This window comes from Arenicella sp. 4NH20-0111 (assembly GCF_040366405.1).
Lineage (GTDB): Bacteria > Pseudomonadota > Gammaproteobacteria > Arenicellales > Arenicellaceae > Arenicella.
The window spans coordinates 461,373-519,043 of the sequence record NZ_BAABWF010000001.1 but is presented as its reverse complement, the minus strand read 5'-3'; the positions used below and the strand labels follow the sequence as shown (position 1 = coordinate 519,043).

At 46.0% G+C, this 57,671-nt stretch carries 43 protein-coding genes (2 of these 43 cut by a window edge); 42 read left to right on the top strand and 1 reads right to left on the bottom strand.

What is annotated here, in order from left to right; genetic code table 11:
- The 30 genes from ABWW54_RS02205 to ABWW54_RS02060 all read left to right on the top strand — a co-directional run.
- A protein-coding gene (locus ABWW54_RS02205; protein ID WP_353409650.1) for a chemotaxis protein CheW crosses the window boundary here: on the top strand, window positions 1-264 show its 3' portion. The gene continues 279 nt to the left of window position 1, outside the view; only the last 264 of its 543 coding nucleotides appear in the window; its start codon lies off the left edge, out of view; the stop codon is at window positions 262-264.
- A 155-nt stretch (window positions 265-419) separates the two neighbouring features.
- Window positions 420-2,582 (top strand): methyl-accepting chemotaxis protein, encoded by a 2,163-nt coding sequence (locus ABWW54_RS02200; RefSeq protein WP_353409648.1) that lies wholly within the window; start codon window positions 420-422, stop codon window positions 2,580-2,582.
- Window positions 2,583-2,664: 82 nt separating this feature from the next.
- Window positions 2,665-10,110 (top strand): hybrid sensor histidine kinase/response regulator, encoded by a 7,446-nt coding sequence (locus ABWW54_RS02195; protein WP_353409646.1) that lies wholly within the window; start codon window positions 2,665-2,667, stop codon window positions 10,108-10,110.
- 47 nt (window positions 10,111-10,157) lie between these two features.
- Window positions 10,158-10,634, top strand: coding sequence for a chemotaxis protein CheW (locus tag ABWW54_RS02190; protein ID WP_353409644.1), 477 nt, complete (start codon window positions 10,158-10,160; stop codon window positions 10,632-10,634).
- Window positions 10,635-10,955: 321 nt separating this feature from the next.
- Window positions 10,956-12,956 (top strand): transketolase, encoded by a 2,001-nt coding sequence (tkt, locus tag ABWW54_RS02185; RefSeq protein ID WP_353409642.1) that lies wholly within the window; start codon window positions 10,956-10,958, stop codon window positions 12,954-12,956.
- Window positions 12,957-12,964: 8 nt separating this feature from the next.
- Window positions 12,965-14,149 (top strand): phosphoglycerate kinase, encoded by a 1,185-nt coding sequence (locus ABWW54_RS02180; protein ID WP_353409640.1) that lies wholly within the window; start codon window positions 12,965-12,967, stop codon window positions 14,147-14,149.
- 208 nt (window positions 14,150-14,357) lie between these two features.
- Complete coding sequence (locus ABWW54_RS02175) at window positions 14,358-16,211, top strand: type IV pilus assembly protein FimV (RefSeq protein ID WP_353409638.1); 1,854 nt, start codon at window positions 14,358-14,360, stop codon at window positions 16,209-16,211.
- A 6-nt stretch (window positions 16,212-16,217) separates the two neighbouring features.
- Complete coding sequence (locus ABWW54_RS02170; protein ID WP_353409636.1) at window positions 16,218-16,718, top strand: DNA-deoxyinosine glycosylase; 501 nt, start codon at window positions 16,218-16,220, stop codon at window positions 16,716-16,718.
- Window positions 16,715-17,179 carry a YcgN family cysteine cluster protein gene (locus tag ABWW54_RS02165; RefSeq protein ID WP_353409634.1) on the top strand — a complete coding sequence of 155 codons (465 nt, stop codon included), beginning with the start codon at window positions 16,715-16,717 and terminating at the stop codon, window positions 17,177-17,179. Before ABWW54_RS02170 ends, ABWW54_RS02165 begins: the two co-directional genes overlap by 4 nt.
- Window positions 17,180-17,319: 140 nt before the next feature.
- Window positions 17,320-17,835 carry a disulfide bond formation protein B gene (locus ABWW54_RS02160; RefSeq protein ID WP_353409632.1) on the top strand — a complete coding sequence of 172 codons (516 nt, stop codon included), beginning with the start codon at window positions 17,320-17,322 and terminating at the stop codon, window positions 17,833-17,835.
- Between the two features lie 285 nt (window positions 17,836-18,120).
- Entirely contained in the window at window positions 18,121-20,214 is a 2,094-nt protein-coding gene (locus tag ABWW54_RS02155) for a S8 family serine peptidase (protein ID WP_353409630.1), read from the top strand.
- An 83-nt stretch (window positions 20,215-20,297) separates the two neighbouring features.
- Window positions 20,298-21,677, top strand: coding sequence for a cysteine--tRNA ligase (gene cysS, locus ABWW54_RS02150; protein WP_353410376.1), 1,380 nt, complete (start codon window positions 20,298-20,300; stop codon window positions 21,675-21,677).
- Window positions 21,678-21,700: 23 nt separating this feature from the next.
- Window positions 21,701-22,120, top strand: coding sequence for a SufE family protein (locus ABWW54_RS02145; RefSeq protein ID WP_353409628.1), 420 nt, complete (start codon window positions 21,701-21,703; stop codon window positions 22,118-22,120).
- 136 nt (window positions 22,121-22,256) lie between these two features.
- Entirely contained in the window at window positions 22,257-24,845 is a 2,589-nt protein-coding gene (gene leuS, locus ABWW54_RS02140; RefSeq protein WP_353409626.1) for a leucine--tRNA ligase, read from the top strand.
- A 63-nt stretch (window positions 24,846-24,908) separates the two neighbouring features.
- Window positions 24,909-25,475 (top strand): LPS-assembly lipoprotein LptE, encoded by a 567-nt coding sequence (locus tag ABWW54_RS02135; RefSeq protein WP_353409624.1) that lies wholly within the window; start codon window positions 24,909-24,911, stop codon window positions 25,473-25,475.
- 9 nt (window positions 25,476-25,484) lie between these two features.
- Complete coding sequence (gene holA / locus ABWW54_RS02130) at window positions 25,485-26,531, top strand: DNA polymerase III subunit delta (RefSeq protein ID WP_353409622.1); 1,047 nt, start codon at window positions 25,485-25,487, stop codon at window positions 26,529-26,531.
- 63 nt (window positions 26,532-26,594) lie between these two features.
- Entirely contained in the window at window positions 26,595-27,830 is a 1,236-nt protein-coding gene (locus ABWW54_RS02125) for a glutamate-5-semialdehyde dehydrogenase (protein WP_353410374.1), read from the top strand.
- A gap of 43 nt (window positions 27,831-27,873) precedes the next feature.
- Window positions 27,874-28,983 (top strand): nicotinate (nicotinamide) nucleotide adenylyltransferase, encoded by a 1,110-nt coding sequence (gene nadD, locus ABWW54_RS02120; RefSeq protein ID WP_353409620.1) that lies wholly within the window; start codon window positions 27,874-27,876, stop codon window positions 28,981-28,983.
- 18 nt (window positions 28,984-29,001) lie between these two features.
- Window positions 29,002-29,475, top strand: coding sequence for a 23S rRNA (pseudouridine(1915)-N(3))-methyltransferase RlmH (rlmH, locus tag ABWW54_RS02115; protein WP_353409618.1), 474 nt, complete (start codon window positions 29,002-29,004; stop codon window positions 29,473-29,475).
- Window positions 29,476-30,066 (top strand): Maf family protein, encoded by a 591-nt coding sequence (locus ABWW54_RS02110; RefSeq protein WP_353409616.1) that lies wholly within the window; start codon window positions 29,476-29,478, stop codon window positions 30,064-30,066.
- A 56-nt stretch (window positions 30,067-30,122) separates the two neighbouring features.
- On the top strand, window positions 30,123-31,601 hold the full coding sequence (gene rng / locus ABWW54_RS02105; RefSeq protein ID WP_353409614.1) for a ribonuclease G: 1,479 nt from the start codon (window positions 30,123-30,125) through the stop codon (window positions 31,599-31,601).
- A 13-nt stretch (window positions 31,602-31,614) separates the two neighbouring features.
- Window positions 31,615-35,346, top strand: a complete 3,732-nt coding sequence (locus tag ABWW54_RS02100; protein WP_353409612.1) for a YhdP family phospholipid transporter — start codon at window positions 31,615-31,617, stop codon at window positions 35,344-35,346.
- Window positions 35,343-36,194, top strand: coding sequence for a carbon-nitrogen hydrolase family protein (locus ABWW54_RS02095; RefSeq protein WP_353409610.1), 852 nt, complete (start codon window positions 35,343-35,345; stop codon window positions 36,192-36,194). The genes ABWW54_RS02100 and ABWW54_RS02095 overlap by 4 nt, the downstream gene beginning before the upstream one ends.
- Before the next feature lie 85 nt (window positions 36,195-36,279).
- Complete coding sequence (gene tldD, locus ABWW54_RS02090) at window positions 36,280-37,728, top strand: metalloprotease TldD (protein WP_353409608.1); 1,449 nt, start codon at window positions 36,280-36,282, stop codon at window positions 37,726-37,728.
- The gene (gene pmbA / locus ABWW54_RS02085; protein WP_353409606.1) at window positions 37,725-39,047 is read left to right on the top strand and encodes a metalloprotease PmbA; all 1,323 of its coding nucleotides are present in this window, start codon (window positions 37,725-37,727) and stop codon (window positions 39,045-39,047) included. The genes tldD and pmbA overlap by 4 nt, the downstream gene beginning before the upstream one ends.
- A 162-nt stretch (window positions 39,048-39,209) precedes the next feature.
- On the top strand, window positions 39,210-39,470 hold the full coding sequence (locus tag ABWW54_RS02080; protein ID WP_353409604.1) for an FmdB family zinc ribbon protein: 261 nt from the start codon (window positions 39,210-39,212) through the stop codon (window positions 39,468-39,470).
- Between the two features lie 24 nt (window positions 39,471-39,494).
- Window positions 39,495-40,169, top strand: a complete 675-nt coding sequence (locus ABWW54_RS02075) for a DUF502 domain-containing protein (RefSeq protein ID WP_353409602.1) — start codon at window positions 39,495-39,497, stop codon at window positions 40,167-40,169.
- A gap of 5 nt (window positions 40,170-40,174) precedes the next feature.
- Entirely contained in the window at window positions 40,175-41,977 is a 1,803-nt protein-coding gene (gene aspS / locus ABWW54_RS02070) for an aspartate--tRNA ligase (RefSeq protein ID WP_353410372.1), read from the top strand.
- A gap of 62 nt (window positions 41,978-42,039) precedes the next feature.
- A complete protein-coding gene (murB, locus tag ABWW54_RS02065) occupies window positions 42,040-43,062 on the top strand; it encodes a UDP-N-acetylmuramate dehydrogenase (RefSeq protein WP_353409600.1) in 1,023 nt (340 codons plus the stop codon).
- Between the two features lie 330 nt (window positions 43,063-43,392).
- The gene (locus ABWW54_RS02060; RefSeq protein ID WP_353409598.1) at window positions 43,393-45,165 is read left to right on the top strand and encodes a tetratricopeptide repeat protein; all 1,773 of its coding nucleotides are present in this window, start codon (window positions 43,393-43,395) and stop codon (window positions 45,163-45,165) included.
- 28 nt (window positions 45,166-45,193) lie between these two features.
- Here the strand turns inward: ABWW54_RS02060 and ABWW54_RS02055 are convergent, their stop codons facing one another.
- Complete coding sequence (locus tag ABWW54_RS02055; protein WP_353409596.1) at window positions 45,194-45,472, bottom strand: hypothetical protein; 279 nt, start codon at window positions 45,470-45,472, stop codon at window positions 45,194-45,196.
- Between ABWW54_RS02055 and ABWW54_RS02050 the strand changes: the two genes are divergently transcribed.
- The 12 genes from ABWW54_RS02050 to ABWW54_RS01995 form a co-directional block, all read left to right on the top strand.
- The gene (locus ABWW54_RS02050) at window positions 45,465-46,310 is read left to right on the top strand and encodes a hypothetical protein (protein WP_353409594.1); all 846 of its coding nucleotides are present in this window, start codon (window positions 45,465-45,467) and stop codon (window positions 46,308-46,310) included. The two genes, ABWW54_RS02055 and ABWW54_RS02050, sit on opposite strands and share 8 nt — an antisense overlap.
- A 68-nt stretch (window positions 46,311-46,378) precedes the next feature.
- Window positions 46,379-47,686 (top strand): hypothetical protein, encoded by a 1,308-nt coding sequence (locus ABWW54_RS02045; protein WP_353409592.1) that lies wholly within the window; start codon window positions 46,379-46,381, stop codon window positions 47,684-47,686.
- The gene (locus ABWW54_RS02040; protein WP_353409590.1) at window positions 47,686-49,308 is read left to right on the top strand and encodes a hypothetical protein; all 1,623 of its coding nucleotides are present in this window, start codon (window positions 47,686-47,688) and stop codon (window positions 49,306-49,308) included. Before ABWW54_RS02045 ends, ABWW54_RS02040 begins: the two co-directional genes overlap by 1 nt.
- Window positions 49,309-49,312: 4 nt before the next feature.
- Entirely contained in the window at window positions 49,313-51,478 is a 2,166-nt protein-coding gene (locus ABWW54_RS02035) for a PEGA domain-containing protein (RefSeq protein ID WP_353409588.1), read from the top strand.
- A 3-nt stretch (window positions 51,479-51,481) separates the two neighbouring features.
- Window positions 51,482-51,742, top strand: coding sequence for a hypothetical protein (locus ABWW54_RS02030; RefSeq protein WP_353409586.1), 261 nt, complete (start codon window positions 51,482-51,484; stop codon window positions 51,740-51,742).
- A gap of 34 nt (window positions 51,743-51,776) precedes the next feature.
- Window positions 51,777-52,580 carry a MotA/TolQ/ExbB proton channel family protein gene (locus ABWW54_RS02025; RefSeq protein ID WP_353409584.1) on the top strand — a complete coding sequence of 268 codons (804 nt, stop codon included), beginning with the start codon at window positions 51,777-51,779 and terminating at the stop codon, window positions 52,578-52,580.
- 49 nt (window positions 52,581-52,629) lie between these two features.
- Complete coding sequence (locus ABWW54_RS02020; protein ID WP_353409582.1) at window positions 52,630-53,943, top strand: hypothetical protein; 1,314 nt, start codon at window positions 52,630-52,632, stop codon at window positions 53,941-53,943.
- Between the two features lie 18 nt (window positions 53,944-53,961).
- Window positions 53,962-55,041 carry a VWA domain-containing protein gene (locus ABWW54_RS02015; RefSeq protein ID WP_353409580.1) on the top strand — a complete coding sequence of 360 codons (1,080 nt, stop codon included), beginning with the start codon at window positions 53,962-53,964 and terminating at the stop codon, window positions 55,039-55,041.
- Window positions 55,038-56,039, top strand: a complete 1,002-nt coding sequence (locus ABWW54_RS02010) for a VWA domain-containing protein (protein ID WP_353409578.1) — start codon at window positions 55,038-55,040, stop codon at window positions 56,037-56,039. Before ABWW54_RS02015 ends, ABWW54_RS02010 begins: the two co-directional genes overlap by 4 nt.
- Before the next feature lie 12 nt (window positions 56,040-56,051).
- Window positions 56,052-56,822: a hypothetical protein gene (locus ABWW54_RS02005; protein WP_353409576.1), complete on the top strand. Its 771-nt coding sequence runs from the start codon at window positions 56,052-56,054 to the stop codon at window positions 56,820-56,822.
- Window positions 56,809-57,510, top strand: coding sequence for a hypothetical protein (locus ABWW54_RS02000; RefSeq protein ID WP_353409574.1), 702 nt, complete (start codon window positions 56,809-56,811; stop codon window positions 57,508-57,510). The genes ABWW54_RS02005 and ABWW54_RS02000 overlap by 14 nt, the downstream gene beginning before the upstream one ends.
- Before the next feature lie 42 nt (window positions 57,511-57,552).
- On the top strand, window positions 57,553-57,671 hold the start of the coding sequence (locus tag ABWW54_RS01995) for a M48 family metalloprotease (protein WP_353409572.1). Its footprint extends 1,447 nt past the window's final position; the window shows 119 of its 1,566 coding nt (coding positions 1-119); it begins with the start codon at window positions 57,553-57,555; its stop codon lies off the right edge, out of view.

The following is a 57,671-nucleotide window of genomic DNA, read 5'->3' as shown; positions in this document are numbered from 1 at the left end:
TTTGGCAGAGCCATCCAGGCAAACAAAGGGCACCTGTTGTTGCTCAGTGATTCGGGCGCTCAAAGTTCTTTGTTAGTAAACAGAGTGATTGGTTTTCGATATTTTGAGGACGCCAATAAGATTGAAGACCTTGAGTCTTCTCTAGAGGCGGTCGATGGCTTGGCTCCCTTTGTTGAGGAAGGTTATAGCGTTGAAGGACAAAATTGGTATCGACTTGACGTTGAAAAGTTGCTCGCAGCTGAGCAATTTCGTGAGGTTCAGTAAAGTTTGGTGTAGCGATTTCAGAACCAAATTGTGGAGTATGAGATCGAATATTAATGATGATGTGCATTGCGGTGTTAACCATGATGCGTATGGTATAGACGTAAAACAGACTGCCAGCGTAAACAGAGCAGTCAACAGATAGAAAAGGTGGAAGCATGGGTGATCCAAAGCAAGCAGGCAATGATTTGCTAGATATAGAAGACGTATCTATATCTGATGAGTCAATGGAAGAATTAGAAGCGTTGTACGAAGCCGCTGACCTCGAAGCGATTGAGGAAGCCGAAGAAATTGAACCTGAAGAAGGGCCCGCAGTCGCGGCAACCCCGTCAACGGGGCGCGCTTGGCTTGTGTTTACTGTTCTGTTTTTTGCAACAGCACTTGCTTCAACTTTTGTGCTAACGCCGGCTGTAACGACGCAGAAGGAGCGGACGGACAAAGCGATCAACACTGCAAACAAGGCTAACTTAGCAACTTCCGTTGCCGCTCAAGCGTTGACTCAAAATGGTTCCTTTGATGCTATCGAAAAGAACATGGAGGACGTAGAGGTGGCTGTTAACGGCCTGGTTCAGGACTCTTCGTTTGCACAAACTATGGCGTCTAAGATTTTCGGAAACACCACCGCGAATAATGATGTTTTGGAAAGATTCGCTGCTTATAAAGCCGCTAAAGAGCAATTCTTACTTTCCAAAGATGATGTGGGTGCCGCCAAGCGCGATATTAATGCAACGTCTGAACAGTTAACTCGAACCCTAGGTGATTCTATTGGTTTCGTGAATTCTGTTGCGATAGAGGGGCGTAAAAAGACATCGCGTGAAGCCAAGGATAAATATCTTTATTTGACGTCTGAAGCGTCTAACCTAAACGGTATTTTAGGAACAATGATTGGCGAAATGCCCAAGTTCTATCGAACCAGCGAAGACATGCAAAAAACACTCGATAGAGTGAATGGTTTTATGGGCAGGTTACAAGAATCTCTTGGGCGAATAGTGAGTAACTCTGCAGATGTGGTGGGCACCGCCGCAGAACCACTACGTGAACAGTATTCCGATATTGAGTCTCGTTTAGCTACACTGGGTGATCGAGTCGGGCCTATGGCTGATTCTCGAGCGAGCCTCGCCACGTTGGTTGACAGCAATCGAAATCTAATTGCCTCGGTGGGCGCGGCTGGTAATCAAGGGCCAACATTGAATTTCGTTAGTAATTTGGCGCAAATTTTACCGCTAGTATTAGCGGCACTGGGAATTTTCAGCTTGTGGCGTTACGCCCAAACTCGTGCCAGCCAATTGTCCGTTCGTGATGCTGGTCTAGAGGAAACTCTTGCTGATCAACAAGAATCGATTTTGAAGTTGCTTGATGAGATGAGCGCGCTGGCAGATGGAGATTTGACTGTTGAGGCCGAGGTAACCGATCAGATTACAGGGGCGATTGCTGACTCCGTTAACTTTGCGGTGATTGAGATGCGTGAACTCGTATCTCAAATTAACCGAGCCTCAATCGAGGTGGCGAATGAGTCTGAGTTGGCCGTGACCAACGCGCAAGACGTTTCTCAGTCCAACGCAAGTCAGGCACAAGAAATTTCAAGCGCAGCACATTTAATGCAGGAAGTATCTGAAAGTATGCGTGAAATGTCCCAACAGGCGAATTCATCGTCATTCATGGCGGCGGAATCGATGCAGGTGGCTGAACGAGGTGCGCAAGCGGTACGAGACACCATCTCGGGCATGGAAGACATGCGCGAACAAATTCAAGAAACGTCAAAACGAATCAAGCGACTGGGTGAATCCTCACAACGTATTGGTGACATCGTAGCGCTGATTGATGACATTGCTGAACAAACGAATATTTTGTCATTGAACGCGGCGATTCAGGCGTCCATGGCGGGTGAGGCCGGTCGTGGTTTTGCGGTCGTATCGGATGAGGTGCAAAGTCTAGCTGAACGATCAACTGAAGCAACAAAGAAAATCGCCGAGTTAGTATCAACGATTCAAAATGATACGAACGATGCTGTACTTTCGATGGAAAAAGCGACGCAACAAGTGGTAAGTGGAACGCGAGTTGCTGACTCCGCGGGTACCGCACTGGCTGAAATTGAAACGGCATCTAAGAAACTATCAGAACTGGTAGAAGGCATTTCGAAGGGATCAAATGAGCATGCTGAGACAGTAACGAAGGTATCTCAGCAGGTAACTCTAGTGAGTGATTCGTCGACGGAAACATCGAGGAAAGCACAAAACTCAGCAAACTCGATCGCCAAGCTACTTGAGCTTGCGAAAGAGCTCGAAACATCTGTATCTCGATTTAAGCTACCAGCGAACTAATCAAGTTACGATCGATGTGTTTACTTGCAGGCTGTTTATTTAGCAAGCAGCTTAGAAATTTGAACGAATACCGAGACCCGATATGGCCGTCTATTCGAATATAGATTTAGAGACCTTTAAATGGGTCAGCCGTGAAGTCGAATCGACTCTCGACACTGCGGAAATAGAACTACAACGTTATGTAAGTAACGATGATAAATCAATCCTATATGGCTTGGGCACACAGCTGCACCAAGTCGTAGGGTCATTGCAAATGCTGGAGATGAAATCAGTCTCGGCATTGATGATGGAAAGCGAACTGCTTGTTGAGGATGTCTCAGCGGCAGATAGCACTATTGGTAAATCAAGTTTTGTGGTTCTCCTTGATAGTGCCTTCAAAGCGTTGAAGAATACGTTTGCTCGCATCGAGCAAGGCTTGCCTGAAAACCCGATCCACGTTGTGGAACTGATTAATCAGGTACGTTCTCTTCGAGGATTGGATGATATTGAAATATCATCTTTGTTCTCGCCAATGATTGAGGTCTTCCCTGAAGTAGACTCTAGTACTGCTTTAAAAGATCAAGATTATAAGCGCAGAGCAACGGCTTTGAGAGCCCATTATCAATCATTTTTATTGAACTGGCTTCGTAGCACGGATGGTGGTGCAATCGATAAAATTGGCATGGTTTTCAATAAGTTATTTGAGATGAGTGCCTTTGGTTCTGTTGCTAGATTGTGGTGGGTTGCTACGGCATATACAGATTACGTTAAACATAACGATCTGAATAATAAATCTGTCCACAGTCGGATTTTTAGGCAACTTGATGACCGGTTTCGTGAGTTGGAGCAACAAGGTGAATCGGCGTTAGTTAGAGATCCGGGTGATGAGCTTGTTAAGATCATGCTCTTTTATACGGGGGTAGGAGAGAAAAGAACCGAACGTATGGATGAGATTGTTGATGCGTTTAAGCTTCAAGAATATTTTCCTGCGTTGGATTTGCAAACAGAGGCGGTTGATTTTGATGCCCTGGAAGCGAAACTTATTGAAATTAAATCAAGTCACGAGTTGCCATTAGCCTTAATTCGTCAGCTGATCAGCAGCTATTTTGAGGCTGAAGAAACAGATCTTAATGGTTTGCAGGAAGTGATTGATCAAGTCGACTTGGTCTATGTACACATAGAAGATCAAGAAACTGGGATCATTGAAGAGGTCGTTTCGGAAGTAAAAGAAGTACTGAGAGGACTGCGTACGGGCGTAATTCAGCGTGACGAAGACTCTGCTTTTCACATGGCATCAGCTCTGATGTTCATTGAAAGTACGTTCTTGAATCCGGCAGACTGTGATCAAGATTGGCTACAAAATGGTCAGTTAAAACATCGAGCTTTACGCGCTTTAAGCAACCATGAAGCGCTTACTGATGAGATGGACGGTTCTCACCTAACTGGCAGCGAGCGCCAAGTCTTATTAGATGTTGTAGGAAATGAAGTTGAAGAAAACCTAAAGGAAATTGAAGAAAACTTGGAGAAGTTTTCTGCTGATAGATCTAATCGAGAATTGCTTTCTGGAATTGACGGCAAGGTGCGTCAAATCCGTGGTGCGTTACAGGTACTAGGCGAACAAAAGGTCGGCTTATTATTAAAGATGGCCGAGGAGCAGTTTGCTTCGATTGAAGCGGGTGATACAGATGCCTCGCCCAATATGGTTGAAGCACTCGCTATCTCCATTGGCACAATGGAAGAATACGTTCGCGGTTTGCAGAATAATCGTGGCGGAATGGACTCCTTGCTGGATCGCAGCATTACAGATCTGGAAGTTGCTATCGGCAAAAAAGTTTCCAGAGATGACGTTGAAGACCTACTCGATAATGCATCAGGTTCCTTGTTTTCATGGTTGGGTAACCAATCGGACTTTGAACTGTTCACGCATTTAAAGTCTACGTTAAGAGACCTCAATATCTTGGCGAAAAAGACAGGCTTAAGTGATGTGGAACATCTTGTAAAAGAGCAAGATCGTTTGATAGACGTAATTTCTCAAGAGCCTGCCTTTTTAACAGATAACATCACCACTAATTTGCAGACCAATATGGTCAGCATTACTGAACAAATTATTACTCTTTATGGCACAGAGGAGTCTGAAGAGGAGCGAGAACATGATGCAAAAGCAGCATTAGAGCGCTCAGCCATTGAGTCTACGGATGAAGATGATCAACGTTTTTACGATGATATGGACCTTGATGAGCTCGATGAAGAGATTGTCGAGTCTGATGACGCCATAAGTTCCACAGAAAAAGCGAAACAACACGCCGCTTCAGAGCCAGAAATGCCTGAAGTAGATGAAGCGATTCTGGAAGTTTTCCTTGAAGAAAGTGAAGAAGTGCTCGAGGAAGCGAATATCCAATTTAAAATTTGTTCGCGCGATCCAAATGAACGTGAAGCGATTCGTGAGCTCCGCAGAGGTTTTCATACTCTAAAAGGCAGTTCTCGGATGGTCGGCCTAAATAACGCCGGTGAAGTGGCGTGGTTTGCTGAATCATTGTTTAACTACGTCCTAGACACTGAAAAGCCTTTAACAAATGGTATTTTGGGATTTGCGCGAGATGCGATTGATGAGTTTGAGCTTCAAGTAAGTAAAGGGTATCGGGAACAACACCTAATCGATACCGCTGCGTGGGGAGCTAAGACCGAAGCCGTCAACCTTGATGAAGATGTGCCCGAAGATCAATTGCAGCAAGGGGTTGGGTCTAGTAGCGGTGAAGCTACAACTGAAGACTCTGCAAGCGAGACGGCCGAGACAGGTGTGCAGGAAGTGGCAGATGCCACGACATTAGAGGCAGCGATTCCAATCGAGGAACCCGGTCTAGATAGCGAGGAGTTGATAGAAGTAGAGGCTCAATCGGATGATGAAATTTTGTCAGATGAGACAATACAACTCCTTGACGATGATTATAAAGAGGAGCCCTCTTTACAAATTGATGTAGACACCGAAGCTGATGAGGTAAAAGCACCTACAGAGCAAGCAAACACTGAACCTGACTTAGTTATTGAGCCTGAGATCGAGGTAGTCGAGCTTGAGGGTGAGTCTACGTCATTCTCGTTAGCTGATGTTGAGTTAGAGGCAATTGAAGTTTCGCCTGAAGAAAATATAAGCGAAGACGCTGAACCGTCTCTGTCTGATGAAGAACTTTCAGACATGATCGAAATGAACTCTGAAAACAGTGTCATTGAATTCGCAAGCGAAATCGTGATGGAAGAAGATTCTGTGTTGGAATTCAACAGTGAAATGCTGGATGACGCAGCGGATGAAATAGGAGAGTCGATTAGCAAACGTGATCAGCAGGACGATGAGCCTGATGATGAAGAATCAGTAGATAATGAGTCCTTTTCCATTATTAATAACGCGGAAATGCGCGAGGTGTTTGCAGAAGAAGCAATCAGTAACCTCGATAAGCTTGAAGCTGAACTTAAGAAGACCAGTGTAAAAGTTGAGCCAGATGACGTGATTTCAATCTCGATTCATACCTTGCTAGGCAATGCTAGAACGTTGGGTGTGACGGAAATTGCAAAAGCGTATGATGCTGCTGAAAATTTGTGCTTTTTAAAGCATGAAAGCGGCTCGAGCCTTACTGAACAGGATCGACTTCAAATCTCTACACTGGTGGAAATTAGTCGACGCGCCGTATTTGAAGCAAGTAACGAGCCACCGTATTATCAGCTCGATGCGCTTGAATGGGAAGCAGCGAGAGTAGCGATACAAGAGTGTTGTGATCTTGAGTCCAAGCGTATGCGTGAGCCTCATATTGAAGCCGATGTCGAGGTTGAAATTCAGGAGGTTGACGACTCCGTTGTAGAATTAGATGAGCGTGAACTCCTTACAGACCTATCCGACATTGAGCTCGAATTGAGTGGCGAAGATGTTGTGTTAGATGATGCTTCTGATCTTATTATTATTGACTCGGATGGCGAAGATATTGACGAAGATGTTATCGAGTTTGAGCTTGATGATTTGGATGTTTCGGCGCTTGATTCTGGGCAGGATAAGGCTGCTGATCGAGTAGCCGCGGTATTTGAAGAGATTGAACCCATTGATGATTTAGTTCTTAGTGACGATAACCAAGAAAATGTCATTAATGATGAAGATGACGAATTGGTTGATCTAGAGCTCTCTTTAAAGTCATTTAATGAAGAGCGTTCATCTGGACATTCTGCCGACGATGAATCGCTGGATCTTGACGATTTGGTGATTCAAGAGGGTGAAGACGATTCAGAAGATATTAGTGCTGAAGCGATCACGCAAGACGTCGTCTCCACTGACGAGGTCGACGTTGTCTTCGATGAAGGCAGTGCATCAGGCCTTGTTATCGAAGAAGAAAACACCTTAGAACAAGTTGATATTGAAGAAGAGGTGGATTCAGATTCTGACGTATTGATTGACGAATTGTTGCTTAATGCTGAATCAGATGATGAAGAAGATGGTGTTCGAGAAAGTTTAATTCCCGATGATCTCACCAATTTAATGGCTGATGATGTGCTGGAGTTAGATTCTGAATTAGTTTTCAGCGAGCCAGAACCTGAGCAAGAGCAAGAGCAAGAGCCTGAGCCTGAGCCTGAGCCTGAGCAAGAACCTGAGCCAGAACCTGAGCCAGAACCTGAGCCAGAACCTGAGCCAGAACCTGAGCCAGAACCTGAGCCAGAACCTGAGCCAGAACCTGAGCCAGAACCTGAGCTTGAGGAGGAAGAGGACGAACTGGCTGTCGAATTACGCGGAATTTTTGTTGAGGAGATGCGCGGTTTGCAGCATGAACTTGACGAAGAAGTGGCTGGACTTAGCAGTCTAAGTGAAATGGCGCCTGCCATGGCTAATGTCATGCGCCATTTGCATACCATTAAGGGTAGCGCGTTGATGGCTGAGGCAAACTCACTGGGCAATTTAACGCATCAGACAGAAACATTTTTGGAAACCAACTTCATTCGCAATGAAGATGACCTACGAAATGTAAGAACAACTCTTGAGCAGTTTATTGATGCGTTAGATGCGGCGACCGGTAATTTCCAAGATAGAAAAGCATTTACTGCACCGATTTCACTGCTGAATGCATTAGGTGTTGACGTTGTTGATCAAGAAGAAGAGACAGCTCTACAGGTAAATACTCCCGAAGTCGTTGCACCGGCAGTAGACGTGTCAGACGAGCCCGAGGCGCTCAGCACATTCGACGTGGAGGAATCGGTTAGATCGATTGGTGAGAATCTAGAGTCAAATCTCAATGACTGGAAGTCGGCAAAGGGTTGGGATAAATCTAAACGTTCTATGCAAGAATCTCTTGTTGCCTATGCTGACTTAGTTAAGGAAGCTGATCTTGATAACGATGTTCTTTCTAAAACATTGAGTATGACTCAAGCCTATGTTGCCGGCTTGTCGATTACCAACGCGGCTGAATTCAAAGCATCTAAGCCTATTCTTGAAGAGGCGTTTGACGTCATAGCAACGGGTATTGTTGCGGCATCGAATAATCAAGAGATCGAGCCTCCTACAGAACTCTTAATTCAATTGGCCGAATCTCAAGAGGCTGATGATCAGTCGCAAACAGATTTGGCGGCTGAACAAACCACGCAAGTTCTTGATTCTGCAACGACGGTTGATGCCGCAGTCTTTGTTCCAGGTAGTACGGAACTAAGCGAAACAGAACAAAAAGATCTTGATAGGCAACAAAAAGCGGCACGCGATCGAGCGGCTGCGTTGAGGATTGACACGGATACGCTAGACAGTTTGACCAACTTCGTTGGTGACGCGAGCATGAACCGCTCACAAATGCGAGAAGATGTGGTCTCAATTAAATCGGTAATTGATGAACTCTATAATAACGTTCAGCGGTTTGGCAGTCAGCTGCGAGAACTTGAAATTGAAGCCGACAGTAAGATTACGTCCAGAACTAATGAGACATTTAAGTCCGATAGCGGTGAATTTGATCCTTTGGAAATGGACAGATATACCAAGCTGCAACAACTGTCTCGTGGCTTGGCGGAGAACTTAGATGAGCTTGGTGGTATTCAAAATACATTAAGCGGATTCGTTTACAAAGCAGAGACTAACTTACAAAAGCAAGAGCGACTGAACCGAGAACTGCAAGATGAGATTATGCAGGTCAGGTTGGTATCATTCGGCGGTGTCGGACCTCAGCTTCGTCAAGTGGTGAGGCGCACATCCAGAGAGCTCAGTAAAGACGTAGAATTGGAAATTATTGGCTCTGATGTGCGTTTGGATAAATCGATCCTCGATGGAGTTGTTCCCGCGCTTGAGCACATGCTCAGAAATGCTGTCGACCACGGTGTGGAAACGCCTGAAGATAGAAAGAAAGCTGGCAAATCAAAAGTTGGTAAGGTTTCAGTTGAGTGTCGGCAAGTTGCAAGAGAAATCATAATTTCTGTCAGAGATGACGGCAAAGGCCTAGACGTTGAAAAAATTCGCAAAAAGGCGATTGCGGACAATCTATTGACCGAGGGTCAACCGCTCAACCCAGAGGATATGATGATGTATATCTCTCAGAGTGGGTTTAGTACAGCATCTAAGTTAACTCAGATTTCAGGTCGAGGAGTAGGGATGGATGTAGTGCAGGCGACCTTACGTCGAATGTCAGGCAGCATCGCTTACGATCTGGAAAATGAAAAGACGGGATCTCATTTCATAATAAGGTTGCCGATCTCCATGGCTGTTTCGAGTGCCATGTTTGTGCAGTCTGGCGAAGAAACCTTTGCTATTTCTGCTCGGACTATCGAGCGCGTTGTGAACGTTGATGTTGAGGAATTGATTGGCTATCTTAAAGCTGAGAAGCCGCGTATAGAAATTTCTGGTCTGCCATACTCGCTAATTGATCTGGCTGATTATCTTGGCTATAACTCAAAACTCCCCACACTAAATGGCAAAGTGTCGGTAGTGTTGGTGAACGCGGGTGTCCAGAACATTGCGGTTATCGTGGAAGAGCTCCTTGATACGCAGGAGATTGTGGTTAAGAACTTGGGTGAGCATTTGGGTAGGATCCCGATTTATGCCGGTGCAACCATTCGCGCTGATGGTTCAGTGGTGCTTTTGCTAGATCTGGTGGGTATTTCGTACTACGAATCATTTGTCAGTATTCCTGATCAAAATGTTAACGTTACGCACGCTATTCCAACCGTAATGGTAGTGGACGATTCATTGACGGTTAGGAAGTCAGCCGAACGAGATATTACCGGGCTTGGAATTAATTCTGTGTTGGCAAAAGACGGTTTGGATGCACAAGTGCAACTACGCCAAGAAGCACCAGATATGATTTTGCTCGATATTGAAATGCCCAGAATGGATGGATTTGAGTTGCTTGAATGGGTTAAATCTCAAGAAGAGCTTAAACATATACCTGTCATCATGATTTCATCCAGGGCAACTGAAAAATACGTTGATAAGGCAACGGCATTAGGCTGTACTGCATTCCTTGGAAAACCATATCTTATCGATAACTTGGTAGAGCTACTTAACCAGCATCTGACTCTGGATGCTCCAATTGAACTTGGTAAGTAGGTTGAGCAAGCAACTAATGTTTAATAAGAAAGAACAATGAGTTCACTATGAGTTCACAAAAGCTAGATTGTTATATTCTACCTTCGTCTCCCAATCCTCTGTTGCTGCCGATAGAGTGTGTGGCAGAGGTGGTCGCGAAGCCGGTTATTGAAAATTTAACCAAGGCACCGGCTCAATGGATGCAAGGTCACGTTAATTGGCGCAACCAGCGTTTGCCGGTCATGGATTATGAGGGTTTGCATACATTTGCATCGCCGGATGAAGAGAAAACGGTCACGGAAAAGTCGGCTGGTGATGAATTGCTCGTGGTTTTGAACCCCATTCCTGGTGCGGCACGGAAAGCCTATTCCGCGCTATTGTGTCGGGGCAATGTGCAGCAGATATCCGTGGAGCCGAATTTAGAGTTTGCTGACATGCCAGAAGGTTTGGATAAGCGTTACGTTGATGGCGTGATCGATATCGAAAGCCAACAATTTATCGTCCCTAAATTGACCGCGATTGCGGTTGCGTTCACCTATTTCTAGATACCACTTACGCCACAGTTTAAGCTAAGGGCTCGTTAATGAGCTCTTAACTTCTATCTCCTCTTTTCGGCGAATACGATCGTAACGGCCCTAGCATTTATTGTTCTGAGTGCAAAGTGGCCCTTGGCGGTGATATTTATCATTAGAATCACCTCAAGGTCTGGTGAAATTAAAGGCAAATTTGCTATATTACGGCAAATTCCGGTTGTGGCCTGTGAGGTTAGCTTGGTGTGAGTACAATACTCACAAAACCGAGTGTCTACCGACTGTAGCTTGCAGGTCATGACATCATAAATTAGCCATTAAATCGGAGCCTTTTCGATGTCATCGACAAATCGCCAATCACTCGCTAACGCCATTCGTGTACTCAGTGCAGACGCTGTTCAACAAGCTAACTCTGGGCATCCTGGAGCGCCAATGGGTATGGCAGACATAGCTGAAGTACTTTGGAATGATTTTCTAAGTCATAACCCTGCTAATCCTCTTTGGCCAAACCGAGATCGATTTGTGCTTTCAAACGGGCATGGTTCTATGCTCATTTATAGTCTATTGCATCTTTCGGGTTACGATGTAAGTGCTGATGACATCAAGAATTTCCGCCAGTTACACTCAAAAACGCCGGGTCATCCTGAATACGGTTACACACCTGGGGTCGAAACGACGACAGGACCATTGGGCCAAGGTATCGCTAATGCCGTAGGTATGGCCATTGCTGAAAAAACGCTTGCAGCACAATTTAATACGCCTGATCACACCATTGTTGATCATAGTACCTATGCGTTTATGGGCGATGGGTGCTTAATGGAAGGCATATCACACGAAGCTTGCTCGCTAGCTGGCACTCTGGGGCTTGGTAAGTTGACGGCTTTTTGGGATGACAATGGCATATCCATAGATGGTGAAGTAGAAGGCTGGTTTACAGACGATACTGCCAAGCGCTTTGAAGCTTACGGCTGGCACGTTGTCAGTTGCGTTGACGGTCATGACTCTGCCGCACTGATATCAGCGATCGAACAAGCAAAATCGGTGTCAGATAAGCCGAGTCTTATTTGCTGCAAAACGGTCATTGGTAAAGGGTCGCCAAACAAAGAAGGTACTGAGAATTGTCATGGGGCCCCTCTAGGTGTAGATGAAATTGCGCTAGTCAGAGAGGGATTAGGCTGGGACTCAGAGCCATTTGTTGTCCCAGAGCAAATTAAGAGTGCTTGGGATGCAACGAGGAAGGGCGCAGAAGCTGAACAAATTTGGCAGTCGACTTTTGACTCTTACTCTGAAGCTAATCCAGAGAAGGCTGCGGAGTTTTTGCGGCGCCTTAAAGGTGATCTGCCTTCTAACTGGGAAGAAGAGACAAATAAATTAATTGAACAGGCAGATGCAGCTGCCGCCACGGTCGCGACTCGAAAAGCCAGCTTAAATTCGCTTAATCAGTTAGGGCCGTTGTTGCCTGAACTTATTGGAGGTTCAGCCGATTTGGCGGGGTCAAACTACACTATATGGAGTGGATCAAAAGGTATCAGTGCTGAAGATGCTTCAGGAAACTACTTATACTTTGGTGTGCGTGAATTTGCTATGGCGGCAATTAGTAACGGAATGTCGCTCTACGGTGGCTTCAAGACTTACGGCGGAACATTCTTGGTTTTTGCAGACTACATGCGCAATGGTATGCGTATGTCCGCCTTAATGAAACAACCGGTTGTCTATGTGTTGACGCATGATTCAATTGGCCTAGGCGAAGACGGGCCTACGCATCAACCAATTGAACACGTCTCTAGTTTACGCTTGATTCCCAACATGTCTCTTTGGCGCCCCTGTGATGCTGTTGAATCATTAGTGGCTTGGAAAGTTGCTATTGAGTCAAGCGATCAACCTTCCAGTTTGGTTTTTTCACGTCAAAATTTAGCTCATCAACCGCGTGACAAAGCACAGCTTGCCAACATTGAGAAAGGCGGCTATGTATTAAAAGACACTAATGGAACGGCGGACGTTATTTTGATCGCAACGGGGTCAGAAGTTTCGTTGGCAATGGAAGCGAGCGAGGAACTGGAGAAAACGGGTGTTTCTGTTCGAGTAGTGTCCATGCCTTCTACAGATCGTTTTGATAGTCAGACAGCAGAGTACAAAGAGTCGGTACTGCCCAGCGGCGTGACAAAGCGAGTTGCGATGGAGGCTGGTATTTGCGATTACTGGTATAAATACGTTGGATTGAAGGGTGCGGTGATTGGGATGAGCTCTTTCGGGGAATCGGCGCCAGCAGATCAGTTGTTTGAACACTATGGATTTACCGTAGAAAACGTTATTGCTACCGTCAATAAATTGGCATAGGTGTGAATATGACTGTGCTTCGTATGCAGGACCAAAATCTGACTGGTAAACGAGTACTCATTCGTTTGGATCTTAATGTCCCACTTAAAGATGGGGGCATTAGCAATGACGCACGCATTCGCGCGTCGTTGCCAAGCGTTAAGATGGCCGTTGAAAAAGGCGCCAAGGTGATGCTTATGTCTCACCTAGGTCGGCCAACTGAAGGCGTTTTTTCTCAAGAGTCATCGTTAGCGCCAGTGGCTAACCATTTAGCTGATCTTTTGGGTCAGGATGTGCGCCTTGAGAAAGATTGGTTGGACGGAGTGACGTTAAGTGACGGAGACGTTGTACTTTGCGAAAATGTTCGCTTCAATGTTGGTGAAAAGCAGAATGATGACGCGTTGTCTAAGAAGATGGCGTCGTTGTGTGACGTGTTTGTCATGGATGCGTTTGGTACTGCGCATCGAGCTCAGGCTTCTACTTATGGTGTGGCAAAGTACGCTCCAATTGCCTGCGCGGGTCCTTTGCTTGCCAAAGAACTTGATGCTTTGGCAAGTGCTCTTGAGCAGCCCGCTAAGCCGGTGGTTGCGATAGTTGGTGGCTCGAAAGTTTCGACAAAACTTACCGTCCTTGAGGCGCTGTCTGCAAAAGTAGATCAACTTATCGTTGGTGGTGGTATTGCAAATACTTTTATTGCGGCAGCAGGTCATAACGTTGGAAAATCATTATATGAGCCTGATTTGCTCGATGAAGCCAAAAGGTTGACACACGTTGTACAAGAGGCTGGTGGAGATATTCCCGTTCCGCTCGATGTGGTTTGTGGAAAGGAGTTCTCTGATTCTGCAGTGGCGTCATCTAAGCGGGTAGATGCCGTGGTGGATGACGATATGATCTTTGATATTGGTTCTGAAACAGCAAACAGGTTTGCTGAAATCCTAAAGAGTGCCGGGACAATTTTGTGGAATGGGCCGGTTGGTGTTTTTGAGATTGATCAATTCGGAAGTGGAACCGAGGCTTTAGCTCATGCTGTTGCAGAGTCGAGCGCATTTTCAGTCGCTGGTGGCGGCGATACCGTCGCGGCAATTGATAAATACGGTGTGGCAGAAAAAATATCTTATATTTCAACTGGCGGCGGTGCTTTTTTAGAATTTTTAGAAGGCAAGAAATTACCCGCGGTTGAAATCCTGGAAACAAGGGCATCTAACACGTTGTAGAAAACCATTTGTGCTGGGCGTTAATTTGACCTCTCTGTGTAACTGAATCATTCAAAAGGGTCTGTATATAATTGTAAAACCTAGCTTTTATATATTTAACGAACTTGTCATGCGGCAGGTTTTAGATTAACGTCCACTTAAATATAATAAGAAAGGGTGTCGCTGGTCACGACGCCTTTATTGCGCAAATGGTCGCTTTGTGGATTACATGAGAAGAACACGAGCAGGGTTAAAGCATCTAATTTTTAGTGCCACAAGAATGGTTTCCTTGGTTGGCATTTTGATTATGTTTGGGTCTTTCGACGCTAGAGTGCATGCTTTAGGCTTGGGAGGAGTTCAGACACAATCCTACATTGGTCAGCGTTTAAAGGTCAGCATTCCCCTGTACAACGTTGAATCGCCAAATGAGTTGAAAATAGAACTTGAGCGAATAGATGGCCAATCCATGGAGGGTCTAACAGCGGAGCTCAGCCGTCAAGGCTCTCAGCTTTCCATATTGATAGAATCTACGGCGGCCGTAGAGGAGCCATATTTCAATTTTTCATTAACGTTAGTGGATGAAGGTAATGAGTTTCAAAAGCAATTTACGGTTCTGCTAGATCTGGTGCCTTCCGGTACAACTTTATTTCAGGCCAAGGTCACCGAGACAGCCGACGACCGGTCATTTTTGAACCGGTCGCAAAACCAGTTAATGGATATCCAGAGTAAAGAACAGCCTATAAGTAAGGTGATGGGCCCTTACGATTGGGCTGAGAAAGGGAAGATAGCCAAAAAGTTTGGCGCCGTCTTAAATGGGCAGTCACTTTGGAGAGTTGCGAGGCGCATTAGCCCGGCAATGAACGTGACTAACAATCAAATGATGTGGGCTCTATATCAAGCAAATCCCAATGCGTTTGCTAGGAACTCGATAGAGAGCCTACAGGCAGGAAGCTTTTTGACAATACCTGACGTTGATGTAGTCGCTAGCGTGTCTGACAAGCAAGCTAAAGAGTATCTAACTAGGTTGACCGAAGCGAAGAGGATACAAGACGAGTTACCCGTTGTGGCCTCGTCTAAGCAGAATGAAATCACTTCTGACGTTGATGGTACTGTGGTTATTCAAGAGCTAGACGATGTTGAAACAGAGTTGCAGTTCGATAATGACCCAGAGCGAAAAAGCAGTGGATTTCTACTAACCGGCGTTGACTCAAGAGTTGGGTCTGATGGGGAGCTCGAATCAGTGACCGCGATGCAATCGCAAGAGATAATAGCGTCTTTATCGGAAACGATTACCGAGCTAGGCGAGCAGCTTGGTAGAAAGGACCGTCAAATCGAAGTATTGGAAGAGCAAATAGCTGAGTTGCAAACGTATTTATCCGGCGTGAGCATCCAAGCGCCTGATGCAGAGGGCGAGCGAGCGAGTTCCATCTCACCGTCGGTTACTAATGGCACAGTAGAAGCAAACACTGAAGATAGTATTGATTTCGACTCTCGCTATATCTGGTCCATTGTTTTGGTGATCCTGGCCTTGTTAGTGGGCTTTCTGCTCAGGGCTCGTCTGTACCAAATATGGGAATCACTAAATTTTACTGGAAGTCGGGATAGAGTGGTATTTAAACCAAGCACATCTGTTGGTGGAGAAGACACGCTAATGCCGATGAGTGCGGAATATGAGGTGCCAGATGAGATGGATTTTTCAGAGCGATCAGAAGATTCATTTTTAGAGTCATCATTATTCGATGATAGCGAGTCACCATCTCAAATCGTTTTTGAAGAAAGCGCTTCTGACGAGGTTGGTAATGGAGATGCAGTGCCTGAAGAAGAACTTGATTTTGGGTCTCGTTTCACGCAATTGCTGGCGGATGGCCAATTTGAGTTCGCCAGGCAACTGTTGGATATCTCAAATGGGCAAGGCGTAGACCAAGCAGAGTACCACTATTATCGATTGAAACTGTTGGCCGTCGTCAATGACGAAGAATCGTTTTACGACTATTACTATGCTATCGAAGATGAGATTCATGAGTTTTCGTCTGTGGTGCAAACCAAGATCTCTAAGCTGGTGGTCCAACTTGCAAAAAAATGAGTTAGAGTGACTGCGTTCGCACCCCTGTTAGGCAGAACACCCAAGACTCTAATTTTGGGGAGCATGCCTGGTCAGCGTTCCTTGGATAGGCAGCAGTATTATGCCCACCCGCAAAATGCATTTTGGTCAATCATGCAGGAGTTGTATATGGTTAACTCAGAATTGTGTTATTCAGACAGAGTGAAGGCGTTAGTCGACCAATCTGTGTGCGTTTGGGATGTGCTGTACGACTGTGAAAGGCCCGGCAGTTTGGACAGTAAGATTGTGTCTGCCACGGCTCAGGCTAATGATTTCTCGAAATTTTTTGCCGATAATCCAAGTATAAGTATTGTAGGATTCAACGGCAGGGCTGCGCGAACACTATTTAGCCGATTTTGTGCGCCGGTCTATGAAGAATTTCCAGCCATAAATTGGGTTGATTTGCCGTCTACTAGCCCAGCCTACGCAGCAATGAAGCCAGAAACAAAGAAACAAGTATGGAAGTGTAGATTACACATCGAGCGATGAAAGACAGTATTCCGCCAAAAGTACCTACTAAATTTTGGGAACAAAAGACATTGTTTGAAATGACTCGTGATGAATGGGAGTCGATATGCGATGGCTGTGCTAAATGTTGCCTAACCCAATTACAAGATGAAGCCACAGAACAATTAGTTTTTACCAATGTTGCCTGCGATTTGCTTAATGACAATACGTGCATGTGCACCGACTACGACAACCGAAGTGATCGAGTTCCTAGTTGTGTAACCATGGATGCAGGCAATGTTGAACAGGCCGCAGAATTTGCCCCACCCTCATGTGCTTATCGACTTTTGTTGTTGGGCGAGAGTTTGCCTGATTGGCATCACTTGGTTTCAGGTGAAAAGAGCCGCATTCATGATCAAGGAAAGTCCGTACAAGCTAAAGTTATTTTTCAACGCGATATTGAAGATGAAGAGATTGAAGACTATGTGGTTGAGTGGCCATAGCAATTAGACGCTAAAAGTGTCAATTCAATGGCGATGTGAGCAGAAAAAACACACATGGATTAGCATCGTGTATACTCATAAAATTCGGGGGCCTAAAGGTAATTCGCAATCTACGAACATGAAAGTAACTGGAGAACAAATTGATTGCTAAAGGCTGGTATTGGTTTGGTTTTATCGGCAGCGTTTCGCTCATTGCTGTCGCCTATTTCTATTTTCAGAAGCAACTTGGTCTTGATCCATGCCCGCTTTGCATGTTTCAACGCGGTGCGTTAGCTGGGGTAGCGGCATTCTGCTTTCTTGGAATTCTATTTAATCCGGGCAAGGTCTTTTCTAAAGTGATAGCTTTTGGTGCGACCTTGTTTTCGGCTTTAGGCTTAGCCATCGCTGGTAGACAGGTGTGGCTACAACACTTACCTGAGGATAAAGTGCCTGAATGTGGGCCCGATTTGGCGTTTATGTTGGACGTGTTTCCGCTTACGCAGGTCATTTCTACCGTTTTCCAAGGAAGCGGAGAATGCGCTGAGGTTCAGTGGCGACTAATGACGTTCAGTATGCCAGAGTGGATGGCATTCATATTCTTGGTCATGACGATTATTTGCTTAAGATTGTTGTTTAAGCGAGAGAGAAATTATTTTTCAGGCGCCTTAGGAAGGTAGATAGCCTCGTTTCTAATGACAGGGATAGTTGGTCAACTTAGAGGCTTTTATCTGGCACCGTGTCATTAATTGTCGTGCCAGAATCCAGACATGGTGCCTCAGCCCTTGTTCGATAGCGTATTTAGCTATAATCTTGGTGCTTATAAACAGTTTTACACCCTTCCAGTAGAAGCCTAATTAGAGACTAGCCGAACACAAAATCCTATGACTTATCAAACATTTGACCCTAAAACAAAAAATATCGTCAAGCGAATAACTTCGGTTATAGGGTGCTCTGCCACGTTGATGGCAGGAGCAGTTGGACAATCTTTTGCTCAACAGGTCGCTATTTTGGATAGCGGTGTGGATCCTAGTCGAGGATTTAACGTTGTTGGAGGGTTTAATTACGTGACTAATTCATCGGATACTTCCGATGTGTCTGACCGCGAAGGTGAGGGTCATGGAACCGTATCCGCTAGAGTAATTACTGAGTCATTTTCTGGAGGAATCGTACCCTTTGTTGTCACTGATGGCAGCTTAGATCGGAGCAATGAAGACGCCGTTAGAAGCGCTCGAGACGCAGCACTGAATGATGTTTTGGGGCGCAGTGACGTGAGAGTCGTGGGAATCACGTGGGGAACCCCTGGCGTGGTCGATACGGCAGCTCCGTTAATTCCCGATCTTGTTAACGGGAATAAAGTAGTCGCAATCATGGCGGGCAACGATGGAGCCAGCCAACCGAATACACTAGCCAGCTCCCACTTTAGTTTGGATGGCGTGATCGTGGTTGGTGCTACTGATGGAAATGGTACGCTTTTGGCCTCATCAAACCGTGCTGGTGCTGCACAGAATAGCTATGTGGCAGCCATTGGACTGCCTTCATCTGATTCTAACGAGGGCGGTTCGTCTTGGGCTACAGCCAGAATCTCTGGTATCGCTGGTGCCGTTTTATTGCAGAACCCAAACTTAACAGCGGCTGAAGTGGTTGATGTGATTCTTCAGTCCGCTGAAGATAGAGGCGCCGTTGGCACCGATGCTGAGTATGGGCGAGGCGTTATACTCAATGCACAACAGGTTCTCAATAATGTGATTGGTCCAGTTACGGTTCCAACTCCGACGACGCCGACAACTCCGACCGCTCCCTCTTCTGGCGGAGGCGGTGGTGGCGGTGGCGCTGGAGCCTTGTTGATCGGTGGGGCATTAGCCGGAGCTTTATTGTTGCTTCGAAAGCCATCGGATAAGTTAGAGAAAACGTTGGTGCTCGATTCGTACGGTCGTTCATTTGAGTTGGACCTAAATGACCATGTCGAGGTGAATGATCAGGTATTACACTTGAATGAATTTTTTCACTCACTTAGTCAGAAAGCGGTGTATGAAGGTGTAAGGTTACCTGCTTTAAATACCCAGGTGGCTTTCTCAGCGGTTACTGAATCTGACCCTCGAGAAGATATGATCAAATACTTCTCATCGCCAGGAGATAAAGCGTTTTTAGATGAGCAGGCTAATGTATCCATGGCATTGCAGAGTCAGCTGACGTCTACGATCAGTTTTAATGCTGGCTATCGAGTAAGCCCAGGGCTCGAATTCTCTGGAGTGAGCCAGCTTAAGTCAGACAGCTACTTCGGTCGTACTTCATTTATTAGTGGTCAATCTTTCGGTTCCGTGGTTTCTGGTTTCAACTCTCAGGCCGAAACACTGAGCGTCAGTTATGCTCCAACTAAGCTCAAAAATTCAACACTCAAATTGGGTTTAGTCTCGGGCGCTGGGGGAACTCGGTATGAGCAGGAATCCATGTCTTCGATATTCGAAGGCTCCTATCAGTTTGAGGACAACGCCAACCTCCGGTTGCAAATCGGCCAGTTAGAGGAAAAAGGGGGAGTATTGGGCAGTGCCGCAGGAGGAATTTTTGGTGTTGAGACCGCGACAACCTACGCGATGAACCTGACGGGAACACTAAAGCTTAGCCGATCATTTAATTTGATTGCAAATTACGGAATGGGGCGTACCCGTGTTGATGCGAATGAAGACAGTTTACTCAGTGACTTCTCAACACTTCGCTCAGATTGGTATAGCGTAGGCGCAGTTGGCAGTAATGTATTTCGTTCTCGCGATCAAATTGGGTTTGCGGTTTCGCAGCCACTGAAAGTTCGTGAAGGTGCATTAGACTATTCCATTCCTGTGGGGAGATTTTCAAATGGAGACGTACGTTTTGATACTGAAAGGGTAAATTTGGCTGATACCAATGCGACCGAACGTAGTATCGAAGGTTACTATCGAACGATGCTCTCCGAGAATGTCGAGTTAGGGGGCTTTTTACGATATCGAATGAACCCAAATCACGTAAGTGACCACGGCGATGATGCCATGATGATGTTAACCTTGCGTTGGTGGCAATTTTAGCGAAATAATTCGCCACCAAGCAGGCGTAAACCCTTAAAAAGCTTGTTACAATCGCGCGTTTAATGTGATCAAACGCGTGGTTAATCCCTGTGAAGCTGTATAACACTGAAACTAAGACCAAATCTGAATTTGTCCCTATAGACCCAGAACACGTAACCATGTACGTGTGTGGTCCCACGGTGTACAACTATTGCCATATTGGTAACTTCAGGCCTCCGGTTGTATTTGATGTGTTGGCACGAGTATTGCGCGCGAAATACCCCAAAGTAACTTACGCCCGTAACATTACGGATATTGACGATAAGATCAATGCGGCAGCAGAACAACAGGGCGTTGACATTTCAGTCATTAGTGAAAAGTTTACTAAAGCGTATCACGATGATTTGGCGGTTCTGGGGGTTCTACCAACGGATGTGGAACCTAAAGTTACCGATCATGTTGCTGAGATTCATCAAGAAATTCAATCATTGATTGATAGAGGGCATGCTTACGAAGCCCAAGGGCATGTGCTTTTCAGTGTTTCTTCTTACCCTGAATACGGACAACTCTCTAAGCGAGACCCTGATGAGCTTTTGGCTGGTGCCAGAGTTGATGTGGCTGCGTATAAAAAGAGCCCTGGTGATTTTGTATTGTGGAAACCCTCTGAGGATGATCAACCAGGCTGGGACAGTCCTTGGGGGCGTGGCAGGCCGGGTTGGCATATCGAATGTACCGCCATGGCGGCAAAGCACTTGGGCGATACTATAGACATTCATGGTGGTGGCAATGATCTAGTGTTCCCCCACCACGAAAATGAGCGTGCGCAGTCTACCTGCTCTCACGGCGCTAAGTTTGTGAACTATTGGTTGCATAATGGCTTGATCAATATGAATCAAGAAAAAATGTCTAAGTCCATTGGAAATGTATTGTTGTTAAAAGACTTGGCGAATGAGATCCCAGGTGAAGTTATGCGATTTATTTTGTTGTCTGCTCATTACCGTGCGCCACTGGACTGGAACGACGACGTGGTTCAACAAGCAAAGAGCAGTTTAGATCGACTCTACGGCGCCCTGAGGAAGTTAGCAGGGATCAGTCTCCCCGAAGACATTGGGATACAGATCCCGCAGGCGTTCGATGATGCGATGTCAGATGATTTGAACACTCCCATGGCTTTTGCTGAGCTATTTGCGCTTGCTAAGAAAGCCAACACAGCTACTTCTGATGAGCAACGAGTTAAATGCAAAGCTGGTCTATTGCAGGCAGGTCAATGGTTGGGCCTTTTACAGCAAGACCCAGAAGAATGGTTTGCGGGCGGTAGTACTGACGATCAGGCTACGGTTATTGAATCGTTGATCGTCCAAAGAAGCGACGCAAAAGCGGATAAAAATTGGGCTAGAGCTGATGAAATTCGGGCAGAGCTGACTGGCATGAATGTTGTGTTGGAAGACGGTCCCGATGGCACAACATGGCGTATTGAGAAATAAAAAGAGAAAGTAGGTTAATACTGATGACCAGCATTGTAGAGTTACAGTCGGATTTAGTTGACGAGTTCGAGATGTTTGACGATTGGATGTCTCGTTACGAGCATGTGATTGACATGGGGCGGCAATTGCCCGAATTTCCGTCGGAATGGAAAACAGCGGAGAATAAAATTCAAGGCTGTCAGTCACAAGTTTGGTTAAACATGCGCTTGGTAGACGGAAAAATGGTGATTGATGGAACGAGTGATGCAGCGATCGTGTCTGGGTTGGTGGCCATTGTCTTAAGGGTGTATTCAAATCAGGCGCCAGAGGACATTCTTAATGCTAAACCAGATTTTATTAAAGATATTGGGTTCACCGATCATTTGAGTCCAACGCGAAGCAATGGTTTGCATTCGATGCTCAGGAGCATTTATCAACGGGCCGGTGTCTTAAAATCAACCTAAAGCCATATGAACAAAACACAGTCATTGTGTGCTCAGCACAAATGAGCGTCGTTGGACTTCCTACGACGAACTAATTAAATTAATTGCCTAACGAGTTAGGCATGAACAAAGCCAGAATGCTCTCGGTTTAATGAAAATGCAAAAAGAATACGACCCTCAGAATATTGAAACTCAAATCCAAGCAGGTTGGGAAGAAAATCAAGTCTTCGCGGTGAGTGAAGACAGCGATAAGGAAAAGTTCTATTGCTTGGAAATGTTTCCTTATCCTTCTGGAAAACTGCACATGGGGCACGTCAGAAATTACACAATCGGTGATGTAATCAGTCGATATCAGCGGCAGTTAGGTAAGAATGTTCTGCACCCAATGGGCTGGGATGCTTTTGGTCTGCCCGCTGAAAACGCCGCTATTAAGAATAAAACGGCTCCTGCACCTTGGACCGATTCTAATATAGCGAGCATGCGTGATCAGCTTAAGAGGCTTGGTTTTAGTTACGATTGGAGTCGAGAGCTAGCAACGTGTAAACCTGATTATTACAAATGGGAGCAATGGTTTTTTACCAAACTGTTTGAGCGTGGTTTGGTTTACAAAAAGGAAGCTGAAGTAAACTGGGATCCGGTTGATCAGACTGTACTCGCTAACGAGCAAGTGGTTGATGGTCGCGGCTGGCGATCAGGTGCTTTGGTCGAAAAGAAGAAGATTCCCCAATGGTTTATCAAAATCACCGACTATGCTGAAGAGTTATTGGTCAGTTTAGACGATTTAGATGGTTGGCCTGACGCCGTGAAAACAATGCAGCGTAATTGGATCGGGAAATCGGTGGGTGCTGAAGTAGAATTTTTGGTTGAAGGAGAAGCCCCGTTAAACGTATTTACTACCAGGCCAGATACAATTTTTGGTGTCACGTATTTGGCGGTTGCAGCCGAGCATCCTTTAGCTATTAAGGCAGCCAGTGATAATCAGGTAGTCGCAGACTTTCGTAAGCAATGCGCTCAGACCTCTACGGCGGAAGCTGACTTGGAAACCATGGAGAAGCTTGGGGTAGATCTAGGAATAACAGCATCCCACCCGATCTCTGGTAAGCAAGTGCCTGTTTGGTGCGCTAACTTTGTATTGATGAGTTATGGCACTGGTGCAGTGATGGCCGTTCCAGCACACGATGAGAGAGATTTCGAGTTTGCTACAAAGTATGGAATAGAGATAAAGCCGGTCGTGTATCCGCAAGACGGTGACCTGGATATCAGTGCGGGGGCCTATACAGGCGATGGAGAATTGCAAAACTCTGGCGAGTTTGATGGACAGTCTTCAACCCAGGCAAAAGAATCAATAACGCAGTGGTTATCTGATAATGCTAAAGGGACGCAAAAGGTTAATTACAGGCTAAGAGACTGGGGTGTTTCTCGCCAACGGTATTGGGGGTGTCCAATACCCTTCACGTATGATGCAGATGGAGAACCCTCGCCGGCGACTGAATTTCCGGTTACCTTGCCTACGGATGTGGTAATGGATGGCGTTGGGTCGCCAATCAAAAAAATGTCGTCGTTTATTGATACCGTGAACACTCAAACAGGCGCTCCCGCTAAGAGAGAAACGGATACGTTCGATACGTTTTTTGAAAGTTCATGGTATTACGCTCGCTATTGTTGTCCCGATCTAGATACAGCGATGCTTGATGAACGTGCCGACTATTGGCTGCCAGCGGATCAGTATATTGGTGGCATTGAACACGCCGTTATGCATTTGCTATATGCGCGTTTCTTCCACAAATTGATGCGTGATGTGGGGCTGATCGACTCCGACGAACCATTTGTTCGACTGCTCACACAGGGCATGGTCGTTGCTAATACCTACTACCGAAAGGAGGGAGAGGGTAAAGAAGAGTATTTTACGCCTGAAGAAGTGTCGGTCGAATACGATGACCGAGGTTCTGTTGTGAGTGCCAAATTAGTTGCAGATGATCAACCTGTATTGATTAAGGTTGAGAAGATGTCCAAATCAAAAAATAACGGCGTCGACCCTCAAAGCATGATTGACAAATACGGTGCTGATACAGTTCGTCTTTTCACCATGTTTGCTGCCCCGCCCGAGCAATCTCTAGAATGGAATGATGACGCCATTGCCGGAGGTTCGCGGTTTTTAAGACGGGTATGGAACTTATTCGATAAGCACTCAGCGGCACTAGGGGCGAATCGATTGCATTCAATGGTTGGCGTGGATGGGGCGAACTCCGTGGCTAAAGCGCACCGTCTTACCGTGCATACTATCTTACAACGAGCAATGTTCGATTATGAGCGGCAACAATTTAATACGGTTGTCGCCGCCGCCATGGAATTGACTAACGCTATCGAGAAAGCTGACTTTGCGGCCATGGGTGAGCACAGTGACGCGGTGTTGTCGGAAGCGTGCTATGTATTATTGAAAATTCTCGCTCCTGTTACGCCGCATTTATGCGAACACCTCTGGAATGAGTATGGGACTGATATGGACTTGGTTGACAGTGGTTGGTTAGCGGTAGATCAGGCGGCCTTGGTAAAGGACGAAATAACCTACGTGATTCAAGTGAACGGAAAGCTCAGAGCTAAGTTAGACGTTCCCGCTTCAACCGCAAAAGAGGAAATTGAGGTGATGGCGCAGTCTGATGAAAATGTTCAACGCTTTTTGGAAGGCCTTACAATCAGAAAAATCATCGTTGTGCCAAATAAACTGGTCAATATTGTGGCGAATTAACACCAAGTCAGGTAGGTTTACGCTAGAATTCGGAAAATAATTTATAAAAATACAGGTATGAACATGTCACTAAAACCTTCTTATCAGCTAAAGGTGCTTCGGCTCATCTCTTTAGTCGCAGTGGCTTTAAGCTTGAGTGCATGTGGATTTCATTTGCGCGGCAATATTCCTCTATCTGATGGAATAAAGAATATGTACTTAAGTGCACCTGAAGGCGCATTTAAAGACCTTCTGCAAGAGCGTTTGGAGTATTTAGGGGCAACGTTTACCCAAGCGCCTGAAGCGGCTGACGTCGTGTTAAATGTGGATAAGGCATCTACTAGCCGTACCGTTGGAACGTTGGATGAGTTTGGTAAGGTTAATAGCTATAACATTCGATTTACCGTTAACTATACTTTGTTGGATAGCGCTGAAAAGCCAATCAGGCCATCAAAAAGATTGCTCGAATCCAGAAGGTATAACTTTAATGCTGAGAACGTGATTCAATCTGAATCTGAAGAAGCCATTCTGGTTGAAGATATGGAACAAGAGATGGTATTAAAGATTATTCGACAACTCGCGTCGATAACTGATTTTGATCCAAATACGGTTAATAAGCAGCCGCTGGAACAGAAAGCGTCTGATCAATAGTAGTGATTTATGAAGGTAGCGATTGAAGATCTGAGCAGGCGTTTAAAGTCCTGTGATCCTGATACTCTACCTAAAATAATATTGATAAATGGCAGTGAGCCTCTGTTGGTCGAGGAGGCTCTTGATGAAGTTAGAAAGATAACCAAAGGATTTGGTTTTTCTGAGCGTATCAAATATCAAGTCGAAACTGGGTTTGACTGGTCAGCATTAACCGGTGTTGGACAGGCGATGTCGCTGTTTGCTGAAAAGCGAATTTTAGAGCTTCGAGTACCCAAGAGCTTGGGAGCGCCTGGCACTAAGGCGATTGTTGAATATTGCAATAATCTACCTCAAGACGATATTTTAATCATTTTGATGCCGTTGTTAGATAAGCGTCAGCGATCCGCCAAGTGGTTCAAAACGCTCGATTCAATTGCCTGGGTTGCTGATGGCTATGAGATTAGCAAGCCTCAATTTCCACGATGGGTGAAACAGCGTTTCCAATCCAGAGCTTTGAGGTTAGAAAGTGGTGTGGCCGAATCGTTGGCCGAGCTTACTGAAGGTAATGTCTTAGCCGCAGCACAGGAAATAGACAAGCTGCAGGTCTTAGCAAGTGATGGGGCCGTGACCATGGAGCTACTTGAACGGAGCTTGGCTGATCAGGCGAGATTTGATGTCTACGCTCTGACGGATGCGGTCCTCTTGGGGGATTATAATAGAGTTTTACGAATTAAAAGCAGGCTAAAGAGCGAAGGCATAGAGCCAGTGATATTAGTTTGGGCTTTGGTAAAAGAAATTCGCACATTGGCCGCAATCTCTGCTTCTGAGCAAATGGGGCATCATCGGTCTCAGTTATTTAAAGAGCATCGAATTTGGAGTAAACGAGAATCTTTGGTCAATGCCGCCTTAAATCGATTGAATGCTCAGGAGTGCGTGGCGGCATTGATGAAGGCAGCGCATCTTGATCAAACAGTCAAAGGACAACGATACAGTGATGTCGGAGATATTTGGTATCAACTCGAGCAAGTTTGCGCAGTCTTGTGCAAAGTCGATGTTTGTAGCGCTCAAGTCTCCTAACAATACTTAAATGCAAAACGTTAAGAAGGTAAAAAATTGAAGTCGCAAGAAGTGAACGATTACATGGAGTCTGTTGGTCAGAGAGCGCGAAACGCATCTCGTCTGATAGCGGTCGCCACGCGTGGTGAGAAAGATGCCGCTCTACTCGCTATAGCCAAGCAGTTAGAGGCCAGCGTGCCTGCGTTGTGTGATGCAAATGCGAAAGACCTAGTGGCTGGTAAGGAGAGAGGCTTGGATGATGCGCTGTTGGAACGTTTGGCGCTAACTGAAGCCGGGGTACTTGCAATGGCTGAAGGCTGTCGGCAAGTGGCGTCATTGGCTGACCCGATAGGGGAGGTGTCTGATTTATCCTATTTACCAAGCGGTATTCAGGTCGGAAAAATGCGTGTCCCGTTAGGCGTGATCGGAATAGTTTATGAGTCAAGACCGAACGTAACAGTCGATGCGGCAATATTGTGTTTGAAATCGGGAAACTCCACCATTCTAAGAGGAGGCTCTGAGGCGATTCATTCCAACCAAGCGGTTGCTAAATGTATTGCAGCGGGGTTGGCCGACGCAGGTTTGCCGGTCGATGTGGTCCAAGTCGTTGAGACCACTGATAGAGCGGCGGTAGGCTCATTAATAAGTATGCCGGAGTACGTAGACGTTATCGTCCCACGAGGCGGAAAAGGCTTGATCGAGCGAATAAGCCGTGATGCGACGGTGCCCGTGATAAAGCATTTAGATGGAATATGCCATGTGTATATTGATAAAGATGCGGATCTGGCTAAGGCAGAAGCGATTGCAATAAACGCAAAGACCCATCGGTATGGTGTTTGTAATGCTATGGAAACGCTCTTGGTTCACCAATCGAGAGCCAGTGAGGTATTGCCCTCGTTGTGCGAAAAATATCTAGAGTTAGGGGTTGAGCTACGTGGTTGTACTCAAAGTCAATCTATCGCAGGCATAGGGGCTGCGACTGAAGATGATTGGAGCACCGAGTACTTAGCGCCCATTTTATCCATACGAGTCGTTGACAGTTTTGACATGGCCGTAGCGCATATCGAAAAATACAGCTCAGGGCACACCGAGAGCATCGTGAGTGAAAACTACACGACGAGTCGGAAGTTTCTGCAGCGGGTGGATTCGAGTTCTGTAATGGTGAATGCGTCCACGAGATTTGCCGATGGTTTTGAGTATGGATTGGGGGCTGAAATAGGAATAAGCACTGATAAGCTCCATGCGCGCGGTCCGGTGGGGCTAGAGGGGCTTACATCGCAGAAATACATAGTTTATGGAGACGGTCATATCCGTGTATGACAGCGAATGCGTAGACCCAATACTAAGTTGAGGTAGCAGGTCAATGCTAATTGGTTTGTTTGGTGGTACGTTTGACCCGATTCATTTTGGGCATACTAAATCCATTGATTTATTACATAGTCTTGTACCATTTGATCAAATTTATTGGGTATTAAGTGCTCGTCCGCCCCATAAAGATGCAGTAAGTGCCAGTATTAAAGACCGCTTTGAAATGTTAAAGCTGGCTTTAGGGAATCGTCTCGATTATTTTGCCGATGACACTGAAATAACACGCACTTCGAAGTCATACACCATTGATACGGTTGAAACCTTTAAGAAACGTTACCCTAGCGCACACTTTTGTGTCGTTATCGGTGGCGATAGCTTGCAGACACTTCATAAATGGCATCGATATGAAGAGCTAATCACCTCGGTTAACTGGTTGGTAATGCATCGGCCCGGATATCCTCTTGAAGTGCCTAGAGAATTAAGGCAACGTCTGGTAGAGTCGCCAACCCAATTGCAGCACCACAATAGTGGCAAGATCTGGGTTTGCAGCGAAAGTCAATTTAATGTGTCGTCAACTCGGTTGCGTGCCGCTTTAGCGAAACCGAACGGTTGGCAAGACTCAATAGTGCGAGATTTTTTGGCACCAGAAGTCGTCAGCTACATTCGCTCCAATAACCTTTACCAAACAAGCCCCAGTCTGAAAGAAAAGCACTTAGAGCCGAATAAATCGAACTCCAACCCGTATAAATCAGACTCGGAGCAGTATAAATTGAGCAAAAGCTCACACTTTGACAACATTATGAATTCAGAACAACTTAAAGACCAAGTGGTTGATGCCCTCGAAGATGTAAAGGGGCAAGACATTAAAGTAATCGACATTGCCGACATCTCGGATTTCGCTGATTTTATGGTGGTTGCAAGCGGCACCTCCGACACTCACGTTAAGGCCCTTGCTAGATCGGCATCCGATAAGCTGAGAGTTCAGGGTGTAAAGCCGTTGAATGAAGACGGTGCCGATGTCGGTGAGTGGGTTCTAGTCGATTTTGGTGACGTGGTTTTACACGTCATGCGGCCTGAAGTTCGCGCCTACTACGACCTTGAAAAGTTGTGGGATGAAGATGTGCGAAAACTGGTTGAGAAGCATCGCGAAGAACAGAGCGAGTAGAGGGTTTAATTACACTCAATGCGTATTAAGTTATTGGCGGTTGGCACAAAGATGCCAAAGTGGGTAGAAACTGGGTATCAAGAGTACGCTCAGCGGATGCCCAATCTTTGTGCGCTTGATTTGATCGAAATTCAAGCGAAAAAAAGAGGCAAAAACGCAGACACGTCTCGCATTCTGCGCGATGAAGCGATTGCACTGCAAGACGCCGTACCTAAAGGAGCGTTTACCATCGCTTTAGATCGCAAAGGAAAGCACATCAGCACTGAAGATCTCGCTGTTCACTTGCAAACCTGGATCGATGAAAGCCAGGATGTCGCCATTATGATTGGTGGGCCAGAGGGCATAGCGCCCGAGTTTTTGACCACAGTCTCGACAAAATGGTCTCTTTCCGCGATGACATTTGCTCATCCTGTGGTTAGGGTTATGTTGGCTGAGCAGCTCTATCGTGCTTGGAGTATTAACGCAAACCTCCCATACCACCGGGGTGACTGAATGGAATTATCTAGTACAAGCCTCATACTCGCATCAGCGTCACCACGTCGGCGAGAACTATTGGCGGCAATGGGTGTGGCATTCTCGGTTCACAGCGCTGACATTGATGAAACGCGCAATGACAGTGAAGCGCCAGAAGATTACGTTGTTCGTCTAGCGCGGCAGAAAGCTCAACAAGCTGCTACCGATCTGAATGTGAGTGATCATCAGGCCGTATTGGCCGCTGACACCATTGTCGTGCAGGGCGGTAGTGTTTTTGGAAAGCCCGCTGACCTTGATCACGCAAAGAGGATTTGGTCGGCCTTAAGCGCCAATAAGCATCAAGTCATGACGGCCGTGTGTTTATTACGAGATGCTAAGCCTCAGCTAAAGCTGAGTATGACTGACGTAGAGTTTGGCAGAGTGACGGAAACCCAGATGATTCGTTACTGGGACACCGGAGAGCCGGCTGATAAGGCTGGAGCGTACGCAATTCAGGGGTTTGCTTCAGCTTGGGTTAAGCAAATTAGTGGTAGTTATAGTAATGTGGTGGGCCTTCCTTTGAGAGAAGTGAATCAGCTCCTTACCGAAATTAACCTAAATTGGTTGTAATATCGAATTTGGGTTTGCACGGGTCTTTTGTATGACGGGTAAAGAATAGGTTTTGCATGGCTAGTAAAGAAGAAATTCTAATCAACGTTACACCTCGAGAAACTCGTGTGGCTGTAATTGAGAACGGCCTAGTGCAAGAACTGCACCTAGAGCGAACCTTATCTAGAGGGATTGTAGGGAATATTTATAAAGGCAAAGTCGTGCGCGTGCTACCCGGAATGCAGGCAGCCTTTGTTGATATTGGCTTGGAAAAAAACGGGTTTCTGCACGCTGCAGATATCGCCCGAAACGACCCAGCATTTAACGGAGAACCGATTAAAGACATTCCACCAATACAAGATCTGGTTCGCGAGGGTGTCTCGGTATTTGTACAAGCATTGAAAGACCCGATTGGGTCGAAGGGAGCGCGACTAACAACAGAATTAAGTATGCCGTCTCGGCATTTAGTGTATTTGCCTCGTGGAGAAGACATTGGAATTTCGCAGAAAATAGAAAGCGCTGAGGAAAGAGATAGGCTACGAGGGATCGTTCAGGAGATAATCGATCAACAGAACTTAAAAGGCGGTTTCATAATTCGTACGCTCGCCGAGTCTGCAAGCGCCGAAGATATTTCCCATGACATTCTTTTTCAACAACGCCTATGGGAATACGTATCGACCGAAATGAAGACCGCAAAGCCGGCATCAATGGTGCATGAGGACGTTCCATTGGCGCTAAGGACTATGCGGGATCTGGTTGATGAAAACCTTGAAATGATTCGCGTCGATTCTAGGGAAACTTTCGATAAAGCGGTCGGGTTTGCGAAAGAATTTGTGCCCGAAGCTGCAGACTTACTGCAATACTACCCTGGTGAGCAACCACTTTTTGGGCTCTACTCGGTCGAGCAGGAAATTGAAAACGCGATGAAGCGTAAAGTCATGCTTAAGTCAGGTGGAGACATGATCATTGATCAAACTGAAGCCATGACCACCATCGATGTTAATACAGGTAGCTACGTTGGGAGGCGTAATTTAGAGGAGACGTTATTTAAGACTAACTTAGAGGCGGCCACCGAAATTGCACACCAAATGAGGCTGAGAAATTTAGGCGGCATTATTATTGTCGACTTTATTGATATGCAGAGCCGTAAGCATAAAAAACAAGTACTAGCCGCTTTGGAAACAGCGATTGCACGAGATCGAGTTAAAATAAATATAACCGATATATCGCCACTGGGATTGGTGGAAATTACGCGTAAGCGAACTCGAGAGAGTTTGGAGCATACCATGTGCGAGACGTGTCCAACTTGCTCTGGTCGTGGCATGGTTAAAACGGTGCAAACTGTTTGTTATGAAATTCTCAGAGAAGTGATTAGAGAAGATCGTCAGTTTAAAGCACAATCTTATACGATCGTTGCATCACCGGATGTGGTTGATTTATTGCTCGACGAAGAAGCCAGTAGCTTGGCTGATCTGCAAGAATTTATTGACAGGCCGATCAGTCTGCAAGTCGACACACATTTTTTACAACAAGATTACGAGATAGTGCTAGTTTAGGGTTGTCGTAGAATTGAAAATCCTAGCAAAAATCCTCGGCTTCATAACCCTATTTTACATACTATGCTGGGTTGCGCTTGCCGTCTATTTTGGGTTTGCAGAACGTCATAAAGGTCTCATTGAAGAGAATCTGACGGGTTTGTTTGGGCGACCAGTTACCATCGAAAAGTTGGAAACAAAATGGCTGGACTGGGAGCCAAGCCTGCGTATTCAAAACCTTCACGTCGCGGGTGATGACCCCACCGAAGCGGCCTTATCCTTTGAAAGCGCATCCGTTGTCGTCAGTCCGGTGTCACTGTTCACATTTTGGCCTCGATTTACCGAGTTTGCGGTCGAAAGGCCCAGTTTGGAAGTTGTGACGCTGCCCAATAATAAATTGCAAATCGCGGGCATTACCCTAGGCAAATCTAGCCGTCGTGGGGTTGATCGAATTCGCCTGTTGTCTTGGTTGCTCAATCAAGAAAGCGCCGCTTGGCATAATGGTGATATTCGATGGCGAAAGTCGGATGGAACAGTGCAGAGATACACTGATATTTCGTTTGTCTACGAGCGCAGTCAGCAATCACGAAACGCAAAAGCTACGATCAAAGCTCCAAAAGGAACGGTGACCGTTAACGCGTTAGCTCAAGGAGACTTATTGTCGTCTAAAGATTGGGATGCCCAAATTGATCTTTTGAGCGGGGTGACGGGTCGGATGCTCGAGCCAGGAGACTTGTCTTTTCAAGTTAAGAACGGACATGGTCAGTTTCGCTTAGCCAGGTTAAACGTAGAGCGAATCAGAGAGTTTTTAGCGTTAAGCGGTTTGGCTGACAAAGCGCGTTGGATACTTGACGCGGATGTGTCTGGTTTGTTGCATGATGTTGAGTTTACTTTTGATGGCGCTTTAACAAACATACAAGACTGGTCTTTAAGAGCCTCAGCGACTGATGTGGACTTTAAGTCATTAGATTCGTTGCCAGCCTTGACCAATCTGAACGGTGAGCTTTCAGTAAACAAGACGAGTGGCAGTTTCAAATTTACAGCCGTCAATTCAGAGTTTGAGTGGACGAAACTCTATGAGAGTAGCTTTCCAATAGAAAGTGCCCAAGGAGACTTTTCTTGGCGTCGAAATGACCTTGGAGAATTTGAAATAAGCTTAGAGGGTGGAAAGCTAATTGATCCAGCATTATCGATTTATGATATTAACGCTTCGATGGTGTTTGATAGAGCGCAGCAAGAAGTGGATAGTTTGGGACAGTTGTTTACCGTCGAATCGATTGAAAATTTGAGCTATCAAGATGGAGCCGTGATAGATACCGGAGGTACGTCGACGCCTGAGCCTTTAAGCCTAATTGCTAATGCTCGTTTTGAGGTGGAAGACACGAGTAAATTGGTTGCCTATCTGCCTAAGATTAAAAAATTACAGAGCTTCAGAAGCTGGCTGGAGGTTGCTTTCCAACAAGGACGTCTCCAAGAAGGCCGGGCTAGCTATCGAGGTGAGCTAACGCCTACAGCGATAAAGGATGGTGGGGCACAATTGGTAGTCTCTGCCGATTTTGACTCGGCTAAAATTGATTACGCACCAAAATTCGATTGGCCACCAGCTGAGCGTGGTAAGGGCGTAGCTCGGCTGGAAAACGACTTTCTCACCATCAACCCTAGCGAGTTATGGCTTAATGGCGATGAAGTTACTGATGCCACTCTGACAATAGAAAGAATATTTTCTCGCGACATACTTTTGAAGCTCCACGGGAAAACCAGCACAACTCTTGACAAAGGCATGAAATTTTTATTTCAAGGCCCTCTGATACCAGTTAAAGACCGTCCAGATGTTTTGCCGGTAGAACCCATCGCTGGGCGGGTAGACATTGAGGTCGAGTTGGATTTACCCATTTCGGACATATCGAATTTGGCGGTTAGAGGTAAGTCTAAAGTAAAAAATGGCCAGCTTATCCTGCCTGAAGGTGTGCCTTTAACGTTACTAAATGGCTCTGTTAATTTTACTGAGCGCACAGTTTCTTCAGATGATATTACCGCGTCGTTTTTGGGCGGCCCTGTTGCGGCCACACTCATAACGACTGCTCAAACGCAACCTCCCAAAATGCAATTGAGGGGCAAAGGTCAAGCTTTTCTATCGGAGTTAACACCTTGGGTGGGAGAACATTTGTTGACTTTGTTTAAAGGGCAAGCCGATTGGCAAGGCACCCTAGATATTAACGGGGGCAACCTGCAAATTAATGGTGGCTCTGATTTAATTGGCATCGAAGTAGACGCTCCCGAACCGCTTAGAAAACCCGCTGAAAACCCTGCGTCTTTTTCGCTATCAATGAACTTGGGAGGCAAGACCGTCGAAGGCGATGAGCCTGCTCAAAGAATGACTGTTGAATACGCTAGCCTCATGAAGGCTGAGTTTCAAGCGAATAAAAAACAGACACCTGATCAATCGACAAGCCTGTTTGATCGAGCACTAATTCAACTTGGGGAGATTGAAAATCTGCCATTGCCTCAGGGCGTAAACTTTCGTATTGATCACCCCACTCTAGATTTGGATGCCTTGCTTGATTCGGTCATAGATTTAGCGAGTTATGAACCCATTTTAAAAACGCAAAACACAGACTTTCTTGACGCAATGAGAACGGTAACATTGCGCACAGATGCGGCTAAATCGATGGGGCGACCGTTTGGGGCATTTCGCGCTTCAATGGTAACCAAGGATGGCTTATCTTGGAATGGGGAGTTATCCGGAGATAATGTGCTTGGCACGATGGAGTTGAGTCCGAGATCGGAAATAGGTCGCTATTCCTTAAGCCTGCAAAAGTTGGTTATTGGGCCTTACGGTAGTGAACGACCAAAGGTTGAGCCAATTGATCCAAGCTTACAGCCGAAAGAGTATCCAGCCATTGATATCACTATCGACAATTTGAGAATGGATGGACGAAGCATGGGGGCTTTGAATTTTATTGGACGACCCATCGGCACTGAGTGGACAATTGACAAGTTTACTTTGGTTCATAATGGGATTCGCACCTCGGCGGCGGGTAAGTGGGTGAATAGCGCGGCAACGGACTCGGTATCTTTATTTGATTTTAGTACTACCATCGATGAAGCTGAAGGCGCACTCACGGAAATGGATTTCGATGGTTATATTCGAAAAGGGCGAGGATCCGTCGGTGGCACGGTGTCTTGGCGAGGTGCTCCGCACGAGTTCGATTATTCTAGGCTTGATGGCACCTATGATTTGTTTTTGAAAGACGGTGAGTTGGTTCAAGTAGCTCCCGGTGGTGGTAAATTACTTGGCTTGTTGAACTTCAACGCGATTGCGCGAAGGCTTGTGTTTGATTTTAGAGATGTGTTTGCCAGCGGTTTGCAGTTTGATCGAATGCGATACAGAGGTATTATTTCAAATGGCGAAGCCATTCTTCAGGACGCATTTATCTTAACGCCGGCCGTTTTTGTCAGAATGGAAGGTAAATTGGACTTGTATAACGAGCTTATTGATATGGATGTGCATATTTCTCCAGAATTGGGCGGGAATCTTACCTTACTGAGTGCCTTGGCTAACCCCACGGCGGGCGCGGTTGTGTTTTTGACGTCGCAGATTTTTAAAGACGATATGCGTCGATCTAGTTTTAAGAGTTATCAGGCCAAGGGTACCTGGGAAGACTTTGAGATGGTTGAGATAAACTCTGAAGGAATGCCGATTAAGTCAAAAGATAAAAAAGGTGATGAGCCTGAAGTGCAGCAATCAAGTCAGCTACCCCAATGACCGTTAACCGAACCATTAGAGTGGCTTGCATGCAGATGAGTTCAACGTCCAGCGTTGAGCAAAATCTAGCGTTTATAACCTCAAATTTAGAAAGTTCAGTTCCCATTGATTTATTGGTGTTGCCGGAAAATTTTTCTCAAATGCCAGAGAATCAACGTTCTCTTAGAGCGGAAGATGATGGTGTTGGAAAGGTTCAGCAATACCTAGTCGCGTTAGCCAAACGGCTAAACATTGTTATCGTAGCTGGTTCATTGCCGATTGTTGCTGGAAAAAACAGCAGGCCTTTCGCTAGATGCTTGATTGTGACGCCCGAAGGGGTGCGCTTTGAGTATGACAAATTGCACTTATTTGATGTTGATGTAGTGGATAAGGAAGACGAATCAAGTACGCAAACGTATCGTGAGTCGGACTCTTATTGTGCGGGAGCATTGAACGAGAGTCAGGTTTCACCCAGAAACCTTAAAATAGGGTCAAACACAGTGCGATTAGGGCCTTCAATTTGTTATGATTTGAGATTCCCTGAACTGTATCGGCATTTTTCCAATTCCGGTGTGGATATCATTACGGTGCCAGCGGCGTTTACTTATCAGACCGGTAGCGCTCACTGGGAGTGTCTTCTTAGAGCAAGAGCAATCGAAAATCAGGCCTATGTGCTTGCCGCGGCTCAGGTTGGAGTGCATGAAAATGGACGTCAAACATGGGGCCACTCAATGATAATCGACCCTTGGGGTAGTGTCCTAGCGAAAGAACCTTCCGCAACAGGCTTGCTTTATGCTGATTTAGACTTAAATCATGCAGAGCGGCTAAGAAAAACCTTTCCCGTTATGACACATAAGCGTTTGGTATAGAATGCTGAACGGCTCGTATATCGACCAAATGTTCAAGGAGCAATTGGTCGACCTCTTTTGAATTGTTGACCTTTGGTTGGAATTAATGAACGAACAACATCTGTCAGTTGCCCAGGCAACCTTGCTTGAGCCGACTGGTTTAAGTACTGAAAACCTAAATGCCATCATGCATAAGCTAACCAATGTAAATGGGTGTGACTTTGCTGATATGTACTTTCAATATTCTAAACACGAGTCTTGGTCTTTAGATGAGGGTATGGTTAAAACAGGAAGTTTTAACATAGATCAAGGCGTGGGCTTGCGATCGGTTTGTGGCGAAAAGACCGCCTTTGCTTACAGTGAAGACCTAAATTCCGCCGCCATAGCCACCGCAGCGGACGTTGTTAGTGCAGTAGGTCGTCAAGGTCAGGACGCTTATGCTAGTCAGACATTTCGTACACAAGCCGTTTCTTCATTGTACGGTTCAATTGATCCTGTCGCGGCAATGCCGGCTCAGGAAAAGGTGGCTATTTTGCATTTGGCCGACCAGTTGGCCCGTGCACACGATAGTAGTGTAAAAGAAGTAATGGCAAATTTATCATCGGTCTACGAAGTGGTGTTAATTGTCACCAGCGATGGACGTCAAATACCTGATGTACGTCCGTTGGTGCGCTTGAATATCTCTGTCATCGTTGAAAAAGAGGGTAAGCGAGAGCGTGGTTCAATGGGTGGTGGAGGCCGCCATGGTCTAGACTACTTCTCCGAAGACATTATTAAACATTATGCGCATGAAGCGGTCAGGCAGGCATTGGTAAGTCTGGACGCTATTGATTCTCCCGCAGGTACGATGGAGGTTGTTTTAGGGGCAGGGTGGCCTGGCATCTTGCTTCATGAGGCAGTCGGCCATGGGCTTGAGGGTGATTTTAACCGCAAGGGAACATCGGCCTTCTCTGGGCGGATTGGAGAGAAAGTGGCCTCCGATCAATGCACTGTGGTCGATGACGGAACGATTGCTGATCGCAGAGGCTCCTTGTCTGTCGATGATGAAGGTAATGAAACACAGAACACAGTTTTGATTGAAAATGGCATTTTGAAAGGCTATATGCAAGACGAGCATAATGCTCGTCTTATGGGGATGGGTGTGACAGGGAATGGCCGTCGTGAATCGTTTGCTCATTTACCAATGCCGCGCATGACTAACACGTATATGCACAATGGTAACTATGAGCCTGATGAAATTATAAAGTCAGTAAAGAACGGCATTTATGCGGTTAATTTTGGTGGCGGACAAGTTGATATTACGTCTGGTAAGTTTGTGTTTTCATCAAGCGAAGCTTATTTAATCGAAGACGGTAAAGTGACGCGCCCTGTTAAAGGCGCGACCTTGATTGGCAATGGACCTGAGGCGATGCAGACCATCAGTATGGTGGGGAACGACATGGCGTTGGATTCTGGTGTGGGAGTGTGCGGTAAAGATGGGCAAAGTGTGCCAGTAGGTGTGGGGCAGCCCACTCTAAAGATGGATGCACTAACCGTAGGAGGAGTCAGTTTATGAGCCAGATAAATTTAAAGCGTGCGGCCGAAATTGCCTTAGACTACGCAAAAGATCAGGGCATGCACCAGTCGGAAGTGGCGTTACACCAAGGCATCGGCGTATCAATCACAGCACGTCAACAAGAATTGGAAACGGTTGAAAAGCACAATGATGCGCAGCTAGTTGTCAGTGTATATAAAGACCATAAAACGGGCTCTGCAAGCAGCGCTGACATGAGTGAAGCTGGTATCAAATCGTCTGTGGATGCCGCAATATCGATTGCTAGATACACGGGCTCCGATGATTGTCTTGGTTTGGCTGACAAAGACATGATGGCCACGGAAGAAAAAGACCTTGAGCTTCATCACGATTGGAATCTTGATATGAGCGGCATGGTCGATATTGCGTTGCAATGCGAAGCTGCCGCATTGGGTGTTGATGATCGTATTACAAATTCCGAGGGAGCATCGGTCAGTTCCTACACAGGCAGTGCTGTCTACGCTAATTCGCATGGTTTTCTACGTGAAAGTACTGGCAGTCAGCATTCGGTTTCCTGTTCTGTGATTGGCGCCGATGATGCTGGAATGCAGCGAGACTATTGGTATGATAGCGACCGTAATCCAGCAAATCTTGAAAGCCCAGAATCCATAGGCCTAAAAGCGGCAAAGCGCACCTTACAGCGTCTTGGCTCACGGCAAATAGACAGCACTCAAGCCACGGTTATTTTGGAGCCCATGATGGCGAAGAGTTTAGTCAGCCACCTTTTAGGGGCAATTAAGGGTGGCGCAATATATAAACAAGCCAGTTTCATGCTGGATAAGATAAATGAACGAGTGCTGCCGGATTTTGTAACCATTGCGGAGAACCCTCATAAGATAGGCGGCGCTAATAGCGCTATGTATGACGGTGAAGGCGTTGCAACCCCTGAATATCGTGCATTGGTGGATGACGGAGTTTTGCAAAGCTACGTACTGGGGTCTTACACTGCTCGTAAGCTTGGCTTGAAAAGTACGGCCAATGCCGGAGGCGTACGCAACGTAACGGTTTCAAACACTGGGCAAAGTTTTGACGATCTATTGACTCAAATGGGGACGGGTTTGTTGGTTACTGAACTGATTGGTTCTGGAATCAATATGGTGACCGGTGATTACTCAAGAGGGGCCGCTGGTTTTTGGATAGAAAATGGCCAACTTCAATATCCTGTTGAAGAAATTACCATTGCAGGCAATTTATTAGACATGTATCGCAATATTGTGGCAATTGGGAATGATTATGATTGTCGTGGAAACACAGAATGCGGATCAATTGTTGTTGAAAACATGACGATAGCGGGTCGATAAAGGTATAATTTCGCGCCTTTTAATCTTAATAATAGGGTTTTTGGCCTGATTCGCCGTATTTTTGCACTGCGTAAACCCTTTTTTTGGTTTATGCGTCTTAACTCATGAGATAACTTTTTCGTTTTGCGATGATTGTCTGACTCTTATAAACCGGTTTTAACTATGCCGATTTACCAATATCAATGTGCCGATTGTGGCCACCAAATGGAAGCTCTACAAAAGATGAGCGATCCAAAGTTAACCGATTGCCCTGAGTGTAAAAATCCGGCGTTACGTAAACAAGTAACTGCCGCGGCTTTCAAGCTAAAGGGCACTGGTTGGTACGAGACCGATTTTAAGAATTCCGGAAAGAAGCCTAAGGCAACTACGGAAAGTTCCACAAAGTCGGACTCTGGTGGAAACAGCACGGCCGCCAGTAATTAAGCCCTTTGGGCGAAGCCGAATAAAATGAATCGTCTACGCAAGTATTTAGTAGCAGGCCTGTTAGTTTGGGTGCCTTTAGTGTGCACCTTCGTTGTTCTGTCGTTTTCAATAAATCTGATTGATCGCAGTCTACTTCTGATTCCGGAAGCTTATCGTCCGGAAACGCTAATAGGGTTCAAAATTCCCGGTTTGGGCCTCATCTTGGCATTGATCTTGTTGATGGTAACTGGGCTGATTGTGGCCAATTTTCTAGGGCGAAAGCTGGTTGCTGGCTGGGAAGCTTTGCTGTCGAGGATTCCTTTAGTCAGAACGGTGTATGGCGCGGTTAAACAAATAACACAGAGCTTGTTTTCAGATGCCAGCCAATCGTTCAGAGAAGTGGTGCTGGTAGAGTATCCGCGTCGAGGTATGTGGATGTTGGCATTTGTGACTGGTGAAACGCCTAAAAAATTCAAGCAAGTTATCAATTTAGAATTGATAAACATATATGTGCCAACCACACCAAACCCTACGTCGGGTTATTATTTAATGGTGCCATCAAGCGATATTAAGCGCCTAGATATTCCGGTTGAAGTTGGTTTGAAAATGATTCTGTCCGCAGGTGTCGTTAATCCTTTGGATGATCCAATTGAGGCCGAGAAAGTAGCGGCTGAAATTAGAGCAAAAGAAAAGCAAAACGCTAAAAGAGTTAAAAAATGAATGCAATGCGCAGCCACAACTGTGGCCAAGTAAATGAAAGCCTGATCGATCAAACCGTTACAGTTTCAGGTTGGGCTCATCGCCGCCGTGATCACGGTGGTGTTATCTTTATTGACCTACGCGATGCCTCTGGTCTGTTGCAAGTGGTTGTCGACCCAGATGCAGTGGAGGCTTTTAAATTAGCTGAGACTGTACGAAACGAACACGTATTGCAAATTACGGCCAGAGTCCGTCCAAGACCTGAAGGCACCACAAATCCAGACATGCCTACCGGCATGGTTGAAGTATATGCAACTGAGATGGTTGTGTTAAACAGAGCAGACCCGATTCCTTTTCAGCTCGACGAGGACGACGTGAGCGAAGCTGTTCGTTTACGTTATCGATATTTAGACCTTAGGCGCGAACCGATGCAAAGAATTTTTCGGTTGCGTAGCAGTGTCACCAAATACTTCCGAGATTTTCTTGAGGCCGAAAGTTTCGTGGATATCGAAACACCAATTTTAACTAAATCGACACCAGAAGGTGCACGAGATTATTTAGTTCCTAGTCGTGTGCATCAAGGTGACTTTTTTGCGCTTCCTCAGTCGCCTCAGCTTTTTAAGCAATTGCTGATGGTCGCTGGTTTTGAGCGCTACTATCAAATAGCTCGCTGCTTTCGTGATGAAGACTTGCGTGCCGATAGGCAGCCAGAATTCACTCAGCTCGATATCGAAACCTCGTTCATGAATGAAGATCAAATCATGGCCATGATGGAAGGTATGATTCGAGGTCTGTTCAAGTCAACGATGGGTATTGAATTAGACGCTGAGTTTCCGCAAATGACGTACGCCGATGCCGTTGAACAATATGGTATTGACCGCCCTGACCTGCGCATCCCTCTAAAATTAGTTTCCGTAACAGATTTAATGGTCGACTCTGGTTTTAAAGTGTTCGCAGCACCGGCTAATTCTGAAGATGGTCGTGTTGCCGCGTTGCGCATTCCTGGCGGGTCTCAAAAGCTCAGTCGCAAGGAGATCGACGGGTATGCTGATTTTGTAGGCAATTACGGTGCTCGAGGCTTGGCTTACATTAAAGTAAATGACATAAGTACTGGGCGTGAAGGCTTGCAGTCTCCGATCGTTAAGAATCTTTCTGACGACGCCTTGGCGGGCGTGATTGAGCGCACAGGGGCCGAAAATGGCGATTTGATCTTTTTTGGCGCGGATAAAGCGAAAATCGTTAATGATGCCTTGGCAGCACTGCGCGTTAAGGTAGGGCATGATTTGGATATGGTTCAGACTGAATGGGCACCTATGTGGGTTGTCGATTTCCCAATGTTTGAACGTGATGAGGACAGTGGCAGGTGGACGTCATTGCATCATCCATTCACAGCACCTAAAGTGGATCAGATGGATGAGTTGAAAACTGACCCCGGCAAGGTGCTGTCTCGTGCCTATGACATGGTACTAAATGGCACAGAGATTGGTGGCGGTTCTATTCGTATTCATCAAACTGATGTGCAAAAGCTCGCATTCGAAGCGCTTGGGATTGGAGATGATGAAGCTGAAGAAAAGTTTGGTTTCTTACTGGATGCATTGCGTTTTGGTGCTCCGCCACACGGTGGTATCGCATTTGGTGTGGATAGAATAACAGCAATGATGTCTAAGGTTGATTCAATCAGAGACGTTATTGCGTTCCCGAAAACCCAGAAAGCGTCTTGTTTGCTTACTGATGCCCCAAGCGGAGTAGATAAAACGCAATTAAGAGATTTGCATATTAGGTTGAGTCCTGCTGCCCAGGCATTAAAAGCAGAGGCGGCTGGCGAGTAGAAAAGTAGCCATAGAAGAGCAGGCATCTTCGTTTTGGCTGAGTTCGATCAACGCTAATAGGCATGATAGATACTGTTCAAAATCGTGATAGGTGGGTTGATCTTTCTCAACATAACTCTCTTGCCGTGCCCGCAAAGGCCAGGAAGCTGATTAAGGTATGTTCTCGCCAACAAATGAGCTCGGCTATCGCTAAAGCTCAGAAATCTGGGCGGCCTTTTTTGGTCTTGGGTGAAGGCAGTAATACTGTTTTTGTTGATGATTACGATGGTGTCGTGATCATCAATCAGATTAAAGGGATTGAGGTTCTGCGCGCAGATTCTTTTGCAACGGTGTCGGTGAAGGTCGCCGCTGGGGAAAATTGGCATCAGTTTGTTACCAGCTGCGTAGAAAAGCAGTGGTATGGAATCGAAAACCTAGCGTTGATTCCAGGGAGTGTGGGTGCCGCCCCGATTCAAAATATTGGCGCTTATGGGGTAGAGGTAAAGGACGTTATCAGTTGTGTAGAATTGCTTGATACGGTCACGCATGAGGTGCTCGTTATTGATAACGCAGATTGCGAGTTTTCATATCGCGAAAGCCGCTTTAAACGCGATTGGTCAGGTAATAAGGTGGTGTTGTCTGTGACGTTTAAACTGCAACGAGAAGGTGCGGTGTGTCTGAATTATCCCGCTCTGACGAAACGCTTAGGTTCTGATTCAAGCTTGCGCGACGTATTTGACGCTATTGTAAGTATCCGCTCAGAAAAACTCCCTCTCCCGGAACAGATTCCTAATGCCGGTAGCTTTTTTAAAAATCCAATTGTTAACGCAGAGCAGTATCGGGTTTTGATAAAAACATATCCGAGCATGGTGGCATTCGAGCAAGCTGCTGGGTATAAACTTGCGGCGGCCTGGTTGATAGAAAACGCAGGTTGGAAGGGGCGAGAATTGAATGGAATTGCGGTGCATCAGCACCAGGCTTTGGTTCTCATAAACCCAAATCGAAAATCAGGGAAAGAGATTGAGCTGTTTGCTAGGTCTATTCAAAAGGATATTTTAGAACGCTATAACGTTAACTTGGAAATAGAACCTAGATTAATAAAATAGCTTTTAGATCTGAAATTGACTCGATAATTTCACCACACGGATGCGTTATTCTGCCCCTGATTTCGGGTTTTTCATCACATCCGGCCGATTGCGATATCCTCACTGAGGTTTAATGGATCTGGTCGTTCGCAGTAGATAGTCAGTGGCGTCTCCATCTTAATCTTCGTTAAGAAATTGAGCTAATTTTGTCTCCGTAATCTCAAAATCAGCTCAACTTATGGGTTTCTATCAATAATATGCGCGATATTTGTTAACATTTGGTAATGCTAAAACTTTCCATGACACGGTCAATAATAAGGTAAGTTGGAAGTGACACAAATGATCTTGCCTATGAAATCCATGACAGATAAAACTCGGCGGTATATTCGTGATATCCGTTGCCGTTCAGAATCGCTGCGTTCCGCCGCGTGTATCAATTTGTTCATCCTAATTAGTCTGTCATTTTATGCATCCCTATCTCATTCAGCAACGTCCTCAGAAGTCAAAAAGCCGAGTTCGACCTGGAAGCTCTCGGATAAAAAGATGGCTTCTAAACCAGTTGTGATAGACCCTGATACAGGGGGTTCGGAAGCCGACGTCACAGCTGGAATTGTGACTCAGGAAAACACAGGCAGTGCTGAAGAAATGACGTCATTTAGTGATCAAGAGTTCGCAGAAGATGGCTCGACCACAAACGCGACGTCGCAAGCGATTGAAGGCGCTGCTGAAGTGGTTGCTACGCTGCCCCTAGCGGCGGATGAAGGTATAAACCCAGAAATAGATGAGAGTCTCGATGAGGGTCTCGATGAAAATCTCGAAGAAGCTGATTTAAGAGCTATTGAAAGTGAGTTAATGGTTGAAACTTCAAGCTCAGCTCAACTAATTGATGACCAAGAGATTGATGAAATATCCGTTGATCAAGAACTTGCGAAAGAAGTCGATGAAATCAACGTATTGCCAGTCGTTGATTTGTCACCAGCGCTGAGGGAAAGTCTCAAACGCCAGTTCGCATTGGTGCAAAAAATTGAAGAAGAGGAAGATGCCTTCAGTGAGAACCTAGGTGAAGCTTACTTGGCGTATGGAAAGCTGCTCGCTCAAGCCGGACGCATAGATGAGGCTCGTGATATGTACGCGAGAGCGTTGCATCTCGTTAAAGTAAATAACGGCGTCTATGCAATTGAACAGAGGCCTGTCTTAAGAGCGATGTTTGATCTTTATGACGCGAAAGGCCAGATGGATGAAATGGAGCGTTATCTCCGACAAATTATTTGGCTGGAGAAAAAGCACCCTGATAATCAAGATGACTATAGTTATGATTTGGTTTTAAGATTGTCAAATTTGCTTATAGATCATTATTTAGCATGGCCTAAGATTACGGAAGCCGCGTTGAGTCGCATCAACAAGAGCATTCATTACTTAACTTATGCAATGAAACGATATGGTGATCAGCCGCTTAGAGAAATGATGCTCCCGTACGGAGAATTGGCATTATTGCACTATTTTAAGTTCCAGATCAGTGTTGAGTTGAATCGAACGTTCTTTGATCAATCGAGGTATAAGACAATGGCGGATCTTGATAAGTCGCCGACTGTTCTCTCTAGGTCTAACTTCGTCTCAAGTGCACAACGCAATTTGAAGAAATATTTAGATCGAGCAACTAAAGAGGGTGACATTGAACATCAAGTGCGTGCTCTGCGCGACCTTGGGGATTTACAGTTATTGTTTGGTCGCTCTAAAGATGCCGCAAACTATTACAGTATGGCTTGGGTGCGAGCCGCTGACCTAGACGACTCTCATGAGTTGGTGTCGAGTTTTGACAAACCATCAAAGTTGCCTGATTTCAACTATGCTGGCAGTCGTACACAGCTAGATAAGAATATAGAGTCGGTTTACGTGCCTTTAACCATGAATCTTGATGAATTTGGAAGGGTCAAAAAAATACTCACGAAAGCGGATGAAACGCCTTATCCTCGTTATGTTTTTCGTGCAAAGAGAACGTCACGCAAACTGATTTTTCGACCCACCATTGATAATGGCGCGATGGTTAAAACACCAAATTTTAAGTACGATGTCCGTCTACATTTGCGGCCCAAGGAAATAGCGCGTGGCCCAGAATTACCTTAGAGTTAGTAATGATTCCAACCGATAGAAATCAATTTCCGCTGTACAAAAAAATTAAAGCGTCTGCACTTAAACTGGGTTTGATAGCCTGTGTTGTTATTTGTTTGACATCCTGTGCCCAGTCACTTTTGCCCGGACCGGGGCAGCCATCACCGTCAACTCCAAGTGGCCCGTCGCTGCCGATGCCTCTTCCTAGTGGTGGGTCTTCTGGCCTGCCTTCACCATTGCCGTCACCGCCCTCGGTCCCAAGTGTTCCGTCCACACCAAGTACGCCCAGTGCGCCAAGTATGCCAGATGCCTCAATGCCCAAGCCTGGTGAGAGTGGTGAGAGTGGTGAGAGTGGTGAGAGTGGTGAGAGTGGTGAGAGTGAATCTGATTCCGAATCAGAAGGTGAATCAGAAGGTGAATCAGAAGGTGAATCAGAAGGTGAATCAGAAGGTGAATCAGAAGGTGAATCAGAAGGTGAATCAGAAGGTGAATCAGAAGGTGAATCAGAAGGTGAATCAGAAGGTGGCGAAGGCGATGCTTCGGAAGAAACGCCTGAGGGCTGGGAAGACGAAGGTTCTGAAACGGAATCCGATGGAGAAGGAGACGTTTCATTTGAGGAACCGGGTGACGGAGATGCTGGGGACGGGTTTGAGCAACCGGAGTTTGAGCAACAAGGCGGCTTAAGTGAGAAAGAACTAGAAGAATTAGAGAAAGAGCTCGAAGAAACGCTAGGAGACTTTGATGAAGAGATCGAGCGTGAAAAAACCTTCGCCGAAGAACGTGCTAATGAGAACACCGGCGAAGATGGGTTGGGTGGCGTTGTTGCATTCGAAGACTATGATGAAGAAGACGATGGTAACGCCAAAGGTAAAAATAAGCCTGCTCCATCAAGCAGCTCGGGTTCAAGCAGTAAAAGTGGTAAGAGCTCCTCCAGCAGTGGCGGTGGCGGTGCGTCTTCAGAGGGTGGGGAAGAACGTGAGGGCACTGACCCCGATTCAGACGCGGAAGAAATTAAAGATGATGGTCGACCAGATATTGAAGATTTGCGCAAAAACGATGACATCGTTGCGAGACAAATTCGAGAGGCTGCTGAAGCTGAAACCGACCCTGAATTGAAGAAGAAATTGTGGGAAGAGTATTATAATTATAAGGGTCTGTAGTGCGTTTAGGCTGGAGGCGATTTCCTCTCAAAGAGCGTTTGTCGAATTACACGAATGGTGCGAATGCAGTGATTAAATATAACCAGAATAATGAAAGCATCCGGCTTCATGTAGAGGCTAAAAAACGATCATTGAAAAACTATTTATGGTTCGTTCTTTTGTTAGCCGTCTTAAGTGGGTGTACCACTTTTGAGTATCATGAGACGGTGAATGTGGCGGTGAATAAGTTGTCCGATGATGAAGAAGCTCAGATTGAAGAGGAGCTGTTTTTAGACGTAGGAATCGTGTTGTTCGACCATGGCGTGGATGAACTTGATGATGAGCAAGCCGCTTACGCAAACGTACGGAAAAGCGAAGCTGTTTGGTATTCAAGCCAGCTTAAGAAAACGCTAGATAAAAGCAATGCCTGGGGGCTGGTGCGGGCTATCCCATCTGAAAATGCCATCATGGATGTGGTGATATCTGGCCGCTTAAATGATTCAAATGGTGAACGTGTTGCTCTGCTGATTCAGGTAAATGATGCTGGTGGAAACCTCTGGTTTGAAAAGGAGTATGAGCAAATTGCCAGTCAATATGCTTATAACCCTGAAGTGAACCTGCCCGGCGATCCTTTTCAATCGCTATTCAATCGGATTGCGAATGACTTGTTTGACTTTAGGGCAACATTGAGTCCTGTGCAATTAAGGAATATTCGAAGCACAGCAAAAGTCCTGTTTGCCCGAGACTTTGTGCCTGAAGCGTTCGATCAATACATTGTGGAGGATGAACTGGGTAAACTTTCTCTGGTAAGAATTCCAGCGAAAGATGACCCTGTGATGAAGCGTGTTGATCGTATTCGGGCTCGTAATGATCTGTTTTTGGACGTTATCCAGGACTACTATCGAGCATTCAATAACACGATGTCGGTTCCATACCAAGAGTGGCGCAAATTAAGCTATAAAGAAGTTCTCTACGCACGCCAATTAAAAGAGCAGGCCAGAAGAGAGAAAATAGCTGGCGTTGTTGCGATTGCCAGTGGCTTAGTGGTCGCGAATAGCAACAGTTCTCGAACAACACGAATCGGAGGGCTAACGGGATCTGCTTATGGGGCTCGTCTGTTTGCGAATAGCTTTTTGAAATCAGACCAAGCATTGCAACACAGTGAAACCTTACGTGAATTGGGACGGTCTTTGGAGCTAGAGTTGGAGCCCAGTGTGGTTGACCTTCAAGATAGAAGCGTAACCTTGACCGGGACCGTAGAAGATCAATATACAGAATGGCGTCGAATTCTTTCACGCATGTTTGAGATAAATGAAGGGGATTCTGAGCTTAATGATGGCAGCGGTGCCCAAGCCAATGATCCAGAGTCGATATCGCCAATCACTGAAGAGATGTAATGAGTGTAGAGGAATTTAATCAGCCCAGTGGTCAGGCAATCGAAGCAGCAGACTTTCATGCTCCGGGTGAGCAACAACGCTCAAATTACCAAACAACATCGAAAACAGGCAGTAGTCGGGGAATCATTGAGGTTCACAGTAGTGCCTCTTGGTGGCACTCTCAGTTTAATCTTATGGTGTTTGTGTTTGCACTACTTGGCGTTGCAACTCTATTGTTTATCTTGTTGACACCAGCGCCTAATGACGGCGCGGCGAACACGCGAATCAGTGCGGCGGGGACGGTGACCAAAGTATCCGTGACTCAGGATGAAGAACAGTCATCAGCTCCGTTCGATGAGTCACGCCGTGAGCAAGCCAGGGCCGATTCCCAAGATATTTTGGCGTCGTTATTAGACACAAAGAAATTGTTGGAAGAAAAAAACGTCGAAAGTTGGGGTAATGAGCGATATTTAGCTGCCGTTGAGTCCGCAGAGGAAGGCGATGAGTTATATAAACAAAAAAACTACGCCCAAGCGATTCGCCAATACTCATCGGCGCTGGGTGCATTTGAATCAATCTACGACTTAATCCCAAATGAATTGAGTCGACGAGTATCGCTGGGGATCAAGGCGATTAATGATGGTAAATCTGACTTGGCTTTAAAGCAATTTCGGTCTGCGTTGATGCTGGACCAAAACTATATTCCGGCGCTTCAGGGGCTAGAGCGAGTGAAGACTCTGGATGAGGTGTTGGCGCTTGTCGCTGCCGCAGCACTTGATGAACAAGACTTTGTTAACAGTGATGATTTAAACGATATCGAGCAAGCCAAAATGAAGTACCAGCAAGCGTTAGCGCTTGATGGTGGAGCCCAGCCTGCCATTCTGGGCCTGGCTAAAGCCAGTGAACTTGAAACAGACAAACGTTATCGAATTGCCATGAGTAATGGATTCAACGCCTTGTTCTCTAATCGCTACGCCAATGCTCGACAAGCGTTTAACAGTGCGTTGGCGTTGGTACCAAATGACAAGACGGCTAAGAATGCTCTTAGGCAGTCCTTAGCGTCGGACAAACGTACTTCTCTAGGGTCTCTACTAAAGGGCGCTAAACGGTTTGAGTCAAGTGAACAATGGGCTAACGCATTATCAAATTACCAAACCGTGTTGCAAAGAGATGCTAACCAGGTAAGCGCAAAGATAGGGCGAATTCGTTCTCAGGCTAGGCTTGAGTTAGATCAGTCTTTGAAGACTGTTCTCGCCGACCCGTTGGCTCTGAGTCGAGCAACAGCGAAACAAAGAGCACAAGACATATTAATTGACGCTAGAGGAATCGCTAGTAAAGGTCCATTACTTTCCAAACAAATTAACACCTTGGAGAAAATACTTACGCAGGCTGAGAGCACCATTAAAGTGTCATTCAATTCTGATTCGTTAACGCAGGTGAGTTTGAAGAAGGCGGGGGCGAAGAGGATTAATCTTGGTAGGTTTGATACCAAAAAACTGGCTCTAAAGCCCGGGCGGTATACGCTTATCGGCACGAGATTGGGGTACCACGATACACGTACAGAGTTGGAGTTAGCCCCCGCTGAATCTAGCGTTAAGAGTTTTACCGTTGCGTGTAATCAACCCATCTCTGATGCAGGGTAGTCGTATGTCGGACAGTAGCAATATCATTGATCAGCAAAACACCGATCACGATGTGATCGAACCTTCCGATTTTCAGGCGCCTGGGAGTGAAGAAAAGGTATCGCGCTTTAGGCCGACCATAGCGCATTTCCTTCTATTGGGGGTTGCACTTATTTGCGTGGGGTTTATTTCCTTTATAAGCATCGCAAAGTCCATTCAGGTGACTGCCGTGACCGTTAATTTGAACAATCCTGAAGAGTTGCTGTTACAGCCGGCTAAAGTGACTATTCACAGTCGAATTAAGTTGCCGCTGGGTAACAGAGTGTTGGTCATGCCCGGCGAGCACAAGGTGTCTCTGAGTGCCGAAGGCTATAAACCGTTGAGTCAAAACCTTAATGTATTGGGAGATCGACACCAACAATTTGAAATTGTCTTAACGAGATTGCCTGGAAAGTTGGATATTTCATTGCCCGAATCTGTCACCGCCTTGGCGATGATTGACGGCATAGAGGCCGGTAAGGTTTCAGGAGTTTTAAGTGATGTTAGTGCCGGCTTGCACGAACTCACGATTGACGCAGAATTGTATCGCCCTTTTACCAAGAGTTTGATTGTTCGTGGTAAGGGTGAAACTCAAGCCATGGACATAGCTCTTGAACCCGCCTGGGCTGAATACCAGTTTAGTACCGTTCCTTCTGGCGCAGACATAAAGATAGACGGTGTGATTAAAGCGACTACGCCAGCTACGGTTCGTGTAGAAGAAGGAACAAGAAGTTTGGTTTTGGAATCATCGGGGTACAAACCGTACGAGCAAGAGTTAAGTGTGGTCGCGCAAGAAGTGATAACAGCGCCAGAGATTGAGTTAATTCCTGCCGATGGCCGTATTAAGTTGGCTTCAACGCCCAGTGGCGCCGCCGTTATTTTAAATGACGAGTTTAAAGGAGTTACGCCAATCTCAATTGCCGTTAAGCCTAGCAAAGAGCATAAGCTCAAGGTCTATAAAGCCGGATACCAGCTAGCCCAAGAGTCATACACGTTAAATCCAGATCAAGTGAAAGAGGCCGATTTCAAACTCAGTGCCGATTTGATAAAGGTTGAAATTAGTGTTGCGCCGTCCGACGCAGTTGTTTTTGTTGATGGTGTGCGGCGTGGTACAGGCAGTCAAAATCTAGCGTTGAATAGCTTGCCTCATAGGATAAGCGTCCGTAAGCCGGGTTACGTGACTCAGACGAATGAAATTGTACCAACACGTTCGAGTAAACAGTTGGTTAGCTTTAGGTTGTTGACGAATGAAGAACATTACTGGGCACAAATTCCTGAAACCTATACTAATCGAGCTGGTCATGAAATGAAGCTCTTTAGAAACCTTGGTAAAGTTCGTCTTGGGTCGTCTCGCAGAGAAGATGGTCGTCGAGCAAATGAGGCCGTTTATCAGGCTGAGCTTACCAAGCCATTTTACGTTGCTCTACACGAAACCACTAACAAACAGTTCCGTCAGTTTAAGGCCACTCACAACGCCGGAAATTACAAAGGAAAAAGTCTTGACGCGAATAAAGTGCCCGCGCTGAATATCAGTTGGCAACAGGCAGCGCAATACTGCAATTGGCTTAGTAAGAGAGAAGGTTTAGATCCATTTTATGAGACTGTCTCAGGGTTCGTTGCAGGAAACATTCCTAACGCTAATGGTTATCGCTTACTGACTGAAGTTGAATGGTCGTGGTTGGCTCGCAATAAAAACGACGGCGTTATAACGTATCCGTGGGGGGTAGAAAAAACCGTTCCTCCGAATACCAAGGTTGAGAATTTGGCCGACGAGAAAGCAAAATCTGTTCTCACGTTTACGCTAGACGGATATCGCGATGGTTACACTGGGCCTTCCCCGGTGGGTAGATTTCCGGCAAATCACCGAGGCCTTTACGATATTGGTGGTAATGCAGCCGAATGGGTCAATGACTGGTACTCCGCAAAGGGAAACAGTGAGATAGTCGCTTCTGGCTTAGCTAAAGACCCTCTAGGTCCGGATAACGGTGAGTTTCACGTTGTCAGAGGAGCAAGCTGGGCAAGAGGGCACTTGCCTCAATTGAGGTTGGCTTATCGCGACTATGGCGCTAAAGGAGCTCACGATATTGGCTTTAGAATTGCTAGGTATGCTGGGCTAAATAAAAACAGTAAGAATCGAGTGGCTGGTAAATAGCCTATGAAATTAAATAGAATCTTTACGTTTTTATTCGTGGCTTGGTTTGCTAACCCTGTGTTCAATTTAACCGCGCAAGAGACCGATCAGGCTCAAAAGGAGGCGCGTGAGTCAACGCCGTCAAGTGATCCTAAGCTTGAGTCAGAAGATAAGAAAAAGCGGACGGATGCCCCAGTGAGTAAGAACAAGCCGCCGAAAGAGGTCTTTAACCCTACGGAGGAAATATCCGAGGACTCTCCAGTACCATTCCCGGTTGATATATAGATACTAAGCTAAAATAATTAATGAGAAAAACTCAATGAAATTTCAGAAGTCTGAATTCTTTTACCAGATCATTGCTTTGGTGTTGTCCTTTGTGGTCGTTCACACAATTTACGTTGGTTTGGTCAGGCCTAATGCGGAGGCGGTTTTAGTTGCAGAAGCAAGAGCTATCGCTGAGCAGGAAGCATCGGGTGAAACAGTAACTATTGAACGGTCAGCTTGGGTGGTTTTGAAAGACTACGAACAAGAAACGTGTTTTATTCTAATGTTGTGGGTAATGGCGATTATGGGCTTAAAGGCGCAAAATGTAAGCGCTCAAAGGCGCCTTTTTTCGCAGCCTCTGATTAGCATTGAAGATGGCACACGGGTGTTACCAGAAGACTCAAGAAAGCTAGCAAGGCCGCTGGAAGCGTTGCCGGAACCCGAGCGAGGTTTTCTCTTGCCAAGGGCGTTGCGCGGAGCGTTACAGCGTTACGGTTCAACCGGGTCTGTCGCAGATGTCTCTAATGTTGTCAGAGACAGTTGTGATACAGAAGCGGATCGGCTTGATTCTGAGTTGTCCATGGTTCGGTATATTACTTGGGCGATACCTTCAATCGGGTTTATTGGTACGGTTAGAGGAATTGGTACGGCGTTGGGTAATGCGCACGAAGCGGTACAGGGAAATATAGCTGCTGTAACCGCCAGTTTAGGTGTTGCTTTTAACTCAACCTTTATCGCCTTGCTTATCAGTATCGTGATTATGTTTTTAATGCATCAAATAACATTGATGCAAGAGCGAATGGTTGCTGATGCACAAGATTATTGTGATTTCAATTTAATTCGCCACCTGCAAAGTTAAGTAACATTTGGGCCGATAGTAAGACAACATCAAGAGATCGAATTTGTTTATGTCACACATATTGCACATCAATGATAATAACCTTTTGGTACAACAAGTATCAGAAGACAAGGTAGTTCTGCAGCAGCGTAGTCAGGGCTATGCTTGGCTAAAAGGTGATCAAGTTATATTTGATTTAGACGATACTCAACACCCAGTAAGACATTGTCGTATCGCGCCTCAAGAAATTAATAACCGTTATTGGCAACAGTGTGCACAAACCGCAATCGCAGGCAATGGTGCTGGTATGCGTCATGCCGCTGATCTGATTTGGAAGCATTTGGGGCAATTACAAACCAAATTAGAGATTGATACATTAGCGTTGGTGGTGCCGGGAAATTATAAAGACAGTCATTTGCAGTTACTTCTTGGTGTGGCTAAGGCGGTTGGCCTGAATTCCGCCGGGCTGGTCAGTAAACCCGTGCTTGCTGCTCAGCAAGAACGCTTTCCAGTGGGAAAGGCGACGCACGTTGATTTACAGTTACATCAAACCGTGGTGTCTACGATCACCGTAAGTCCTACTCATGTTGAGCTCAGTGAGGTGGAAGTAAAGACCGACTTAGGCATTCACGCTTTGCAAGAATCGCTGCTACGTAATTTGCAAGCTTCATTCATTTCCAGTGATCGCTTTGATCCGCTGCACGACGCGACGACTGAGCAACAATTATTCGATCAACTACCCTCGATTATCGCCACCTTGGCTAATGGGGATAAGGTTAACGTTGGAGTAGAGCATCAAGGGAAGCTTTACAGTACCAGCATTGATCGGGACGAAGTAGAAGAGGCATTTAGTGACTTTACAGCACTGCTCAAAAGTAAGGTGGGCAACGTCATCGTGGACACCAATGCTGCATTTGATTTGAGTGGTCTGCAAGGACTAGCAAACCGAGCACTGGTTTGGGCGACCGGTGCGCCATCATTAAATTTAACGCGACTAGACAGTGCCGATGGTTCGGCCAGCGTCTATCAAGTTAAATTGCCGTCATTGAGAAAGCGTACAAGCGGCGATCGCAATGGCGGTTCTGACGCTACCGAGGCGCTAAAGCCAACGCCGTCAGTGTCAAGTAACAACTCTTTGGCCGCAACGCATATTATGCAAAAGGGGCTTGCCGTGCCAATTCTCGAGGCGTCGGTTACGTTAGATGACGCCGTGTTGGCACTTGCCACCGACGGTGAGGTGAGTGACCTTGATAAAATGTTGAAAAACGGACAATTAGAAATCGTTAACGACCCGACGCGTTCAAGTCTGTCCGAACTACGAGCAAATGATCGTCTGATTTCTCCCATGGCTGACGGTGTAATAACGGCGCTACGAGTCGTTTGATGATGGGTTAAATCAACCATGGCACGCAAAAAAATACGACAAACTTCCACGTTTAGCCTGGCCTTTTTGGACATCATGTCTTGTGGTCTCGGTGCGGCAGTGTTGATATTTTTATTGTTGAAGCATGTCGTGGATTCACCCATACCAAATCAAGAACCACAAGTGTTGGCGGAGATAGACTTATTGGAAGAAGAAATTCTCGTGGGTGAGAAGGACCTCGTTAGAATCCGTAACACGATCAGTGACATTAGTGATGAGACTGTGACGGCGCAAGGGCTGGCCAGGAAGATTTCTGAAGAATTGGAAAAGCTCAAAAGTGAGCTGGAAGAGATTACCCCAGATTCCAGTTTTGATATTCCTGGATTGAAAGCCAAGATTGCAAAACTGGAAAGTCAAAAGCAAGCGCTGGAAGTAACAGTGCCCGCGGGTAATAAGGCGTTTGAGTTTACAGGAGATGGCGAACGTCAGTATCTGACGGGTTTACGGCTCGGCGGTGACAACGTACTGATATTAATTGATAGTTCTGCGAGCATGCTCGACGAAACCATTGTAAATATATTGCGTCGTCGCAATATGAGTGATGAGTTAAAACGGCAAGCCCCTAAGTGGGGTAGGGCTCTAGCCATAGCCCAATGGATTGTGGCCAACTTGCCTCTTTCTAGCGACTTTCAAATGTTAAGTTTTAACGACGCGGTGAAGCCTACTCACGGAGATGAGATAAACACCTGGTATGAGGTGGCGGATAGAGTGTCAGTCGCACAGGCCGTAAAGGGGATTAACCAAGTTGTGCCCGAAAACGGAACTAATTTGGAGAAAGTATTTGAAGTTGCAATGGCCATGACGCCTGTGCCCGATAATATATTTATACTGACTGATGGGCTGCCTACACAAGGCGACGGTGCGCCTGAATCGGGATCAATTTCTGGCGCAGATCGTTACCGTGTATTCCGTAATGCGGTGGAAAAATTAGCGCCCGGGATTCCGGTGAACACTATGTTACTCCCATTAGAGGGGGACAGCTACGCGGCCGGTGCATTCTGGGGGCTAGCGATCCGTACACGTGGCTCGTTTGTGACACCAGCGAGTGATTGGCCATGAGTAGAAGAAAAGCAAGGCGCAGTTCGGCGGATGCTGGCTTAAGTTTCTTGGATATAATTTGCTGTGGTTTTGGGGCGATTGTACTACTGTTAGTCATTGTCAGACCCACCGTGCCGACAGTTCTAGAGGAGTCTCCAATAGAAGATAAAGGGCGCGTGCGAGCCATGCAAGAGCGGCTGTTTGAAATTCGTGGTCAGGTTAAGTATTTGGAAACTGAGCTTAATGCCAAGCAAGAACAATTAGGTAAAGATAAAACGCGCGTTGCTATCTTACGAGGAGAACTCGACTTACTCAATTCACGCAAAGCGACTATCGAAGACTTCGGCGCTGAAGATGTGACTGAAGCTAAAGACTTGCAAATAGCCTTGCAGAGCCTGACCAGAGAAATGCAGCGTTTGCTCAAGGGGCGCAAGAAAAGTAATGATTATATTGGCGGTGTGCCCGTGGATTCGGAATACATTATCTTTATCATTGATACTTCGGGTAGTATGTTTACAAGGGCGTGGGGGAAAATGCTGAATGAAGTGGTGAACACATTACGCATCCACCCGACTGTTAAGGGCATTCAGGTGATGAACGATCAGGGCCAATACATGTTCCCGACCTATCGAGGGCAGTTTATGGCGGATTCACCGTCAAGAAGACGCTTGATCATCAGTAAGTTACGCAGTTGGAATGCATTCAGTAATTCGAGTCCAGTTGAAGGCATCACCACGGCGATTCGTCAGCACTATGATAAGAAAAAGAAAATCAGCCTTTATGTGCTTGGTGATGACTATTCTGGGCGCTCTATTCGTCGAGTTTTGCATATTGTAAATGAACTCAATAGTGGAGATAGAAGAGGGAATAGGTTGGTGCGTATTCATGGGATAGGTTTTCCTGTGCACATGAGCGCTAGCCCAGGAATACGCAGTAACGCGATGAGGTATGCTTCTTTGATGCGGGAGTTAGCACAGCAAAATAACGGTACGTTTATAGGTCTTAATAATTTACGGTGAAACGAGTCGATCATGAATAAAATAATCATTAGTCCAGTTGAATGCCCGGTAGCTCGATGCACCAAACTTTTTTCAGGCCTGTTGATGCTGTTGTTAATGACGGCTTGTGCGAGCAAGGTAACGGTGATTGCCGACATTCCCACACCCTTAGTGGAGAAAGTTCCGTTAAAGGCGCATTTATCCTACACCGAAAAATTTAAAAACCATGTGTACATTGAAAGTGAGAAAAAACGCGTATTAAAAAGCATTGATTTTGCTACCGCTCAAGCGGACCTCTTCGACTCCATTTTTGGGCAATTAACCACTCTGGTGCCACTGGATGACGTTAGTAAAGACTTGATCATCGAGCCAGAAATATTGGACTTTCAATACACAGCTCCACATGAAACGAAGCTTAAGCAATACGAAGTTTGGATTAAGTATCGGCTCAAAATCCTAAAGCCCGATGAATCCAGTCTCGCTGACTGGACCATTAAAGGGTATGGCAAGACACCAACCGCCATGCTAACCAGCGCCAGTCGCGCATTTAACTCAGCTACGAATATCGCTCTGCGAGATGTTGGCGCACAACTTTCTACTCGGTTCTCAGGTCAAAGAAGCATCAAAAAATTAATTGCTAACAAGGAGGACCCTCAACGGATCTCCGATATCAGCGTAGCGGATAATTCATCACCGCAACTTGAGCAAGTGGCTTTGGATTCAATAGCAGACGTTGAGGCGGTAGAACTTGAAGCGCAAGGTGCCAAAGAAAAAAATAGTGAGGACGTCGATGATCAGCAGTAACTATACCTACTCGAAATTCACGTTGGCTCTAGCAGTCAGTGTGTTTGCCTCAGCGTGTACCACCATTAATATTGATCAGGTACGACTACAGGACACCGTTGAACTGCGTCAGGGTGATGCTATGGTTGTTCTTGGGCGTCATCAAACGCCTGAAATTCAAACCGAAGCAAGTTTAGTGGCGTGCATCGGTGGTAAGCTGCAGCGCGGTGCAAGGGAGGTTAGGGTGATTTCTGAACCCGAGTTTGTGAACGCGTTCTATCCCTGGTTTGAAGCCCGAACCGCGCCACTCCGGCCGGAAAAATTACGTAAGGTGCTCAATGAGCCTCTCGTGGCCGAGAAGTTAGAGGCAATGAAAATACGGTATTTTGTGTGGGTTGAGGGGTCTACAGAGCGAACGGCTCAGTCGGGAAGCCTTACCTGTTCAATTGGTCCTGGCGGCGGTGGGTGTTTTGGCTTTGGGACATGGGAAGACACCAGTGACTACGAAACCACTATTTGGGATATCAACACACTCGAAGAAGTCGGCCGAGTTAGTACGGAGGCCGTCGGAACCTCTTACTTGCCGGCATTTGTGGTGCCCATTCCACTGCTGGCGCAGGTGGAAGGTGATGCCTGTAAAGGCATGGGTAAACAATTGGTTAGGTTTTTTAAAGATGGCAAAAATACAGAGTTAAAAACTCTTAAGTAATGACTAGTGGGCTAATGAGGGTCTATTAGACTGGAGGTTTCCATGAGTTCTTTAAGATTATTTGAAGGTCGATATCCAGGTGTTAGTGCACTGTGCGTGGCTATATTCGTAATGTTCATCATGAGCGGTGCCACGTTGGCACAGTCTCAAAAAAGTCGAAA

Coding starts and splice junctions, on each gene's coding strand:
- ABWW54_RS02155 (WP_353409630.1), top strand. CDS start 18,121: ATGGCAGGAGCAGTTGGACAATCTTTTGCTCAACAGGTCGCTATTTTG.
- nadD (WP_353409620.1), top strand. CDS start 27,874: ATGCTAATTGGTTTGTTTGGTGGTACGTTTGACCCGATTCATTTTGGG.
- ABWW54_RS02175 (WP_353409638.1), top strand. CDS start 14,358: ATGAGAAGAACACGAGCAGGGTTAAAGCATCTAATTTTTAGTGCCACA.
- ABWW54_RS02015 (WP_353409580.1), top strand. CDS start 53,962: ATGGCACGCAAAAAAATACGACAAACTTCCACGTTTAGCCTGGCCTTT.
- ABWW54_RS02110 (WP_353409616.1), top strand. CDS start 29,476: ATGGAATTATCTAGTACAAGCCTCATACTCGCATCAGCGTCACCACGT.
- ABWW54_RS02005 (WP_353409576.1), top strand. CDS start 56,052: ATGAATAAAATAATCATTAGTCCAGTTGAATGCCCGGTAGCTCGATGC.
- tldD (WP_353409608.1), top strand. CDS start 36,280: ATGAACGAACAACATCTGTCAGTTGCCCAGGCAACCTTGCTTGAGCCG.
- murB (WP_353409600.1), top strand. CDS start 42,040: ATGATAGATACTGTTCAAAATCGTGATAGGTGGGTTGATCTTTCTCAA.
- ABWW54_RS02080 (WP_353409604.1), top strand. CDS start 39,210: ATGCCGATTTACCAATATCAATGTGCCGATTGTGGCCACCAAATGGAA.
- ABWW54_RS02025 (WP_353409584.1), top strand. CDS start 51,777: ATGAAATTTCAGAAGTCTGAATTCTTTTACCAGATCATTGCTTTGGTG.
- ABWW54_RS02195 (WP_353409646.1), top strand. CDS start 2,665: ATGGCCGTCTATTCGAATATAGATTTAGAGACCTTTAAATGGGTCAGC.
- rng (WP_353409614.1), top strand. CDS start 30,123: ATGGCTAGTAAAGAAGAAATTCTAATCAACGTTACACCTCGAGAAACT.
- pmbA (WP_353409606.1), top strand. CDS start 37,725: ATGAGCCAGATAAATTTAAAGCGTGCGGCCGAAATTGCCTTAGACTAC.
- aspS (WP_353410372.1), top strand. CDS start 40,175: ATGCGCAGCCACAACTGTGGCCAAGTAAATGAAAGCCTGATCGATCAA.
- ABWW54_RS02050 (WP_353409594.1), top strand. CDS start 45,465: ATGCCCAAGCCTGGTGAGAGTGGTGAGAGTGGTGAGAGTGGTGAGAGT.
- ABWW54_RS02125 (WP_353410374.1), top strand. CDS start 26,595: ATGGAGTCTGTTGGTCAGAGAGCGCGAAACGCATCTCGTCTGATAGCG.
- ABWW54_RS02145 (WP_353409628.1), top strand. CDS start 21,701: ATGACCAGCATTGTAGAGTTACAGTCGGATTTAGTTGACGAGTTCGAG.
- rlmH (WP_353409618.1), top strand. CDS start 29,002: ATGCGTATTAAGTTATTGGCGGTTGGCACAAAGATGCCAAAGTGGGTA.
- ABWW54_RS02030 (WP_353409586.1), top strand. CDS start 51,482: ATGAAATTAAATAGAATCTTTACGTTTTTATTCGTGGCTTGGTTTGCT.
- holA (WP_353409622.1), top strand. CDS start 25,485: ATGAAGGTAGCGATTGAAGATCTGAGCAGGCGTTTAAAGTCCTGTGAT.
- ABWW54_RS02180 (WP_353409640.1), top strand. CDS start 12,965: ATGACTGTGCTTCGTATGCAGGACCAAAATCTGACTGGTAAACGAGTA.
- ABWW54_RS02020 (WP_353409582.1), top strand. CDS start 52,630: ATGTCACACATATTGCACATCAATGATAATAACCTTTTGGTACAACAA.
- ABWW54_RS02135 (WP_353409624.1), top strand. CDS start 24,909: ATGTCACTAAAACCTTCTTATCAGCTAAAGGTGCTTCGGCTCATCTCT.
- tkt (WP_353409642.1), top strand. CDS start 10,956: ATGTCATCGACAAATCGCCAATCACTCGCTAACGCCATTCGTGTACTC.
- ABWW54_RS02035 (WP_353409588.1), top strand. CDS start 49,313: ATGTCGGACAGTAGCAATATCATTGATCAGCAAAACACCGATCACGAT.
- ABWW54_RS02040 (WP_353409590.1), top strand. CDS start 47,686: ATGAGTGTAGAGGAATTTAATCAGCCCAGTGGTCAGGCAATCGAAGCA.
- ABWW54_RS02010 (WP_353409578.1), top strand. CDS start 55,038: ATGAGTAGAAGAAAAGCAAGGCGCAGTTCGGCGGATGCTGGCTTAAGT.
- ABWW54_RS02095 (WP_353409610.1), top strand. CDS start 35,343: ATGACCGTTAACCGAACCATTAGAGTGGCTTGCATGCAGATGAGTTCA.
- ABWW54_RS02190 (WP_353409644.1), top strand. CDS start 10,158: ATGAGTTCACAAAAGCTAGATTGTTATATTCTACCTTCGTCTCCCAAT.
- leuS (WP_353409626.1), top strand. CDS start 22,257: ATGCAAAAAGAATACGACCCTCAGAATATTGAAACTCAAATCCAAGCA.
- ABWW54_RS02000 (WP_353409574.1), top strand. CDS start 56,809: ATGATCAGCAGTAACTATACCTACTCGAAATTCACGTTGGCTCTAGCA.
- ABWW54_RS02200 (WP_353409648.1), top strand. CDS start 420: ATGGGTGATCCAAAGCAAGCAGGCAATGATTTGCTAGATATAGAAGAC.
- ABWW54_RS02165 (WP_353409634.1), top strand. CDS start 16,715: ATGAAAGACAGTATTCCGCCAAAAGTACCTACTAAATTTTGGGAACAA.
- ABWW54_RS02075 (WP_353409602.1), top strand. CDS start 39,495: ATGAATCGTCTACGCAAGTATTTAGTAGCAGGCCTGTTAGTTTGGGTG.
- ABWW54_RS02060 (WP_353409598.1), top strand. CDS start 43,393: ATGAAATCCATGACAGATAAAACTCGGCGGTATATTCGTGATATCCGT.